Genomic DNA, 56,930 nt, shown 5'->3' on the forward strand with positions numbered 1-56,930 from the left:
TCAATAAATGGTTTCTTCTCCCTATTTACGGGCGTATTGAAAATAGTGATAATTAGAACGTTGGAAAAAATATATGGGAGGATTCATCATATCTTACGCAACCAAGATAGTAAAACAGGTGATGGACGACGTATTTTTTAGGAAAGGTTTTTCCAATACGTTAACTGGCGGCGTTTTTGAAGCAAGAGAAGCTATATTTGATAAGTTTCTATTTTTAATCAATGGGGGAATAAAAAAAGAAGATGAACTGGAAATGAAACAGTATCTCATTGATGAATGTCATTATACGGAACATGAAATACGAGCAGCAATGAAAGGGATAGTTGCTCTACATGGCTATGCAGAATGTATAAAGTTGTTTAAATAGAATGTCATTACCACGGTTCTATACGTTGTTGATTTATATCATATAGACGAAGAGTTGACCCAAGTTATTTTTTTGCTTTGATTTCATAAGATTGAACAAAAAACGAACCAATAATAAAGAACCTAAGGAATTTTCCAAAGGTTCTCTTTTTATTCTTCGGTGATTACTAGTTAAAATGCCACTCCTGTTTCTGGATCATATAAGTCATCATGCAGTGGTAGGCGCTTTGAAGACAAAGATCACATTTACCTTCTGATTTCCCTTCACTTGGCAGATAATCGATTTCATTTTCATATATCACCCCTAAACGTATAATGGGAGAGACAAAATGGTTATGTAATGGCTAGAAAGGAATCGGGAAGCGTATTGATGGTACGTTCTTCTCGGTCTTTTCTGTTAATTAAACGTTTGATTAGTTTATTCAATATACTCTACAGTCCCTTGTGTCATAAGGAATTCAGTTGTTTTCTCCATCTTGTTAATCTGCATGATATCTTCTCTCTATTCAGTTGGGTTCCTAACTGTAACATCACCCCGAAATTGTTACATTTCATCATTTGTATTCAGCTTTCTAAGAGTAGGGGGCTGTTCAATCAGCAAATTCCACTTTTATAATGTTTTCAAATTCAATCTTACTAGCATTACCAAGGTTGTCAACGATTCGAACGTACCTATCTAAGTTATGAATGTGATGAAGGTACCCCCCTTTTTTATCGAAAAATCCATCTACCCAAAGAGTTATAATTATGGGCGAATTTAATTCAATTGCTATGTGCAGTGTATCATCAATTTCTTGCAACTGATTTTCGTCGAGTAACGGTTTCTTTACTTTTTCATCATTGAGTCTCATCTCTTTTAAGGAAGAAACGTGCTCAGGCATAAAGAAACCATGCCATTTCTTCATTCCCCGGTCTTTAATACTCATTATTACGCACCTCTTTTTTGTCCAAGAATGCGAACCGATAGGATATTTTCTAATTTGAAGGAACGAAATTGTCGTTTAGTGTAGCAATAGGCTTTTACTATGTGATCAGTAACTGCCAGAACTTTAATGATACGATGCGATATTTGATTGTCGTTGTTTATATATATTAGTTCAAGTTTTTGTTCTGTTCCTAATGCACGGTTGATGATACCTTTCATAACAATCACTCCGAACGCATGTTTTTATATATTATATGCGAACGTGTGTTTGTTATGCAACTGGAAAATAAAAGAAGGTATTTTGCACAATATGCGAAGATTCGTAGTAAGGGGATAAGCGAGAATTGTTAATATTATGAAAGATGGAGGAGAGAAAATCGCAAATTTATCAGTCGGGAGCTAAATGGGTTTTGGGACTAAAGGGCGGAACATATGGAGATATTTACAAAGAACAGGAAGCAGTTATAACGACTTAGAGAAAACAACTTAGTAACCATATATGATTAGATATCTGATGTTCCAACGTGGCATAAAGTGGGAAGTTATTTTCCAAAAACAATTTACAAACCGTCGGTCGGTATGTTAAAGTTTATGTATTCAAAGTAAGGTTAATTTTACCATTACGGAGGGTTGATATTGAAACAAGATGAACGAAGACTGCAATCAACAAGGCTTTTGCTTGAAACGACTAAGGAGCTGATACGGGAAAAAGGATGCGATTCGATTACGATGAAGGACATTATGGACAGATCGGGCTTGTCGAAGGGAGCCATTTTCCACTATGTGAAGAGCAAAGATGAACTTTTTGTGTGGGTGCTACAGGAGCGGCTGGAAGAGACGAATGAACTTTTTATGAACGAAGTGGAACAAGGACGCCGATCATTTGATGAGCCATATCAAAAAATATTTGAAAGTATTTCGGCATATGCAGATGTGGATGTAACGAACAATGTGTTGATGTATTTGCTTGGAAAGGAGGAGCAGCCAGTTATCGCGAAAGCGCTCAAGCAGTACTATGAACGTTCTGTATTCTTATCCAGACTGTGGATCGAGACCGGTCAGAGGCATGGAGTTATTTCGGAATCGGTCGATGCAGGCAAAACAGCCGAAATGTTCGTTCTACTGACAATCGGTATGCGTGTCCGATCCACGATTCCATCTGTTCAGTCTGTTTTTACGGCACAAGAATTCTCGTCGTTTATTATCGATATCTTAAAATCCCGGTAAAGGGAGCGGAAAGGATGATCAGTATGAGCTTGTGGTTAACATTGCATCTGATTGGAGTTGTATTATTCGTTGGAAATATCATTACGGCAGCCTTTTGGAAGATCAGGGCGGATTTGACGAAAAATCCGGTTGAAATTCATAGCGCAGTCAAAAACGTCCTGCTTGCCGATTATGTATTTACGATTCCGGGTCTTGCCCTCATCATCGTTTCGGGCAGTATATTGGCTGCACACGCGGGAATGCCAATGTCGGGGTTTAACTGGCTTAAGTTGTCGCTCATAATATTAGCCGTGACCGGGATCATTTGGGCCATTATTCTTATTCCGCTGCAGCTAAAAATGATCCGATACAGCGCGGAATGCATCGAAAGCGGCAATATTTCCAAGGCATATCAGGATGCTTCTCGCTCGTGGGCCGTCTTCGGCATCGCAGCTACGCTGTTGCCGCTCGTCATTCTATACCTTATGGTAACGAAGGGTTTCTAAAAGGGAGGGATCGAGATGGTACCATTTTATGTGCTTGTCACCACTTTTCTGCTGTTCAAGGCTATTGGCTTGATTGGAGTACACTATTTCGAAGGCTGGCATACCTCGCTTCAAGGAGCAGTGGCCCTCATGCTGCTGCTTACCGCATCCGCTCATTGGGGGAAAAGGCGTTATGATTTGATCAGTATGGTTCCGCCGGCTTTTCCTAGACCGGATTGGATAGTTACAGCTACAGGACTACTGGAAATTGCCGGAGCTATCGGTATAATGTTTCAGGCTACCTCCAAGGTAGCTTCTTTAGGATTGGCGGTGCTGCTGCTAGTAATGTTTCCAGCAAATATACGGGCGGCCAGAGAAAAGTTAACGATCGGAGGACGGCCTGTACCTAAGCTAATTCCCCGAACTTTGCTTCAAATCGTTTTTCTTACAGCCGTCCTTTTGGCAGGTTAACCCTACTGGCTTCCACTACAGGAATGTCTAGAATCATTGAACAACAACAAAACATGGAGTTACCGCTCGACCATAAGGTTCCTGTCACCCTAAACCAATAAATAAGGATTGAGTTAAATGAGAAAAGCTTGTAAATCCTATTTTTCAAGGTTTTACAAGCTTTTTGATTGATTGAGAATAGCAGAATCGTACCCCTGATCTCTTGACTGATATTCAAGCGCCCTCCCATGAAGATTACTTTAACTGCCCCAAACATTCTATTTATTCCATACAAAAACAGAATTTCTTAATTTGCGGGGTTTCTCCAAACGACTCCTCTTCGCTCATATTCCATTCGATGTTCAACTGCAGCTGCTATCTCAGCTCCCGAAAACCTCTCAATAATCCATAATCCTAGGTCAATTCCTGAAGTAACTCCCCTAGCTGTGATTACACTACCTTCATCAACAATTCGATATCCCAAGTAATCAGCCCCATATCTCGGAAGTTCATCTTTCGCTAGATAATGCATAGCAACTCTCTTGTCTTTTAATATACCTGAAGCAGCCATCAACATACCACCTGTACAAACTCCGCACACGATTGTATCTTCATCATGCATAGCCGAGATGATCTGAGTCAACTCCCTCTTCTCAGCTTCTTTTCTGGCCCCATGTTGGGCTTTATGGTTCCAGCCACCGCCAGGGATGATTAACAAATCCGGTCTGTTGTCTAAACGTAAAAAATCATGGACCGTTATTTGAACGCCAAAGGATGAGACGACTTCTTTTTGAGACCGACTTGCGACTAATTCAATCTCGAATGGAGCTCCTGCCTCAATTCCCCGCTTTAAAACTTCAAAAGGAGCCAAAGCGACAAGTTCCCCAAATCCTTCAAATAATACAATTTGTATCTTCACCCTTATACACTCCTTTGATGGCCGATATTGATCCCCTTTTGCATCAATTACGATAATATCTCCAAGATTGCTCTTAGAACGGCTAAGTTATCACCAACAGGAATCTTCACAGTTAATAAATTGCTTAAGAATAAGTTCCATCGAATCCTACTTTACAAATTGAATATTTAATAAAATTATACAGTTGCTTGAATTCATTTAGAAATATAAAAAAGTTATTGTTTTCTATAAGATAAGGTTATTATTCCGGGGATGGCACCAACCATCGCTTAGCTGGGTAGCCGTTGGAAAATGGGTATATCCCAAGCTTGGCATTAGGTATTGTTGCACAGAACTGGGATTGTAGTCGTGATGGCAGCTTTCATCAAATTCGGATATTTATTAGTAGTAGGTATTCTAATTCGTGTCCTAGGATTTATCGTTCCAATTCATATGCTAAGTGTCCATAGACCTGCGCTCAACTACTAGCAGGATTGTAGAATTTTTTAACGAATAAATACATTCAAAGAAAGCTGCAGCCTCAAATACTCGGAATTGATTTGAAAACCGGCAATGGCGATCATCGACAAAGACTCTGAAGTAAATCTCGTTCTAGGGGGAGGAAGGCGCAGGCAAGGAATGTCGTGTATGCAGAATGGTACGGAGCGAGACGGGGTGAACTGAAAACGCAAGCGATAATTTAGTAATTCACAACGAAAATAGCTAATTAAAAAAGGAGAATGTAGAATATGCTGAGCAAAAAAACGAATAATGCTGATGTTATCGGTTACTGTTGCATGAGATTTCCAGTCTCGGATTTGAAAAAGTCAGTAGATTTTTATTGCAATGTTTTGGGCTATGAATTGAATTCTGCAGATTTTCAGTTTGGAGAGGCACATGTTGCATTGAAAAATGGAAATGGTCCGGGTATTTTTTTGATGGAAACCAAAAAGGAAGATATCACACAATTGAAGTTTGTATTTCCTCGTTCATTCTTTATCACAAACAGCACGGGACACGTGACGATGGTTGAGATATTAACGAATGATTTGCTTGCTTTGCATGAACGGATAAAACAAGCTGGAGCCGATATTGATAAAGAACCTGTATTTACTGACGATTTCGGTTATTTCACCTTTTATGATCCGGACGGGCACTATATTCGGGCGGTCGAAGAAAGAGGCGTGTATTTCGACTTGAAACAAAGAATGAGTTCAACCCTCAAACGGGATCTGACTGAGCATGAGAATCAATTGCTACGGGGGTTATGTGAAAAGCTAGTGTTGAACAGCAAAAGTTTCTTAGCTCCATCATCTCGGAAATTCGAGGTTATTGAGCGGGTGTCGCAAAATAATGAGGCATACAATAGGAACGGGGCGGAAGGCAGAGGAAGGAACTTAATTTACTAGCTTCGGCTCAGCAGAAGGATTGATTATTTAAAGGATGTGAGAACGTTTGGGGATATCGTTATGGAAGCTTTAAAAGAGGGTATGTGATGAGAGATATGATAGCCAAAGAAATCAAACAAAATATTGTAGAAGAATGCGTTTCAAAAATTTTAAAAAATCGCATTGGATCGCTACAAGAGTTTCATATTGAGCCAATAGAAACGATTTCAAAGAACTTCATTACAAAAGGGTTATATAGAATTTCTGGTAAAGCAGTAGTCGACAACCATCAGCAAACTTGGTCACTGATTTTAAAAATCATTCATCCAGAAAGTGATGAAAAGGATGTTCCTCAGCATCATAATTATTGGAAACGAGAAGCACTTGTATTTCAAGCCAATTTCTTAGTCGAGTGCCCTCAAAATATCCGTACACCACGATGCTACGCAGTAGAAGAAAAAGAAGACAAATCTATTTGGCTTTATTTAGAAGATATACCTGGCAACCATGAACCTTACTGGACAGAAGAAAATCTCTGTTTTATCGCCAAGGAATTAGGGGAATTTCAAGGAGTCTACGCGGTAGGAAATAAAAAATTGCCTGATGCATCATGGATATGCAAGGCTTGGCTATTATCATGGGTTAAGGGGTGTAAGCAATACATAGAACATCCTGCTGTATATTACGAGCAAATTAAAGATAAACCACATATTGATAAAATTTTTGCAGCATATGAAGCATTAAATGATGAACTAGAAGATCATTTAGCGATTCTGAAAAAATGTCCTCAAACAGTGTCCCATCAAGATTTAAGTAAGCAAAACATATTCATAACAAAAAATAATGATGATGAAAATCAAGTGGCATTTATCGATTGGCAGTTTTTAAGTATTTCTGCTTTAGGTGAGGATTTAGCGAAAATGTTTGGTGTTGCGTTAAGTCAAGGTGATATCCCATTGGATAAAGCAAAGCATTACGAGGAAGCTTTATTTCATGCATACATAAAAGGCTTAGCGCTAGCAGGTTGGAAGGGCGATATTCAATTGGTACGCTACGCTTTTTGTATTAGTGTAGCAGCGAGAAGCTTTTGGGAAACTCCAAAGCTATTTAAACTGCTTGCACATAAAACAAATGATACGGAACATTCTAGAAATATCAAACAACTCAACCGAATTGTTAATCTGCAAGTTTCTTATGCAAAAGAAGCAGAAGAATTAATTCATCAACTTAGATTTTAAAAATTGATTAATGTTATAAAGAGGACTTGTGAAAAAATGTACTTAAACAATTAGGGAGGATTAGTTTGAAGAACGAATAAGGTGACACGGAACGAATAACAAAAGTAGAGGGTCTATCTAAATCAATCAACCTCATAATATAAACTTGTAGAATAGCGATCCTTTATTCGATCCTAGGTATAAGAGAAGATTGTCGCAATTCAGAAACGAACACAGTTCATTAAGAAAAATATAGGAGCGTGAGGGATTTTGGACAGTCGAACTATAGTAATTGACCTTCTCTTAAGGAAATACAAAGCAGACCAGAAATGGACGCGCATGGTAATTGAACAATTGTCTGAAGAGGATATCGTATGGTCACCTACACCCGAGAGTAACAGCATCGCTAATTTGGTAGCACACATTTCAGGGGCTGTACACCAATGGTTTGAAACCGCATACTTTGGTGCTCCTTATATCGACGACAGGAGTAAAGAATTCGAACGAGGTCTGCAAATGTCAAAAGAGCAAGCATTGGAGCTTTTTAAGAAATCATACGACTGCATCATACAAGTTCTTGAAATCATGAAAGCAAACCCTGAAAAGTTATTGGAGCAACCTTATTTAAATTTTCCCACGTTCAACGGTGCCTTAGATAATCAAGCCACTATTTTAGAAATGCTTCTTCATCAATTCAGACATTTGCCTAGTCACACGGGACAAATCATTTACATTGCAAAAATGAGGAAGGGGCATCTAGTGTGGGAATAGCACTTAGATCGATATGGACGATTGCACATTAAAAGCAGCTCCAGTCTAGTTCTTTCGAAATCTAAGTCCGTCACTGCTTTTTTTTAAACGAGTCAACAAGAGGTATCACTATTTCACTATTAATCTTCTGACTTTTAAATAAGTAATCATAAGTAAAACAGATCATGCAAGGAGGGTTTTAATGGATGACTTTGTAGGTAAGGCAGAGCTTTTACGGCGTCTTCACTATGGATACAAGCATTTTAACACCAGTATCGGGAGACTTTCACCTGAGCAGATGGAAATACCGGGAGTGAACGGTAAATGGAGTATAAAAGAGGTTATATCGCATTTTATAGCCCATGAACAGTTTGCGCTGTCTGAATTGCGCTTTGCATTAGCGGGAAAACAATATAAAGCTGAAGAAACTAACATCGATCGTTTCAATGAGGCGGCGGTCGCTGAGCGGCGTGATTGGACTGTAGAACAAGTTCAACAGTCTTGGGACGACTCCTTTAGAGAAGTTATTGCGGTCGTTAAAGAACTACCCGATACCGCATTTGACCCATGGGGAGGTTTTACACGAATATTGGGAGATACAGTTGATGGTGCACTTGGAAATAATACTTACAGCCATTATGAGGAGCATCTTCTAACAATAATGCCTTGGATTGAACATCAGTCAAAAGATAATTAATATAAAAATAATAATAAGTAGTCCTCCATAAGGAGATTAGTGTTATAATGTGCCCTGATGAATGTGGGTTTGATACCTTTTCCTACGAACGGTGTGTTAATAGGGCATAGTCCTGAATCGGGTGCAGGAATTGACGCGAGCCGTTGGGTATAGTGTTGTAAAAGATTTAACAATCGAAGGCTGGGTTGACACGATATGGAAATCAGTCGTTTCTTACCGGAGATATTGGTTTTCAGGCAAGCGGTTCAACTGTACAATTTGATAATGTTAAGGTGACCACTTTTAAAGGAGGCTCAAGTGTTTGTTAAGCATACGTTTACAATGCTTGGTCAGGAATGGAATATAGTAGCTGAACCTATTGAGGTAAACGTATCAGAATAATGAATTGTTTATTTTCTAACGCACACATTGTAGAAGCAGCGATTAAGTTCCGCTGCTTTTTATTTTAATATTAGACTATCTTTAAATTATATTTAAGAACTTACAAGCATTTATTTTAATAATTTAACTAACTCGTTGTTTTATATCATTCAGTCGTTATTGGTTTGTTTGTAATTGAACGAATTCGTGGTATAGCACGCAACATTGCCCAACGCATTAGGGGATTCTTAATGGTGAATCGCTTCATCATCGCCTTTGATGTTTCAACTTCACGAAACGCATACTTGCTCATCTCCTCTTGATAGGAGCCAATCGCCTTCTCAAGTGATTCGCTTTGAATCACAGCTGCTTCAAGTTTTTCAGCGAGAAGAGCTGCATCACGTAAAGCTGTATTACCTCCATGTGATCCAGTAGGGGGCATGACGTGTAATGCATCTCCCATAAAGGTTGTTCGGGGGACTGACCATGCAGTTGGCTTTTTTCCTGCTCTAAATTTTACTGCCATAGTGTAATCAACATCAGCTTGCTTCACAAGACGTTGCAGCACCGGATGAAAGTCTTGGGTAATCTCCTGCGCAAAACGTTGCAACATCTCGGAACTAAGTTTTCCTTGAGGCTCGGGAAATTGCTCCTTCGGCAAGACAAGCCCCCACATCACATAATCATCAGTGATTGGAGGTATTTGATTTACTCCGAAACGGGCAAAAGCTGTTTGCGGTGCCTCACCGAAGCGCATTGTAGTAAAAAAGAATCCAAGATTCGATGGTCCCATTGCAAATACTCCACTAGTCTTCAGTGAGCTAGGAACTACCGAGCCTTCGTTTTGATCAAGTAGCGTGCGACCATAAATTCCCCAACTGTTGATATCTTCTGGTTCATAATCCGGCAAAAACTGCTTACGAAGGACTGAGTTTACACCATCAGCACCGACCACGAGCGAAGCATGTATATAATCTCCATCCGAAAAATAAAGCGTTGCTCCTTCAGAGGTTGTCTCAGCACGTATCGCTTCTTTACCAAAATGGACCCTATCTTGAAGCCCTTCCAGCATAATAGTTCGTAGTGTTTGGCGATCTATTTGCCGTGGCGTACGCAAGTCAGTGCCGCTCGGATCGCCTTTAAAAGTAAGTCTGAATATCTCTCCAAGCTCCTGATTAGTTACCCGAAAATAACTAGTCTCATCAATAGGTGAAGTAGTGGCAAGAAACAGCTTAAATAATTGTGGCGGCAGACATCGCTGAAGTGCTGCGATGCCGTGTTCATCAATAGTGATCCGATATCCCTGGCGACGAGCATGTGGCGCCAAATCACGTTCATAAACTTGCACATCGAATCCAGCACGAAGCAATGAATGAGCCAAGCACAATCCACTTAAACCAGCACCGCAGATTGCTACTGAAATCGTAGACAATTTTAATACATCTCCTTTTTTAGTTCTTTAATTGACAACTAATTATTGATAAAATGGAAGTGACTTAAATTATTTTATCTCACGAGATAAGATAATAATAAATGGAGGCTATATAAATGTCAATGAATAAAATCATAAACAATCTTACGGAAGAATTACGAAATAACAGTACAGCAACGATTATGTTTCACCAAGCGATTGGTATGAAGTTAGGATTAAATCCTACCGATCACAAATGTTTAGATGTCATATTGAAGAACCAACCTATTACTGCTGGTCGTCTTTCCGATTTAACAGGATTAACAACGGGTGCTATCACTGGAGTTTTAGATAGGTTAGAGAAAGTGGGGTATATCATTCGAGTAAAAGATCCGCAAGACAAAAGACGTGTTTTCATTCACTTAGATCAAAAAAAGGCGGAAAAAGATATTTTACCTCTCTTCCATACATTTGGTACAGAATTGAATCAAATGTTATCGAGTTATGAGGAAAAGGAGCTTCAAACCATTCTTGATTTTATTAGACAAAGCAATTGCTTGTTAAAAGATTTTACGGAAAAAATGATTAAATGACACAGTGATTATCCCTATAGCTATTAATAAGTTCCGTTTTTTAAAATATAATTGGAACTTAGATATAATACATCTGTTTATTACCCGAAAAATCATTAAAGACTTAAAAGAGGGCTTAGAGCCGAGAGGGGAAGGGATTGGGGAGATTTAAAGGGAAATAGATTCACTGTTACACTACCCCTTTAAATTAAAGGGGTTTTTATGTCCAAAAGAAGAACATCTGAGTCGAGAAGTGAAAAAAGTAGAAAGTTCTAGTATTGGTGCGGATTATAAACAGTATTTGAAGATTCAAGATGTATTTCCTTTAGGCAACTCTACTCACTTAAGGGGAACTCAAGGTATAGAAGGATACAATTGCAAAAAGGGAATAAATACTATACAACGAACCGCGTTAAAGACTATTAAAGTCCAAAAGGAGGTTCGAGCAAGGCCAAAACCTCGTAAAATTAACTGGTATAGAGCAAACGGCAAATTGCTCATTTTGTAGAGTTTGATTTAATATAAAAAAACATAAACGATAAACATACCACAATATACACAATCCAAAATGGCATGTCGAAAATATATGACTTAGGTGACATCTTATATGGAGCTAGTGTGTGTTTAAATAAGATTTTGTAGATGAGAGAAAACGGAATATAACTAATGAGCCATATATTAATTAACCAAAAGTTTCTCTTGGCTTTTATCTTAGATTCTTTTGAGGAAACATACATCCCTACTACAAAAATCATAAGACCAAGTGCTACAACTATAACCCCTATTACGATTGCTCCCATTGGTTGCTGTTTTTCAGACCAAATAAACCAAGCTAAGATTAAACCAATAAAATTAAGCCCTGTAGCTATCACTGTAAAAATATGAGCATTTATATTTTTCTTTTGTTTTTTTTCATCTTCGATACCTTTAATAAGATAATCCGTAGTTACTTCAAAGAACTCGCTTAACAGAACTATTTTATCCAGATCGGGAGTAGATTGTTTACTTTCCCATTTCGAAACTGCTTGTCGTGATACGCCAATTTTATCTGCGAGTCCTTCTTGAGATATCCCTCTTGCCATTCTCAAATTATGTATTCTTTCTGATATATTCATAGTAATCACTCCTTTTATCAGTATTACCATAGCAAATCCTCCGGTTGCATTTCTAGCAATTTTACATTACTGTTTGTCAACCGTCAGTTGCATATATGCAAGGTTCAATCATTTCATAAAAATAGTGCAAAAATCTATTTGAAAAATTTTTCAAAATGGATTTTTTTTATTGATGTAAAATATGGAAGAATAAAAGGATTAATTTTTTGTTGTAAGTGCAATAAAAATAGAATAAATTAAACATATAGCATCTTTGTTGCAACTGCAACAAAATATGTAAAAAGGAGATCATTATGGAGGAAATTCTTCGTGAAATTGGAATGATAGCAAGGGCATTAGATTCTATTAGTAATATAGAATTTAAAGAATATGACCTTACAAAAGGGCAGTATTTGTACATTGTGCGAATATGTGAAAACCCAGGAATCATTCAAGAAAAGTTAGCTGAAATGATAAAAGTAGATCGAACAACAGCAGCTCGTGCTATAAAAAAACTTGAAATAAATGGCTTTATTGAAAAGAAAGAAGATAAATATAACAAAAAAATAAAAAAACTCTATCCCACAGAGAAAGGGAGAAATGTTTATCCTTTTATAAAAAGAGAAAATGATCATTCCAATACTGTTGCATTAGCTGGATTTTCCGAAAGAGAAGCGGAAACCATTTTCAATCTTCTTCAAAGAGTAAGAAAGAATGTTGAAAAAGACTGGGAATTTGTAAAAAAGGGAAACAAGAGAATTTATTGATTAAGGAGCTACATATCCAAATGACTATAAGTATAAAAAAGTGCATGTTTGAAGATTTACACACACTTCAAGAAATTAGTTATGAAACATTTAATGAGACTTTTAAGGATCAGAATTCACCTGAAAATATGAAAGCCTATTTGGAAAGGGCATTTAACTTAAAACAATTAGAAAAGGAATTATCTAATAGTTCTTCGCAATTCTTTTTTGTTTATTTTAATAATGAAGTCGCTGGATATTTAAAGGTCAATACCGATGATACTCAGTCTGAAATAATGGGTGATGAATCACTTGAAATCGAACGTATATATATAAGAAATACATTTAAAAAACAGGGGATTGGTAAATATCTGTTAAATAATGCTGTGGAAATAGCGATGAAACAGAATAAAAAGAAAGTATGGCTAGGCGTATGGGAAAAAAATGAAAATGCGATTGCTTTTTATAAGAAAATGGGGTTTGTTCAAACTGGAGCCCACTCTTTCTATATGGGTGATGAAGAACAAGTGGACTTTATAATGATCAAATCTCTCATATAACTTTTTTGAAAGGAGGCTTATTATGTTTATTCCAAAACATTTTAAGGTCACAAATGTTGAAGAAATTTGGGATTTTGTTCAAGAAAACTCTTTTGGCACGGTTGTCACAACTGAACAAGGAAAACCAATTGCCACTCATTTGCCCTTAGGCTTAAATAAAATAGGTGATGATTACTATATTACTGGGCATATAGCTTATGCAAACCCTCAATGGAAAACGTTCGAGGTTGCGAATGAAAATGTTCTTGTTATGTTTCAAGGTCCACATGCTTATATTTCATCATCTTGGTATAAACATGAAAATGTACCAACATGGAATTACCAAGCTGTCCATGTATATGGAACAGCTAGTATTATGAGTGAACAAGAGTTGGAAGAAGACCTTATGCTGTTATTACAAAAATACGAACGCCATCGTAATAATGCTGCTTTTTGGGAAAATCTATCTCCAAAAGCTAAAAAGCAAATAAAAGGGATAGTTGGATTTAAGATAAAAGTAGGAGAAATTCAGGCTGCATATAAATTAAGTCAAAACCGAAATGAAACGGATTATATTAACATCATTGATAACTTACAAAATGAAGGAAATCCAAATTCGAAACAAATGGCAGAACTGATGGAAAAGAGATTAAAAAATCACATAAACCCATAAATACATTAAATTCTAATATGTACTATGACTTGAAGAAAAAAAAATCGGAAGAACCACTAACGAATTGTTAAATAATATAGAGTACTGAATATAAATCGTAGAAGTCAATAAGTCCAATTCTTAAAAAACAAAGAAGATAATCACTTAATTAATGTAGATTATCTTCTTCTTCATTCTAAAAGGATAAATCTTTTATGAGACGAGTTTCAGACCAACTGCGGCACCTAAAACCATACCTATAAAAACAAGTCTTCTCCAGTCTTTTGATTCATTATATAAAACCATTCCTAAAATTGCACCACCAGATGCACCAATTCCAGTCCAGATTGCATAAGCTGTCCCCATAGGTAGTGTTTTCATTGCGTAAGCAAGAAATATAAAACTTGCTCCAAATCCAAGAATCAAAAGAACTAATGATTGCCAATTCCGATCTTTGTGCAATTTATTGATCATAGCAACACCAAACATTTCACAAAGACCTGCCAAGATTAAAGAAATCCATGCCATTAGGATTCATCTCCTTCCTGAACCTTATCTTTCGTAACTAATTTCAAGCCAATAACTCCTGCTAATAAAACTAAAATTAAGAGCATTTTATCCACTTTAAAAGGTTCATCAAAGAATAGAATCTCAGAAAAGACAGTTCCAGCTGTACCTAACCCAACAAAAACTGCATATACAGTGCCCACAGGAAGTTTTCTTCCGGCCATTATCATTACATAAAAGCTGATGATGATAGCAATAATAGTTCCAGCCCAAGCCCAAAAATTATCAGCGTGTTTTAAGCCAATAACCCACAAAACTTCAAAGAAAGCAGCAACAAATACTTTAATCCAATCTGTATTCATCTAAAAAGCACCTCCAATTTTATTCTTTCCAAATAGCAAAAAAGCCCAAGAGATAACTGTAAAACAGTATCTCCCAGGCTTTTATCCTTCCGTGGCACGTCTAGCGTGAGTTTTCTCTCGGACCAGACCAACATTGAATATTGCGGAACCCTAGAAAACATTTAATATATACAATTAACTAAATTATAAACACTTTATAAATAATCTTCCAGTCCAAAAAATTTCAGCAGAAATTTTGATATTTGTAGAAACTTCCAATTGCCTTTTAAGTTGTTTTCCTCACTGATAATTCTTATTTCACAACAAGCACTGGACAATTCACTCTTTTAACAACTTTATGGCTTACACTACCTAATACCATTTCTTGAAGTTTGTTAAGACCACGGCTTCCTATTACTATTAAATCGAAATTGCTTTTATTAGCATAATCAACAATCGTAGGGCCTGGATCCCCGTGTGAAATTTGGATTTCATATGACAAATTTCCGGATTTAATAAGTTCTTCAATAGGTGCAAGTTTCTTTCTTCTTGAAAGCTCTAAATTCTCTTTTCCATGTGAATGAAGAACCTCATTTTTTGCTTTAGAAAAATCAGCGACTAAAATAACATGAATCAGGCTATCATTAATAGAGTGATGCTATATTTATAGCCTGTTGTGTCGCCCGTAAAGAGTGTTCTGAGCCGTCTACAGCAAGTAGGATATTTTTAAACATTTTTATCCTCCAAATTATTAATGTGCTGTTACGTTTGCATTCGTATTTTGATATATTGCTATGCGATCAACAATTCTTTTACTTGAGGAATTCAATCCAGTGATCATAACATTATTCTTATTCTCACGAAGTTTAATGACTACCTTATCAATTGCACCTACACCTGAATCATCCCAGATATGGGCATCTGAAAAATCAATCGTAATATTTTCTCCTTCACTACTTAAATCTATTAATTCTATAAAATTGTCAACCGATGCAAAAAATAATTGGCCTTTTACATAATAAATGGTGAGTGCTTTATCCTTTTTTACAGACACTTGAATCTTCGAGATTTTAGCTACAAAGAATATGGCACTTAAAATGACACCTGCAATAACACCTTTAGATAAATCATGGGTAGCTATTACAATTGCCATCGTGACTAGCATGACAGTTGCGTCGGCTTTAGGAGCTTTTTTAATATAGGAGAACGTGGACCAATCAAATGTACCGATTGAAACCATGATCATAATTCCTGCGAGTACAGGCATGGGAATTTGAACGACTAAATCCCCTAAAACGATAATTAAAAATATAAGGAAAATACCAGCGACAAAGGTAGACAATCTCCCACGCCCACCTGACTTCACGTTGATGACTGACTGACCAATCATCGCACAGCCTGCCATACCACCAAAAAATCCAGTAACGATATTTGCAATCCCTTGCCCTCTTGCTTCTTTATTCTTATTACTCTCTGTATCGGTCATATCATCAACAATGGTCGCAGTTAATAAAGATTCCAACAGTCCAACAATCGCTAAAGCTATTGAATAGGGAAATATAATTTTCAATGTTTCAAGCGAAAATGGGACATTGGGGATAAAGAACTCTGGCAATGATCTTGAAATATTCCCTAAATCTCCAACTGTACGCAATTCGAAGTTGGTAAAAAGGGCAACAGCTGTTAATGAAATGATGGCTATTAACGGTGCAGGAATAACTTTTATGAAGCGTGGCAACACATACACAATTAATAGAGTAACAGCCACAAATATATATGTTGTATTGGAAATCCCTAAAAAGTGAGGCACTTGAGCCATGAATATTAAAATGGCTAATGAATTTACAAATCCAATCATGACCGCCCTGGGAATAAATTTCATTACTTTAGCCACTTTTAAAATGCTAAACAATATTTGGATGACTCCAGTTAAAATTGTTGCAGCAAATAAATAATTTAAACCGTGTTCTTTTACCAAAGGAAGCATGAGCAATGCCATTGCACCTGTGGCCGCGGAAATCATCCCTGGCCGTCCGCCTACAAAAGCAATAATGACAGCAATACAGAAAGAGGCATAAAGTCCAACCATTGGATCAACACCTGCTATGATTGAAAAAGCAATTGCTTCTGGAATTAAAGCCAAAGCTACGACAATTCCGGAAAGAATATCTCCTCTGATGTTTGAAAACCATTCTGTTTTTATATTTTCTAACACAAAATCTACTCCTCTTTGTTTATATTGATGACTTTTAACTCTCATAAAAGTCAGGATCGATCCGAAAATGCAATAAAAATAGTTTAACACCGCACGGACCAAAAAGGAACACTTTTGGGAATTATTTATCATGAGAAGATATGCTATGATATAAGAAATAGTTTTAGGTAGGTTGATAAAAGTGTTAATTGGTTATATGAGACCTGTTCAAGAAGATTCCAATTGTCAATTTCAAAAAGAGAAGTTGCAACAACAAAATTGTGAGAAATTATTCATTGAAGAACATTCATCAGCTAAAAAAAGAGTGCGATTAAAAAGTATGATAAAAGATTTAAATAAAGATGACAAAATTATAGTGGCAAGGCTGTATATATTGGCAGACTCAACTCGTCACCTTGTTGAAATTTTAGATTTAGTTCAAGAAAAAGGGGCTTATCTTCAATCTTTATATGAAAATATCGATACAAGTAACCATGAAGGATATCAGTTTATTGATATTGTTAAATGCCTTCTCGAATTTCAGAGTGATGTTATAAGCGAAAGAACGAAGAAGGGCTTGGATGATGCTAGAAAAAGAGGGGTAAATACTGGAAGACCTAGAAAGCCAGATGAGAATGTTCAACGTGCAATTGAAATGTATCAAAGTAAAAAATATAGCCTTAGTGAAATTAGAGAAACGACAGGAATTAGTAAATCTACTTTATATCGATATTTAGAAAGCTGAAAAGGTACAAAAAATACCCAAGTAGAATAAAACCCAATCATAAAAACCTGTAATGGTGCTTCAAAGTCAGTATCAAACTAATAATAAACCTTATTGTTAACATTATCATTAGTTGGAAAAATACTTTTTAGGGAGACCGCACATTGATGCCTTTTCCTCGATTATAAATCCCAGCATGGATTAACTTAAAAGTTATTCAGTGCTGGTATTTTTTATTATAGTTTTTCTATATTCATTAATTAAAAGAAACAACTGGACAGCCTTCGTAATTACGAGCTTATTTAGTGGTTATTTGTTTCGATCTCAATAAGGTTTTTACTAATAATCAGAGATTAATCGCAAACTATTCAAAATCCTACTGAATTTTAAAATGGGGAAACATCCTTGTATAAGATTTTACTTTTTTCTGAGGAAAAACATCCTATAATCAATTTTTTTTCATCAAAAAGAACCTAATGGGATTACGAATCGTCAATATACTATAAGCCAATAATGGAGGAGAAAAATGATTGAAGAGATAAATAGTTCCGAAATAGAACCTCCTTATTATTTAAATCGAGAGGACAAATTAAAGTGGCTGATGAGGACATATGGTAATGATGTAATCAGGGTAGCTTATACGTATCTAAAGCAAAAGCAGTTAGCAGAGGATGTGGCACAAGATGTTTTTATTGAATGCTATGAAAAAATGGATACGTTTCGAAACGATTCCTCTTATAAAACCTGGATTATAAAAATTACTGTTAACAGATGTAAAGATGTTTTAAAAAGTTGGTCTTTAAAAAATTTATTGTTTACTAACTACTTTGAAAATAAAAATGCTGATTCATCACTTGAACGTAATATGTGCAGAGAGGAAGCAAATCAGATTTTATCTCAGCAAATAATGGAACTGCCAGTTAAATTAAGAGAGGTCATTATTTTATTTTATTATCAAGAGTTTACGATTGCAGAAATTTCTGTTCTATTAAAGGTCAAACCGAACACGATTAAAACTAGATTACACAGGGCTCGTCTCAATTTAAAAAAATTACTAGAGGGAGTGTCGTCAATTAATGGATAATAAATTCATAAATATAAAAGATGAAATAAATGAAACCGTATTAAAGGATATTTATTTTAGTGACAAGTTGGAACAAAGGGTTCTATTTTCTATTAAAAACCAAAAGTTTCAAAAAGATCTTTCACCATTTAAAAATAGATTTATTTCTCTTTTAAGTTTAACCGTAACGGTTATTTTCTTGTTAGGAATTTATTTCGTGGGTACCCAACTAAATTTGTTTAAAGGGGACCAACAAAGTAATGCAATAATAGAAATGGGGAAAAATGGAACCATTAATAATCCAACAGATGCAAATTCAAATGAAATAATTTCGCTTCCACCGTTTGAATTAACACCCGATGAAGAGAAGGCTTATAATCATTTTCAAAGTAATTTGGACTTAACATATTTAGAGGGTCTGGAACCTATTAGTATTGCGAAATTATATATTAAAGCAGGTTTTGATAAAAAAAATGATGTGCAATACGCCTTGTATACTGATAGACCAGGTTACGTTCAGTGGTCAAAAGAAGAGGATGAAAAAATTCCTGAATCTGATAGAGGTACCAATGAACAGAACTTCGAACGTTACAAGAACATTGATAAGGGGAAATTCGTGCAAACGAGCAATTATGAGGGCTATATCGAATATGATTCAAGCGACAATCCAGAAATCAAATCCGGATTCAAAATGATAAAAAACGAAAATGGAGTTTGGAAAGTAGCTTTTATGCCAACTCAATGATTAAAAAATATAACGTCAACGTCAGAGTCGATCTGACGTTTTTTCTTTTCTCTTTTGAAAATTACGTCGAGGTGAAATTCTGTTTGAATCCATATTGTGAAAATAGATTCAACCATCAAAATTATATTTCCCCTTTCTCTTTGAAGGAATTTATTGGAATTACATAGAAATTATATTATGGATCGCCAGCAAATAACCGTCCTCTCATTCATTAATCAAACGTTTGATTAGCGTAGTGTAGTCTTAAATTATGAAGCAAGAACATAATTTTTTAATAATGGGAATTCGTACACGGTACAATTGGTTTGTGTGAAACAGCTTACAGCTATGGAACGCCACAGTAAGGGTTCAAGCTAAAGTTCAATAAATACTTGTTAGCGAACGTTTGTTCGATTATAATTTGAATATAGAATATTGTTGGAAAATTCCCCGACTACCCAAATCAGTTGGGAATACAAGAAAAAGAGGAGTGAGTGACATTTTGGATCAAAGGAATGTGCCAGAAGTAACAATTGAACCTTGGGATGAAGGCGATCTTGATTTGCTTCATCTTCTAAATGCGCCTGAGATGACAGTACACTTTGGAGGACCAGAGACCGAGGAAAAAATCCTATCTCGTCATAAACGATATTATGAGCTCGCAGGAAAAGGAACTGGGCGTATGTTTAAGATTCTTTTGCTTCCGGATCTTGAACCCGTCGGTAGTGTAGGCTATTGGGATACGGTTTGGCAAGAAGAATCGGTTTATGAGATAGGTTGGAGTGTTTTAACAGCATTTCAAGGTAAAGGAATAGCCACAGAAGCAACAGCAAAAGCCATCGCTTATATCAATTCTGAAAAGAAGCATAGTTCCATTCATGCTTTCCCTAAAATCAATAATCCCGCTTCTAATGCTATTTGTCGCAAGCTAGGCTTTTCTTTTATTGGTGAGTATGATTTTGAATACCCAAAAGGTTGTTTCATACGAATTAATGACTGGATGTTGCCAGTTAGTGAAAAATGATTAATAGATTACAGTAGAAATTGAACACCCTTTTAGATCAATATATCCATTTATGGTTCGAAACGAATCGGGAAACGTGCCGAAAGTACGTCCTTCCTGATTCATATTTATTAATCAAACGTTTAATTAGTTTCTTCAAATCCTTTTTCTTCACTCCATTGGGCTTAACTACGTTGCCATGATTAATTCTTCGGTTACTAGAATCTCTGAACGATTTTTTTATCAAAAATCTAGTGAAAAAAGTTATAAAATTGAATTTCAGATTTAAGTTAGCTAATCCAAAGGAGGAATTGATTTGACTGAACTTAAACTAATTAATACTTACAAAAGCGAGCTTCAAAAATATTCATTAGAACAGCTAAGATACATATCTGAAGAAGGGGTTTGGTCTATTGGGCAAATGTATGACCATTTAATTCTTGTTGCTCATGAGTATCTAGATTATATGGAAACATGTGCTACCTTAAATGATGAACAACCACTAGGGTAAACGGAGTTTGGTGAAAATTTATATAGGAACGGAGGCTTTCCTCCCATTAAAATTAAATTACCGGATGAACTAAACACTCCCCCTAATAATTCAGATAGCAAGGAAGTACTTATTAATAGAATGGAACAACTAATTCTAAGGTTAAGCAAATGGGAATCGGAAGTCGATAATATAAATCCAAATTGTAAAGTCGAGCATGGAGGTTTCGGCTGGCTGAATGCTAGGGAATGGTATGATTTGGTGGGTATGCATTTTCGTCATCACTTGCGTCAAAAGGATGAGTTAGAACAAAGACTTGTAAAGTGACGGGTCCGTTAAGTGATGTTTACAAAATTGTAATAGATTAAAGAAAATAATTTATTTTTGAACACCGTTCCTTTTCGGAATGGTGTTATGCGTGTTTTGAGTATTGAGATTAAATAATTTTATTTGATTTGGCGATTTATCATTGATGATATCTCGAATATATGGAGAAAGCAGAAGCGAGCAAACGAGTAATAATGAAGATCTTATCCTGCCATTTTTTGCACCGGAATACATAGGAATTGTGGAATGGTGGTTTACTAATGGAATACCATATCCACCTCATATGATAGAAGAACAAGTTGTTTGGTAAATAAAGCATATGCTTTGTGTTTTAACGTAAGGGGAGAAATTTCTCAAGGTTTCTTCTTCTAAATCATATTAAAGTTATTAAATTTTTTACTCATAGAAGTAGGAATTATTCTATCTTAGGTGTAAATTATTTAGTAGGAAAATTGAAATGAGGTATATAAGAGTGGACGATTTTAATGATTCATTTATTCATCTACGAGATAATCGTAAATTGTCATTTAAGAGTTACGGGGAAAAGAATGAGAATAAGGTAATTTTCTTTCACGGATTTGGTTCTTCTGCTAGTGCTATTCATCCTGATATAAAAATATTAGATCAAAACAATATTCACTTGATTGCGGTTAATCGGCCTGGATATGGAGATTCAACTTTAATTGACAATTTTACAATGGAAAGTGTAGCGGATGACATAAATGAGTTACTTAATTTTAAGGGAATTGAAAAGGTTTCCGTTATTGGTTATTCAGCTGGTGGTCTTTTTAGTCAAGTTTTCGCAGACAAGTATTTAGAAAAAGTCATTTCTCTGAATTTAGTTAGCAGTGCAATACCTTTAAATAGCAAAGAAACTAGAAAGATACTTCCTACCAATTGGAAAATGATATCGATTATGAATCGTTATTTACCATTTATGTCAAAAGCTTTTTTCGGTAAACTTAGTAAAGAAATAACAAATAATTTAGAAGCTACGCTACAAAAATCGATTAGTCAAATGGTTGAAGAAGATAAAAGAATTGCAAATGACTCAAATATACAGCTTGTTATTACAAAAGGTGCTGTTGAAGCTTACCATAATAAAGGTTACGCTGTGTATTATGATGCTCTTGCTTTGTGTAAAAAAATAACCCTAAATCCACTTGCATCCAATATCAAAGTGAATATTTGGCAAGGTGGGAAGGATACAGTATGGACACCTTCGACATCCAGGTATCTTCAAGAAAAGTATACTGATTCCACCATTTCATTTCTCGAGGATGAAGGACACTTACTTTATTTATCTCAATGGGAAGAAATCCTTAAGAAGTCGTTGTGCTAAAATTCAAAATTTCTTCTTGTTAAAGAAAAGGAGCAAATTAAGAAGTAGGAATTCCTGTTCATTTATCATGAACAGGAATAACTCCAATCCTTAAAGGGATGGGGAAGGTTCATCCCTGATGAGTTGGGAGGAGCAATCGATTTAGGAGAAAAGATGAATCACTGCTTTACTGTCAAATCTAGAATCCATTGATATAAATCAACCATTCGCATGTGGATTGGTTGTTTTTCTGTACCTGTAACGATTATGGGGATCAAGGAGTCTTGCTCATGCAACGAGCCGTGTGCCGCTCCACCGGGATGAATAGGTGTCCCTTCACCTTGAAATTCAAATCCGGGTTTTGCATCTGCAATAATATAATTCCCGGAGTGTGAATGCAAAGCGCTATTAAGTCGTTGCAGAGCATCAGGATACGTTCTAAATTCAATTACATTATCGTTTATGGAGAGATCCAAAATGGAGGGATCTCCTTTTATTTCCCAAGACTGGCCATACTGATCCACAAAGTGACCATTAGGGCGAAACGTAAAAATATTATTGTGGCCGCTTGCAGCAACAAGTACATCAAACTCATCTTTCCAGGCGAGAAAGCCAATTCTCTCATCTTCTTGAAGTTTTTTAACAACTTCCTCTGGCGTAATATGTTCATCCAAAATATAAATAAAAGCCATTCTTTCATTATGCCCCAAAACGATTTGGTCATTATCCTTAACAGGTTTATTTACTTTGTAAATAGTATATTGATCAAGCATTTTATTTAAACGGATGAGTGATTTACTTTTGTCATTTCCTACTTCCGCTTGACCGCTATCCCCCATGATGATCCAAATTGCGGAATTTAAAGCTTCTTCCCACGATGGATATGCGTTTAATATTTCTTGGAGCTGCTTGTCCATTCGTTCAATGGCATCAATGTGATTTTCCGGCCCTTTTTTGTGGACTTCTTTGTCAAGTTCGGGAAAATACGCAATTGTAAAGGCAGGAAGCTTATCATTTTGAATGATGTACTTCAATTCCTGTGCAGAAAATTTATCATTAAATCCAAACCTCCCGAGAGGCCCGTTATTTTGATCGTTATTTGGACTATATTGTGCTAGCATTCCGTATGAGAAAAACACAGGCGTTTCAACTCTCAAATTTTTTGGAGCGATATTCAATGTTGATCCTATTTTAGGAAGATTTAAGGTCCTTTTTTCATAACCTCGATATACAAGTGCATTAACAGAAGCACTCTGCAATCCTTTCATAGCCAATGTCTCATGAACTGTCTTTGTGTCATAACTTAAATGGGTATGGTTTAAATGGTAAAAAGTATCTTCTGCTACATGCTTTATTCCAAGCTTAAACACTTCTTCTTTGGCGCTTCCATAATTAATGAGCCGTTTTTCTTTTTCATCATACCAAACAAGACCAGGAACCCGATGTTTATCCGAATACGTTCCTGTTAATAACGTGCTGTCAATGGTTACAGACATGGTTGGATAGCTGCTAACCACGTTTGGGTAAAGTTGGCCTTGCTCCATTAAAAATTGAAGAGCTGGTATGTGTCCGTTTTTTTCCGCCTCTATCAGTGGTTTATACATTAGGGAGTCTATAATAAGCATAATGACGGGTTTTTCAGTTTGAGTAATCTGCTTTTGATCAAGGGATTGATAATTCGGCTTTATTCCTTTTATAAAAAAGATCATCGCTGCAATGACAAGAATGGTGATGATAATTAAATAAGGCATTTTCTTCATCCTTTTCGATTCCCTTTCTTATCCATTTATTCGCTTCTATAACGGCTGGTTAGAGCATCCTTTGACATAAATAAATACATAGGAGATGGAATTTCTTTTTTAATTCCGCGTGATGAAGAAAGAAAATAAATAGGAAGAAGAGAAACCTTTTTGAAATTTTTATAAATTGGGCTTGCGATTGGGTGAGCTTCAAATCCCAACTTTTTGCATCCTTTATATAGCATTGTAATGCCAATCAGCCCTTTAATCTGATCAGCTTTCTCCTGCGATTGCATATAGTTGACGAGGGATGGAAGTGATTCCTTTACTCCTTTGTAAATTAATAAAGCCCTTCTGATTTCGTTGTCACACTTATACATCTGCTGTAAAAGTTTCGCATTATGCAAATGAATTTTCACAAGTACATCATTTTTAGTAATTGTTGTCCCGTCTGATAAAACGATATTCCTGCCCTTATACTTAGTTAATCGGACACGAAATATTGAGTTATCACCACATGTTTTTTTTATGTATTGCAGCCTTGTAAATTGAAAATATAATGGATCAATGAAATTCCATGCTGAAAGGCAATATTGTTTTATCCTAATGCCCATGAAAATTCTCCTTGCACAAATAATATTCTTTTTAATTGTACTTATTTTATATAAAGGGATGTTTTTGTATGAGTGGAAAAATAATACTTGTGAATGAAAAGACATGAACTTTAGAAAAATAGTGCATGAACCATTTATAGGAAAAAGGTGAAAATTTTGCAGATCAAGGCAATGACTTTTAACATTCATCATGGGAAAGGACTGGATAGACAAACTAATTTATATAGGATTGCTAATGTGATTGATACATGTGGAGCTGATTTCATCGCCCTCAATGAAGTTGACAGCCATTTTTCCAAACGAAGTTTCTTTAAAAATCAGGCGGCGTGGTTGGCTAACGAATTAAACATGGATTATGCTTTCAGTCCATCTATTTTAAAAAAAGATAAAAACCTCCAAGAGCCACGTCAATACGGAAATGCACTTTTATCAAGGCATCCCATTATTGCAAAAGAGTCTCATTTATTTAAAATTTCGAGGCTTACAGAAGGAAGATCATTACTAGAGGCAAACGTACAGTTTCAGAAATGTTCATTGAAAATTGCAGTTACACATTTAAGCCTTAATCCAATTCTTCACAGAAAACAAACTGATTTTATCATAGGGCGATATCAAAAAAATACTAATCCGACAATACTGATGGGGGATTGGAACATGAAACCAGGATCTAAGGGATGGGGAAAAATAACAAAAGAATTTCAGGATGTGTGGGAAGCAGCGGGAAAGGGTTCTGGGTATACTTATCCCTCATTTCGACCAAGATCCCGGCTTGATTACATATTCGCAAGCCGGGATTTTGACATAATTCATGCAGAGGTGGTAAACAAGGTAAGTGAAGCATCTGATCATTTACCCTTAGTTGCTACATTGTATTATAGAGATTAGGCATCCATTCTTATGGGTACTCAAAAAGGTGAAAAAGCGAAGCCAAGCAGACTTGAAATGATTCACGAAATGTTAAACAACGTCATTAGCTGGAAAACAGTCTCTCTTCTTTGAAGATAGGGTGAACTAACTTTTACAATAATATTTTTTTAGTGTACTACGTTCAGCATTGGAGAAGCATATCATAGTTTTGAGGAAACTGCATATAGAAATCTATGATCAGGGGATCATCTTCAACTATATTTTTCTTGATATATTGGGTTACAAATAGAGATTGATGGCGCAAGGCTTGATCCACCATAATCAGACGGGAGATGTTCATGGGGGGAAAAGAAGTGAAAAGAATTAATCATATAAGGACATTTTTAATTGTCTTTGTGTTCTGCATACTCGCGTTGTTTGTGGCCATTTTGGTTATATTCGGCGCGGCATTTATTTCAGAACAACTGTGGATAATCCTTTCATCAGGAGCCGTAGCCTTTATTCTGATTTATGGCATAGGTATTTCGAAACAACATCTCTTTTCTCGAAGAGGGGCCGCGAGTTTAACAGGCATCCTGGTACTCATTCTGTTCTACGCTTCTATACTGATTCCGTTTTCCGATACGCGAAACATGCCGGCTGTCGTGGAGGGGGGTGCCTATTGGGATTTGAGAACAGGGTCTCGTATTGCGTATGTCCATTTATCGCCAGCGAAAAAAGTAGGACGTCCGCCTGTTATATTCCTTCATGGTGGACCTGGGGTGCCGGATATGGCGGGTGACTTAGCTTACTTCGGACAATTGACGCAAGATGGTTATGATGTGTACGTTTACGATCAGGTCGGTTCTGGACGTTCGTCTCGTTTGGAGGATCCGCTCCAGTATACTATCGAAAGGCATGTTGCCGATTTGGAGGCCATCCGGGGGCGGATTGGAGCAGAAAGAATTGTACTGATCGGTCATTCTTACGGAGCATTGTTGGCCGCCCAATATATGGCAAGGTATGGAGACCATATAGATAAAGCTGTTTTCATTTCTCCGCATCCGCTGGATCCACGTGACAAAAGTGGCGGAAATTTGACGAACCGGTTAAAACCCGGTCAGCTTTCGAAGCTTTACCCGCTGATTTTGCATCCTCGTTCGCTAATGGCATATGGTCTATTGCAAATCAGCCCAAAAGCTGCTCACGCTTATGTAGGCGACGAAGAGATGGACGCCCGTTTTGACCGAGTGTATGCGGCGACACAGCCGGCGTTGCACGCCGAAAACAAACAGATAGAACAGCTTATTTATGGACTTGGATTTTACGCGAACCAGACACCGCAAACCTTGAAAGTCTCACCGCCTCCAGACCCGCGGCCAGCTCTGAAGAGTCTGCAGGTACCGGCACTCATTATCAAAGCATCTGAAGATTACTTGTCGTGGTCTTCGGCAATAGATTACCGGCAGTCCTTAACGGAGTCTACTCTGATCTATTTCAGGCATGTGGGACATAACGTGTACCAGGACGAACCTGAACGCGTGCTGGGGGCAATCCGATCGTTTTTATCCGGGGATCGCCTTTCCGAACCGGAATACAGCGGATTTGTTCCTCCATCCGATTATGAGGGAAATTGAAATTGCTTAATTTCTAATTCACACGGAAAGGAGTGAGGGCTATATGCAGGAGCCGGATTTGTTGGAACGCGACTGAACATTTTCATCCTTACAGGTGAAGATTTGCTCGCTCTTTTAATGATTTCTTTTCGGTAGTTTCCTGCTGTGTTTGTTTTTATCTCCAACCATTTTGCCCAAGAGATTTCTTTGAATTGTTGAATGGGCATTTCTCTCACAACTTCAATGCCCATTCATATCGAATCCTCGTGAATAAGAAAATGAATCATTATTCTCCCCACTTAATGATTAAGTACTTGTTTCTCGGAAGACGTCACGGTTTTATCTTTTTTAACAAGGAATACATAGTTAACGACGGCCAACAAGCTTGTTGTAAAAAGAATGACCCCGAATGGTATGGCAGAATATTCACCGGCAATTCCCACAAGTGGGGAAGTAATGGAACCTAATAAAAACGGAAGTACACCTAGGAGTGCCGCTGCACTACCTGCAATATGCCCTTGTGACTCCATCGCTAATGTAAAAGTGACCGGTCCAATTAAACCAAGTGACGCTACAAATAAAAAGAGCGGAATGACCAACGAAAATAATGGTCCTTGAGAAAGGACTACGATCAGAACAGCAGTGCTAGTGACAAAAGCCATGGACATCCCAATTAGGAGAACCCGACGTTCTGGTATCCGTCCTGCTAATCGCCTAACAGTCTGCGCTCCTATAATTAAACTAATTCCATTCATTGCAAATAACATGGCGAATACTTGGGGTGACACGCCATAAATCTTTTGATAGATAAATGGAGTTCCAGAAATATAGGCAAAGATACCGGCCATCATAATTCCCTGTGCTAGTGCGTAGCCCATAAATGTCCGATTTTGAATTAGCGATTTAAAGTTTCGCAATAACTCTGTAAAGTTACTAGGAATACGCTTTTCGACTGGCAAAGTTTCTTTTAATTTCCATGTAGTGATGCTTGTTAAAAATATACCAAGTAGCCCTAGAAAAATGAATACACCATTCCATGAGGTGAAAGAAATGACAGCACTCCCCGCAATTGGAGCGAGTAAAGGAGCGAGATTACCAATCATTGTGAGAAGTGAAAAAAACTTTGTTAATTCAACTCCACTATAATGATCACGAACAATCGCACGGGAAATGACCATTCCGGCAGATGCTGCAAATCCTTGTAAAAATCGTAATGCTATAAAAGTAGCAATGTTTGGTGACAAAGCACAGCCGAAAGAAGCAAGAGCATATACAATCATCGCTATCCATAAAGGTTTTCTTCTTCCATGAACATCACTCAAAGGCCCCATGACGATCTGCCCGATACCAACTCCTAACAAGCAGGCAGTAATACTTACTTGGATGGCTGAGGCACTTGTTCCGAAAAACTCTGTCAATTGGGGAAATGCCGGAAGATACATATCAAAAGTAAAAGGCCCTAATGCAGAAAAGGCTGCTAACAACAGGGCGAATCTAATCGGATTCTTTTTATTCATTTTACAGCTCCTATTTAATAGTGTCTTAAAGACTTTGAGGTATTATTTATTGCAATCTCCGTCAGTATATACATGAAATATATATTTATCAAAAGTGAATTAAGAAATGGTAAAGGAAATCATTTTATTAAATAAAGAAGGAAGAACATCCAGTTTTTAATGAAACAAGGATTATATAATTTAGTTCCAATAATATAAAATAAGGGACTTTCTAAGTCCCTTATTGCCTGACGAATGTTTTTCAATTACTAATATTATTCTGCTACGTATACTTTACGAAACTTATAGTAACTGATAAGTTTCCAAGGAATTAGATATCCGCATGCTGTGACGAAGAAGAGAAGCATTCTCGAATCCGGATCCATATTAATCAATCCACGGATAGTCCAACGCATGGCAAAAAGCAATAAAAATATTACAACGAATACTAGACTTTTCTTTACATAGATCTTTCCGTCTTCCCGTCGTTCGTAGCCAGTCGTAAAGATTAAGGGGATGGAGAAAACACATCCTAACAATAATGCGACAGTAATTTCTGTAGGTGTTACTTCAGCATTGGGATTCATGATTAGTGCATATCCTGGTGTTAACAAGAATAGAGTTGCAATAATCCTCGTTCCTTTACCTTTGATAGGTTTAAACATTGAGATGATTTGACGATAAAAAATCAAAGCAGCTACTAGGATGATAATAATAAGAATTGGACTATAGTTCATCATCAAACCAGCTTTCTAGTTATTTATTTTTAGCAATATAAAAATCTTGCATGGTTAAAAATAACATTTCATTTTTAAAGATTCAATACCTTTTGAAAATTTATTTTCTTTGCTATCTTCTTTTAATTTACTTGTTTCTTCGCATTTCTTTATTAATTTTACGAAGAGCCTTTTTTGAGCCTCTTTCAATATCGTGATTAAGTTTTCTCGTTTTATAATCATTAAATAAAGTATCTAAGTCATAACCTTCTGGATATAACTCTACAGCTTTTAATTCTAGAGCTAGTCGCTTTTCATTTACCTCCATCACTTGATTTTGATAAAACACAGTAACGTTATGGTATTCATCTTTTTCTTTGTACACAATTCCGAAGTCGTCGTGGTCCAGCAGTTTGACACGATCCCCTTTTTGATAATCGATATGATTTTCCACTTTTTCTACAACTGCTGCTGGTTTTCGGATTTTGCTTTCTTTTAAAAGTTCTAAGCGATATTCTTTATTTTTCATATAATCTTCTGCTCTTTTTAAAACATTTTCCGGTACATGCATTTTTCTTGAGATCCATAAGGCATTACTAGCGCCAGATTGTCCGATGAGAAGCTTAAATAACGGTTCTAATGTTTCTTGATTGAATTGCATAGCGGCATTCATAAAATCGCTATGCATTTCAGAGAATCGTTTTATTTCTCCATAATGTGTCGTCGCAACGGTAATACATCCTCTAAGATAAAACTCTTCTAAGAGGGAGATAGCTAATGCTGCTCCTTCATTTGGTTCTGTCCCACTGCCAATTTCATCAAATAGTAACAGTGTATTGTTGTTTACGGAGCGAAGGATCTCCGATAAGTTCTTCATGTGAGATGAGAATGTACTAAGTGCATTTTCTATACTCTGATTGTCGCCAATATCTACAAAAACATTGTCAAATACGGCAATTTCAGTTTCTTTCGAAGCTGTAATATGGAATCCGGACATCGTTGCCAACGTAACGAGACCAATCGTCTTCAGTACAATTGTTTTTCCGCCAGCGTTAGGGCCAGTTATGATTAAGCTGCGATAACTACTGCCAATGTGAAAATGAAGCGGAACAACATGACCTGATAATAATGGGTGCTTGCAATTTACCAACTTAATCATCCCATGGTCATTAATGTTTGGCTCAATTCCATCCACTTGTCTGCTGTATTTCCCTTTGGCAAAAATCATATCGTACTGGGATATAAGCTCGATATTAATGTTAATGGGTTGGAGACTTTCTGCCACTAACCCCGTTAAAGTAGCGAGAATTTGATATTCCAACATGGCTTCTTCGGATTTTAATGTGGCTAGTTCCACACTTAATTTTCCTACTACACTAGGTTCCATAAAGACGGTCGAACCTCTAGAAGATATTTCAATGATGGTTCCCTGTACTTGTTTTTTGTAAGAGGCTTTTATAGGGATCGTATAGCGATCATCTTTTACACTAATAATGAATTCCTGAATATAGTTTCGATTGGCACTGCTGTTTAAGAATTTATTGAGTCGATCTTTAATTTTTTGCTCAGTCGTTTGAATCTGGTAACGGACACGTTTGAGTTCCTTGTTGGCGTCAGAATCCACTTGATTATTTTTAATGGAGAAATTAATTTCCTCTTCAATCCCTATGAATTCTGTCATTGATTTAGCATAGGACGCTAATGTCGGTGCAAAAAATTCCTTGCTCGACATGAACATTTTAATTCTTCGGCAGCCTTTTAAAAAATCGGCTATATTTAAAAGCTCCGCTGGGTCTAAAATGATGCCTTTTTCCACTTTAGAGATGATATGCTCAATATTGGAAACACCCATAAAAGGCACATTTCCTCCCGCATCCAAAATGACACGTGCTTCAGATGTTTCCGTTAATCGATGTTTTACTATTTTTACGTTAGAACTGGGGGTTAATTTATCAATTAATTCTCTGCCCAATCCGCTAACGCAATAAGATTTCACAATCTCTTTTAGTTCGTTGTACTGTAATTTTTCAAAAGTATTTTCATTCATTTTTTAATTCTCCTCAAAGTGATGATTTGATCAGCAATGAAGAAACCTACTCGTAAGGATTTCAATGAGTTTTTAGATAAATAAAAAGCTGCGGCAGATACCGCAGCTTTACGTTTACAAGGCAAAAGTAAATACATAAATTAAACCATCCATTACGATAGTTCAAATCATGAAATGATGCACTTGCTTATAAAGTAGGGTAGGTATCTTCATAGGTGGAAATAAGTCCATGTATAAATAAGGGGTGTGAAAAACAAAAATCCCCTAATTTCAAAAACTTCCTTATTTCCTTTTAATGTTTTCCTATTTAGAAACTACCGCACTCACAAAATGCACCTCTTATTATAAGATTGATATCTCATTGAAATCGCTTTACAACATTTATTATACTTTGTGTTACAGGAAATGTAAATAAGGTTATATCCTCAGTTAGCCATAAAGGATTAATTATTTTGCATCAAAGAAAAACGGTTAATACACAAAATTACAATAGGATCGGAGGGAATGATAAATATAAAATAATTGGCATGAGCGTTTTTCTTCAGAGAAGTATTTTTTAGGACAATCAGGTAGAACTTACCTCAAAAAAATGTTTTATTTAGTTAAGTTTATCTTTCATCTATGGATATTATTATGAGCCGATAAATAATATAAATTCCTAAGTACCCCCCGGATAATAAGAAAAGTGGATTTAGAAAAATGGAATGGATATTTGTCATAAATACAGTATTGTCTTTAATAATTTCAAAAATAGATAAGGAAGCAATATCTCCAAAAATTATTGCTGATACGATGGCACCTAAATTAAAAATTAAACGGAACTTTGCCTGTGATTTCTGCACAGCATACATAATGATGGGAAGGATTATGCTTGTTAGAACTAGAAAAATCTTCATTATATCACCTGTATAGTATGAAAGGTTTTTTAGAAATGCTATATATCATAATCTCGTATATAACAAATAGAAATAGAACACATACGGTAATGAAATTAGTTTCACGGCATAAAGATATATTAGTTAGACATGCTTAAGTATCCCCGATAGGAGGAAAAAGATGCTTGGGTCACTACATGAACCTTTCTACGTTGAAATACTTATTTGGCTATTCCCTATAGCTTTTATGTTTCACGGCTTAGAGGAAATAATAACGGTTGAGAGCTTCATGACAAATTACAAAAACAAAATTCCAAAATCAATCCTAGTTAAACTTACGCTAAGCATGAAGAATAAGTTGGGAGCAAAATCTGCTCAACATTCTGTTAGTATTGCATGGATTCTCCTTTATATTTCTTTGACCACAATAAACACTGCCATCAACTTCCCAACCGGGGAGAACTTTCTTCTATATACTGCTATATTTAATGTGTTTTTTCTACAAGCATTTTCTCATATCGGTCAAACAATCATCTTCCGTGGTTATACGCCTGGTGTCATAACAGCGATATTCATTGTAGTTCCATATTCCATTCTTACCTATTATCTGTTCTTTGAAATGGGTTTAATAGACGGATATTTATTATTCAAAAGTATTCCCTTAAGTATTTTAATGGTACCTGTTTTTCTAATAGGGAATCTTTTGGGGCGAAAATTAATACGATAATACTATTCTAGGAACTTTCTAGTTCTTGTAAATAAACGGATACTTTTAAAAAAATTTAACTCTAGGTACGAGGCCAATAACTGTTATAAAATTACATTGGAATTATTTACGTTTTGTGGAGCAAAAGTGGTGACATTAAAAAGAAGATTATTGTACATTATCGTTGATAAAAGCCAGTTTGCAATTCGATAATTGCAAGCTATTTTTATGTATAAATTATATAAAAAAACAGGTTTTGAAAAATCTATAGAGGAAATAATGTTACAAAACTAAGACCAGTGCTTAGGGTTAGTTCATTAATTTGAAATGGTAGGTTTTGAAGACTTTAAAAAGTTAACAATAAAAAATCACAGGAATCAGAGGGGATTACTAGTGAAAGAGCATTGGCAAGAGCGCTTTTCTTCAAAGGAATATTATTATGGTAAGGAGCCTAACGCTTTTTTATTGGCAATGCAACCGTATATTCCAAAAGGAAACATACTTTGTATCGCTGAAGGAGAAGGGAGAAACTCAGTCTTTCTTGCGAGTAAAGGATATGATGTGACAGCATGGGATTTTGCACCATCGGGGCTTGAGAAAATAAAAAAGCTAGCTGAAGAACGAGAAGTAGAAGTAAAAACCGAGCTACATGATTTGGCTGATGTCAAATGGAAAGAGGAAAAATGGGATGCAATCGTTCATATTTTTGGTCATTTCCCAAAGCCTGTATTTGATCGAACCATAGAGGGGATAAAACAGTCTCTCAAGCCAGGCGGTTTTTATGTAGGTGAATTATATACAAAAGAGCAGTTTCAATACGGAACTGGAGGTCCAGGAAATCCCGAATTTCTTTGTGATCCCAAAACATTATTGGAAAAGTTCGATGGTTATTTTGTAAAACATTTTTATATAGGTGAAGTCGAGAGAATTGAAGGTAGGGGACATACCGGCCTTGCACATGTCGTCCAGAGCGTACTACAAAAAAGGTAAGTATTTTTTCAAACAGCGAGTATGTATTTACAGAGTGTAAGCGTTCAAACAAAAGAATTTAAAAAACATATTTCATAACGTTCGAAGCTTTAAGGGTGGTTATTATGAAGATAGTTGAATTACCGATTGAATTTGAATTTAATGGAGAAAAAAATTACATTTATCCTACCTTAATCGTATTAAATGATGAGCTAACGTTAGTCGATACAGGGTATCCAGGTTTTCTACCTTTGATTGAAAAAGAAATGATAAAGAACGGATATAAAATGAAAAATTTAAAGACTATCATCATTACTCACTATGATGATGATCATATAGGTTCTTTGCATGATTTCAAGAAAAAGTATCCTTGGATTTATATTATAGCTAGTGAAACGGAATCAAAATTCATCAGTGGTGAAATGAAGTCAGAAAGATTGATTCAAGCTGAAAAATTGCTAGAAAGTATGCAAAATGATGAAAAAAAATTTGGTCATTGGTTTATACAGCAATTAAAAAATTTGAGGCATGTTTCAATTGATGAAAAAGTACATGATGGTGATATGATTTTAGATAATAAATGTAGGATTGTTGGAACACCAGGACATACTTCCGGACATATTTCACTATATTTTCTAAGTTTAAAAAGTGTAATTACAGGCGATGCCGCTGTGAATGAAAATCGCAAATTGGTCATTGCCAATCCGCAATTTTGCTTAAATGTTGAGAAAGCAGAACAGTCTTTAAGTAAGATTAAAAATCTTAATGCTGAAACTTACTATTGTTTTCATGGTGGAAAACTGACTTATCATTAGAAGCCGAAGATGGGCTGTTTTCTAAAACCATGTGTATTAATAAATGATTTTAATATCCAATAAAAAATAATGGTTGACAAAAGAAAGCGATTGATTATATAATTGTCTCGAATTCGAGATAATGAAGAGGAATGATAATCATGGACAATCAGAACAAAGATGTACTTGAAGAGGAATTGTCTCTAAAGTTATTTGTTGTTTTGACTCGTGCTTTGGAATCAATAAAAAAGCGTGTTGAAGAAGATATAAAATGTTTGGGACTAAATCCAACTGAATTTGCTGTTCTTGAGTTGATTTACAGTAAAGGTGAGCAACCAATACAAAAAATTGGTGAAAAGGTGTTGCTTGCAAGTAGTAGTATTACGTATGTGGTGGATAAGTTAGAGAAGAAAGACTTATTAAGAAGAAAACCTTGTCCTAAAGATCGCCGTATCACATTCGCAGTAATCACTACAGCTGGAACTGAATTAATGAATGAAGTATTTCCTAAACACAAACAAGCCATTAAAGAGATATGTTCAGGTTTAGATGTTGATGAAAAAAAGGTAATGATTGAACAGTTGAAGAAGTTGGGATATCACGCGCAAGGATTATAATTTTTTTAAATATTTATCTCGGTTTCGTAATATATTAATTAAAATTAATTAGAATCTTGAGTATCGCAAACCTGTAAATGAATTTGCACCCTAAATCAGGGTAAAAATACGTAAAATCATTAATTAAATTGGAGTGAAATTGAATGACTAAAAAAACAAGTGGAATTCATCACATCACGGCAATCGTAGGGCATCCTCAAGAAAACGTAGACTTTTATGCTGGAGTTCTAGGCTTACGTTTAGTGAAGCAAACAGTCAACTTTGACGACCCAGGCACTTATCACCTTTATTTTGGTGATGAAGGTGGTAAACCAGGAACGATCATTACATTTTTCCCATGGGTGGGAGCACGTCAAGGGATTATTGGTGATGGTCAGGTAGGAATTACTTCTTATGTTGTTCCTAAAGGTGCTATGAAATTCTGGGAACAAAGATTAAAGAAGTTTAATGTACCCTTCATCAAGAAAGAACGCTTTGGAGAACAGTTTTTACAATTTGATGACCCACATGGTTTACACTTGGAAATTGTTGAACGAGAAGAAGGGGAAATCAATACATGGACTTTTGGAGGGATAACCCCAGAAGTAGCAATTAAAGGGTTCGGTGGAGCTACTCTCTTTTCTTCCCAGCCAAACAAAACAGCGGAATTGTTAGAAAAGGTAATGGGACTCGAACTCAATGGTAAAGAGGGAGACTTTATCCGTTTCCGTTCATCAGCAGACATAGGAAATATCATTGATCTAAAAGCAACTCCGGCTGGAAGAGGTCAAATGGGCGTTGGAACGGTTCATCATATCGCATGGAGAGCAGTCGATGATAATGACCAACTGGAGTGGCAAAAGTATGTTGCAGCAAATGGTTATGGTGTTACTCCCGTTCAGGATAGAAATTATTTTAATGCAATTTACTTTAGAGAATATGGCGAAATTCTATTTGAAATTGCAACAGATCCTCCTGGATTTGCTCACGACGAATCAAAAGAGACAATGGGAGAACGGTTAATGCTGCCCGAGCAATATGAACAATATAGAGAGCAACTTGAACACAGATTGATACCGATTAAGGTGAGAGAATTAGATTAATGTCATAAAGGAATGATTTCTATGCTTTCTATTGATCCTAATACAAACACGGAAAGAGAAAATTATAAGTTTCTAATTGGAAGCATTATACCAAGACCCATTGCTTTCGTGACTACGTTATCGGAGGATGGCGTTTTAAATGGTGCGCCTTTTAGCTATTTTAATATCGTTTCTTCTAATCCCCCAATGATTTCCTTGTCCATACAGCGTTCAGGAGGGAAACAGAAGGATACGGCTAGGAACATTATTAAGCAAAAAGAATTTGTCGTTCATATTGTTGATGAAGGAAATGTTGAAAAGGTCAATAAAACGGCCGCTAGTCTGCTTCCTCATGAGAGTGAAATTGATTTAGCCCAATTAACAAAAGTTGAAAGTGAGAAAATCTCAGTTCCGGGTGTTAAACAGGCAAAAATTCGCATGGAATGCGTACTCGAGCATTCATTGGTATTGGGAGAAAAAGAACTACCTGGTTGTGATTTGATCATCGGAAAAGTTATTCAATTTCATATTGAGGATGCTATATATGAAAATGGAAGAATTGATCCTAGAGGATTGGCTGCTGTAAGTCGTTTAGCCGGTGCTAATTATGCGAAAATCGGAGAGATTTTTGAGATAGAACGACCTAAATAGAGAAACCTTACCTCATGTTGAGGTTTGTGTTTGGAGGGAGATAAAAAATGAAGCATGTATTCAATAAAGGAAAAAACCCTAATAAACCAACTTTATTACTGCTGCACGGTACTGGTGGCAATGAGTTAGATTTGTTGCCTCTTGCAGAAAGAATTGATGATGAAGCCCCTGTATTAAGTGTTCGAGGGAATGTTTTAGAACACGGTATGCCTCGCTTCTTTAGGAGATTGGCGGAGGGAGTATTCGATGAAGAAGATCTTATATTCCGTACTAAAGAGTTGAATCAGTTCCTTGATGAAGCGGCTCGAGAGAATGGATTTGACCGAGATAACATCATTGCCATTGGTTACTCAAATGGAGCGAATATTGCAGCGAGTTTATTATTTCACTATCAAAATGCTTTAAAGGCTGCCATACTTCACCACCCTATGGTGCCAAGAAGAGGAGTGGAGCTTCCTGATTTGTCCGGAAAATCTGTATTTATTGCAGCTGGTACAAACGATCCGATTTGCTCACCTTCCGAATCATTAGAACTTCAATCGTTGTTAGAAAAGGCAAATGCAAAAGTCGAACTTCATTGGGAAGATAGAGGTCATCAATTGACTGCTCAGGAAGTTGAAGCAGCAAGAAGGTGGTATTTGACTTTATAATTTGGTTGTAAAGAGAAAGTTTGTCTTAATAATATTTCTACTAATATGCAATTTATTTAGTTAGATATGAATATCCTGATAAATTTTTATCCCTTAAGGTGATGCTATTATGCATCATTCAAGCAAATATATTGAAACCGAGATATATTAAATGGTAATATACTAATTGATGGTAAAAATATAAGAAATACTTTATGTAAAACAGAAATGAAATTTCTGTTTTTATAGAAATTCAATATCTTAATCACCTTCAATATCTCGAAAAAGAGAAATACTAATTTGATGTATTGTGATCTTCATGCAATGTGAAAGTTAGTCATTATTAATGGAGGTGGTTTTATAAGGGATATGAAAAAACAAACAAGAGGAAGGGTGTAATATATGGGTTTTATAGATAAATTATTTGGAAAATCGAAGGAGATGGAAAATATGTCAAACGTTAAATTAGCAGTAGTATTTTACAGCATGGGTGGGACAAACTATCAATTAGCCAAATGGGCAGAAGAAGGAGCAAAAGAAGCAGGTGCTGAAGTGAAGGTATTAAAAGTGCAAGAACTAGCACCAGAATCTGTTATCGAGACTAACGAAGGATGGAAAGCAACAGTCGATGCAACAAGAGACGTGCCTGTAGCATCATCAGCTGATCTTGAATGGGCAGATGCTATTATCTTCAGTGTTCCAACACGCTTTGGGAATATGCCGTCACAAATGAAGCAATTCCTTGATATTCAAGGAGGGCTTTGGGCGAATGGTAAGACCGTGAATAAAGTAGTAAGTGCCATGTCTTCTGCCCAAAATCCACATGGTGGTCAAGAAGCTACATTGCTATCCTTATACACTTCTATGATGCACTGGGGCGCTATTATTGTCCCTCCTGGTTATACAGATCCAGTATTGTTTGGAGCTGGAGGAAATCCATATGGAACGAGTGTAACAGTTGGTCAAGATGGAAAAATGATTGAGGACGTTAAAGATGCTGTGAAACATCAAGCTAAACGTACCGTTACAGTTGCGGAATGGGTTAAAAAAGGAAATCAATAAACTAGCAAATTTTCTTATATGAATACACAACTACTTCCAATTAAGGAGAGAAGACACATCATGAGCAATCGTTTCGAAGATAAAGTTGTCATTATTACTGGAGCAGGATCAGGATTAGGACAAGCATCAGCTTTACAGGTAGCAAAAGAAGGTGCAAAACTTTCTTTAGTTGATTTAAACAATGAAGGATTAGAAAAAACAAAGAAATTAATATTAGAATCAGTACCAAATGCTGACCTCTTGTTAATTACAGCAGATGTATCTAAAGAAGAAGATGTTAAAAATTATGTTAAACAAACCGTTGATAAATTTGGCAAAATTGATGGATTCTTTAATAATGCTGGTATTGAAGGTAAACAAAATCTAACGGAAGATTACGGTAGTGATGAGTTTAGTAAAGTAGTTTCAATTAATCTTAATGGTGTATTTTATGGTATGAAATATGTTTTAGAAATAATGAAAAACCAAGGTTTCGGATCTATTGTTAATACTGCATCTGTTGGAGGAATCCGTGGTGTAGGTAATCAATCAGGATATGCAGCAAGTAAGCATGGTGTAGTAGGACTAACTAGAAACTCCGGAATTGAGTACGGACAATTTGGCGTTAGTATTAAAGCAATAGCTCCAGGAGCAATTATGACACCAATGGTTGAAGGATCATTAAAACAAATGAACCCTGATAACTGGGAAGAAGTGGGTAAGCAATTTGTTGAACCTAACCCAATGAAACGCTTTGGTAAACCTGAAGAAGTTGGTTATTTAGTAGCATTCTTACTTTCTGACCAGGCTAACTTTATAAATGCAACTGTCATTCCAATTGACGGTGGGCAATCCTATAAATACTAATAGGCGACATTTATTGATTCGTTTAAATTGGATAGTTATTTTATTAAATACTATCCCAATACGTAATAAAGAATCTATTTTGATTAATTCTTTTCAAAATAGATTCTTTTTTTGTTCAAATAAAGGTTTGAGCAAGATTATTAATCCAGTTTGTAGCAATCAAATAATAGAAAGTGGGAATAACAAATATAGGATGTTGGCACAATATTTTAGTTAAACTTCAGGAATGTGTGGAGCTAGAACAAAGCGATTCAGAATTGACTCTCCTCTAAGGGGAGGGTTTACATTAGGCTGTAGGGTGTTGTAAAAGGAGTAGAACAATATGCAAAAACAAAACAGAACGTTAGCTATCGTTTTAACGAATTTATTCATTGCCTTTTTAGGAATCGGCCTTGTTATTCCAGTTTTGCCTACCATTATGAATGAGTTGCATTTGTCTGGATCTGTAGTTGGGTATATGGTGGCTGCCTTTGCCTTTACGCAGTTAATAGTATCGCCAATTGCTGGTCGTTGGGTTGATCGATTCGGACGTAAGATAATGATTATAATTGGATTAATCATTTTTGGTGTATCAGAGTTGTTATTTGGAATTGGAAAATCGGTAGAAGTTCTTTTCATTTCTCGTATGCTAGGCGGTGTCAGTGCAGCATTCATTATGCCAGCTGTAACAGCCTTTATTGCAGATGTTACGACTATTCAAACACGTTCCAAAGCTCTCGGCTATATGTCGGCAGCTATTTCAACAGGTTTTATTATTGGTCCTGGCATTGGCGGTTTTTTAGCTGGCCTTGGTACCCGTGTACCTTTCTTTTTTGCAGCTGCTCTTGCTTTATTCGCAGCCATTTTATCCATCATTACACTTCATGAACCGGAACGGAAGGTAGAGAATGGAGTAGTAGCGGGCCAAAAAACAGGAATTAAACGTATATTTGCACCGATGTACTTTATTGCCTTTGTGATTATATTCATCACTTCATTTGGCCTAGCAGCCTTTGAATCGTTGTTCTCTTTATTTGCTGATCATAAATTTGGTTTTACTCCGAAGGATATTGCTATCATGATAACAGGCGGAGGTATTTTTGGGGCTGTTTTTCAAGTTGTGTTTTTCGATCGATTTATGAAATGGATAGGGGAAATTCACTTAATTCGTTATAGTCTTATTCTTTCGACCGTACTTGTATTTTTAATCACAATTGTGAGCTCCTACTATACAATTTTACTAGTTACGATAACGGTATTTGTTGGATTCGATTTAATGAGACCGGCTGTGACTACCTATTTATCTAGGATTGCCGAAAACGAGCAAGGATTTGTTGCAGGGATGAATTCGATGTTTACAAGTATTGGTAACGTTATTGGCCCGTTGATCGGTGGGATCTTATTTGATATAGATTTAAACTTCCCTTTTTATTTTGCAACAGTTGTTTTATCCATCGGTATTGGATTAACACTTGCTTGGAAGGAGCCAGCACATCAAACCGCTAAGGTAATGTAAGGAGCATATTCTCTTGCTTAGAGAATATGCTCCATGAACGATACAAGGAAGTGAGAATGGATGGAAGAAAAGCTTTATACAATCGGTGAAGTTTCTAAACTAGCGAATATTTCAATTAAAGCACTCCGTTACTATGATAAAATCGACTTGTTTAAACCCGCATATGTCGACCCTCATACGAACTTTCGCTATTATAGGGACTCACAAATTTATCTTTTAGATTTAATTAAATCTCTCAAATATATTGGTACATCATTAGACGATATTAAAAAAGTACAGGAATTAAAGACAGATGAATTTTTTTCTTTTTTAACTGAACAAGAAAAGATTGTAAGGAAAAAAATAAATAATTTATTAGAAATCGAACAAATCATTGCTAATGCTAAAATGGGAATACAAAGGCAGAAGGAATATCCTATTCTTGGAGAAGTGTTTCTTTCAGAAGAGAAAGAAAGTAATATAATTCAAATAAAAACTAGTGGGAATGGACCAAAAAATACTCTATATGCTTCTTACAGCAAGCTTAGGAGCTTTGCTGCATCAACAGAAGGGTTTAGAAACAGTGGCTATGGCGCCATTTTTCCGTATAAGCCTTATACTCATATTGATGAAGTTACGTATCATTATTTATTTACACCCGTACTTACAAATAGACAGACAGCTTTGCTGCCACAAAACACAGAAATTGCAACTATTCCAAAAGGTACTTATGTTTGTATAAGGTTTAATAGTTTATCGTTTGAAGATTACTTTTTGAACTTACAAAAATTAATTCAGTATGTTGCACGTCATAAATTAAAAGTAATGAGTGATATATACGAAACATTAGTACATATTCATTATTCCCCAAAGCAACAAGAAGAATTTCTAATGGAAATGAGAATTCTGGTTAAGGAAACATTCATAAAAAAGAATTCATTTTGAAAGTTATTTTTCAAAATGAATTCTACTTGATTGCTAAAAAATTCGGTTTCCGCAGCTATTTAACTTGCCTATTTCAAAGTTAGTATATACTTGTTAAATTTGTTTTTCAGTAATATATGTTTTTAAGGTTGGTGGTTCATATGTATTAAATTGATCGAGGAGTCCTTGTGGTTCAACATCTACAAGAGCCATTGAACGATATTTTTCATGTAGAAACTGTTCATCTGTCATATGATTAAATAAAGTAATAAGCGGGTCAAAATAATGATTTATATTTAAAAGTCCACAAGGTTTCTGATGAAGTCCTAACTGAGCCCAAGTGAAAATCTCAAAAAACTCCTCTAATGTACCAGGACCTCCTGGCATAGCTATAAATCCATCTGCCAATTCTGCCATTTTTGCTTTTCTCTCATGCATAGAGTCAACAACAATGAGTTGTGTTAAGTTCTTATGGGATATTTCTCTTTTTTCTAGAAAGCTCGGCATTACACCAATTACGTTTCCTCCCTCTTCTAAAACAGAATCTGCAACTGCTTCCATAACTCCTACGCTTGCACCCCCATATACAAGGGCAATATTTCTTTTCGCCAGTTCTTTGCCAAGCCTTTTTGCACCTTCAATATAGGCTTCTGATACGCCGTTACTTGATCCACAAAATACAGCTATATTTTTCATACTATCCCACCTCTCAAGTATGACATTATCATAAATTTAAATACTTTGTTAAGCTTCAGATATAGAAATGGATGGTGAATAAAATGAATGTATCAGAATTTCAGAATTGGGTTAAAGATTATTATGAAAGCAGGGGTTGGTCTGACTTAGACATATTTGTTCGGATTGGCTTTTTAGCAGAAGAAACCGGCGAAGTTGCCCGTGCAATAAGAGCCCTTGAGATTGGTAGAGATAGACCTGATGAAGTAAGCGGATCTTATGAGGAAAATAAACAGGAGTTAACGGAGGAGTTAGGGGATGTATTAGGTAATTTAATTGTAATTGCAAACAAGTACAATATCCCTTTAGAAGATGTGTTTATGTCACATAAAAAGAAACTATCTGAGCGTTATTCTGAATAAGTTAATTGCTATTTACATATTTATGTCAAAAATGTACTTAATGGGTCAGTAGAGTTAAAGAAGGCGTAGTTATAAAAGGAGGAAAAAAGTGACTATCGAACAGGAAGTATCAAACGAAGTTTATAAAATGATGGACTTACATCAGAAATTTTCAGAGGGACTTTTTGAAGAAATGAATGGTTTATATTCTGATGATTTTCAAGGGTGGCTTTATATGCCTTGGGTTGGAGAAATAGAGCAGTATAATGCAGAAAGTATAAAAGAAGGTAATAGATTAGCAGCGGAGTTTTATAAAGGTAAAGATATTCAATTTATTTTTACTGGACTAAAAATTGTTCCACAGTCTGCTAACCAAGCAACTGTATCGTATGAAATAGTTCATCAAAATAAAGATCAGTTGGTTTTGGTTAGAGCTTTAGCACTTGAGGTTTGGCGTAAAGAAACTGATGGTAATTGGAAAGTTATTCGTTGGCATGAGGAAAAAGGAGAGCAAACTTAAATACTCTGTACAAGCGTTTTTTGCGTTAAAACAAGTGTTAAAGTGGTTATTAAAGATACTGCAAAACCGTATGCTGTTTGCAAATCGATTTGACGTTTTCTCCACGTTAAGTAAGCTACCTAATCACCAATCACTTTTTGATGATATGAAAACATCGATAACGATTACCATACATAAAATGAGGATATCTACATTAAAAGCCAAATTTCTCGCTTAAAACATCGAGGAATTTGGCTTAAGTTATACTTCATAATAGTGCCTGATTTCTCCGTGAAAAATTGGTATCCAAAATTAATAAATATTCAATATTTAATATGCTAACATTTTCTGCATGACATTAAATCATCATCCATAAGGAGGGGAGACTGAGTGAAACAGCGGGGAATCCAGGGTTTTCAGCTTATTCTTGGTAACTCTGAATCATATTGGCCATATGAGCGTATGAAGCACCTGAACGTACTGCTGCAGTGACCATGATGGCTTCGGCTAGCTCTTCGCTGGTTGCACCTTGACGCTCCGCATTTTTTGTATGAACGTCAATACAATATGGGCATTGAGTAGCGTTCGCAACAGCCACAGCAATAATTTCTTTAAATTTAGTAGTTAATTTTCCCGCTTTTGTTGAAGCAGTACTAAATGCTTGATAACCTTTAAAGCCTTCCGGAGCGAACTTACCCAATTGACCTAAATTCTTCAAGTTGGAACGAGAATAGAGTACATCGGATGCTTCTTTATTTTTTGCATTGTGAACATGTGTACTATGAGTGATTGTACCCCCTGCTTCCACCGCAGAAGTTACAAATACAGCTTCTGTTAATTCTTCCAATGTTGCCCCGGCTTTTTTGGCACTTTTTGTATGAGCATCTATACAATAAGGACATTGCGTAACATGAGTAATGGCAACAGCAATAATTTCTTTTTCCTTTTTTGTTAAAGTTCCTTCTTTAAATACAGCAGTATTGAATTCATTAAATTCTTTAAGTTGTTCCGGTGCTAAATCCTTTAATTGTGCTAAAATTTTTACATTTTCCTTTGAATATAGGTTAGCAGACATCTTCAAAACTCCTTTTTAAATTAATGAATATCATATATGTATCATTAATGGTAACACTCCTTCCTTTTTTTTATACAAATAATGCTCATATATAACTTTTGCTTTAGTTGATAAAAATAAGTTTATAGTTGAAGTGAAAGTAAATTGATGATACTTTTGTAATTAAAATGTAGAAATGCAAGAAGGATATAATTGAGTTCATTGGTCACTGGTCTGACTATCACGATAATTATTAAAGCTTCGTGGTTGACGTTGCTGTAGTTTACCTTTTAATGGTTAAACTCTCTATGTAAAGAAGTTCAACCAAATTGGCAATGAAAATCAGATTTTATGTAGTATTGTCGAAGACAATGAATGGAGTGAACGGTTTGACTCCCAATTCTAAATTACAAAACTTAGATCTAATCGATTTATTGAGTGAGCATCACAGCTCTACACGGAAGCTCATGGAAAAAGCTTGGAACGAACATAGTGAGATTTATATTTCGAATTCTGAATGGTACATCATGGCTAGGATTTATAAAAAGCGCCCGACCATTTCGTATGTTACAAAAAACGTCGAAATTTCTCGTCAGGCAATCCATAAGTTTATTAAAAATCTTTCTGCAAAAGGGTTAGTGGAAATTCACAATGTAGAAAACAACAAGAAAGAGAAGTGTATTCAATTAACACCTTTAGGGGAAGAATGCTACGAGAAATACGAGATACTGAAATCCCAGCTGGAGAATAAAATTGCTAACCAAATTGGTGCGGAGCAAGTAAAGACTCTTAAAGATGTATTGAAGCTAGATTGGGGAATTTAAGTGAGAAACGCCTGCATTGTCAATTTGAAATGACATTGCAGGCGTTTTTATCATGTATAGTTGGAGACATAGTATGATATTGTTTAGAAAATTAACCTAATTTCTTTCCCTTTTATCAAGCCTATGACTAATTCTTTTATTTCAGCAACATTTTTATTTAAAGAAATTGCCATTTCTTTAAATAGAATCGATGTTGTATTTGTCAAAAGCTTACGATCTTGTTCGTAAAGCTTATGTCCATTTCGTTCAACTTCTATCTTTTTTCGTATCAGTGTGTTGATCATTCTAGCAATTTCTTTTCGATTTCTTGTATTGACAATATCGGAAAAAAGCTTATGACGTTGGCGCGCTTGTTCCTCCCAAATGGTTCCAGGACTTTTAAAAGATTGAAGAACTTCAATGGCCTCTTCTTTATTGATTAAATCATGCATGAACACTTTTTCTTTATTGATAGGGATACTGATTGTTAGTTGATGGTCATTTTCTATTGGATGCATGACGTAATACTTTCTTTTTTCACCTGATATTGTTTTTTCACAAATGTCATCAATTTTGCAAATCCCATGAGCGGAATAAATAACCAAATCTCCTATAATGTACATTTGATCGTCTCCTACGATGTTTTGTCATCGAATTTAATTATAACACAAAAATAAAATTTTGTCAACCGAGTTGACGTTAGAGCAGTGTAGGCACTGTTTAATAATATGATGGTAAGAACTCAATCCTAAGTAGACTGTGAAAAAGAACACCCATACCTGTAGGAAACGTCCGACTAGAGTTGCTGTAAATCCTTCGATAAATACATACAAAGAAAGTATACCAGTTACTTTTAAAACCGTTATCCTCCTAGAAAAATCTTCCTCAAATTTTTTCTCTAATAGATTCGATACATAGAAAGCTTTTTTGTGCCGACCTTTAAATGAGCACCTAAGCGACCATATGACTTTTTGCCGACTTTTGAATTGAAACAATAGCACTATGTACAGGTATTTGCGTATTAATTACCATTAAAATAGGTAATCTAACAACCCTGTAATTCTTGCCTCAGGACGATAGCGTGTTTATAAATGTAAACGCTATCCAAAAAGGGAGTGGATATACATGGTGTAAATAGTTGATATACGCACCAGTTCAATTAATAAAAGAAATCGTATAGACAACTAAAAATAGGAGGAAGAGATTATGACCAAGAAGATCTTTTCGCTTTCACTTATCTTTTTATTGTTGTTAGGAAGCTCAACCTTTGCAAGTAATAACGAGGAAGATTTCATGAATACTTTCTCAAACGAATGGGAAGATAAAGCTGAACAAGCCCAAATATCCTTATTTGAACATTATTGGAATAACGAGACGAATATGTTCAATAATGCCTACGAGTGTAACAACTGCAACGGTCAATTCCATTACTGGTGGCTGGCTCATGCTTTAGACACACTCATTGATGCATACGAACGTACGAATAATGAAGTCTATCTGGACAGATCAAAAGCTTTGTATGAAAGTATTTTAAAAAGAAACAATGGAGTAATCACTAATCATTTCTATGATGATATGTTATGGATGAGTTTGGCCCTGCTCCGTCTCTATGAACATACAAATGATTCGAAATACGAAGCTGCAGTATCTACTTTGTGGAAAGATATTAAAACAGGGTGGAGTGATCAATTTGGTGGGGGAATTGCTTGGAATAAGTCGCAATTAGACTATAAAAATACTCCATCAAATGCTCCGGCGGTTATATTAGCTTCAAGGCTCTATCAAAAATTCGGAAATCCAGATGACCTAGATTGGGCAATTAAAATTTATAACTGGCAAAAATCTACTTTAGTTGATCCAATAACAGGTTTTGTTTGGGATGGTATTAACCGCACTGGCAATGGAAACATAGATAAGAATTGGGAATTCACCTATAACCAAGGGGTTTATATTGGTGCAGGTGTAGAATTGTATCGAGCAACGAAAAACAGAGGATACCTCGCAGATGCCATGCAGACGGCAGAAACAGGTGTAAAAAGATTAGTAGGAAACAATACAACGAATATATTAAAAGACGAGGGTGGAGGAGACGGAGGGTTATTTAAAGGTATTTTTGTCCGTTATCTAGGTGGATTAGTTAAGGAAGATCCGAATCAAAAAGATATGGCACAGTTTCTAATAAATAATGCTACAAGTGCATGGAACAACAAATTGGCAGAAGATAAAATATTGTTCGGCTCTTCATGGGAAAGAACACCTAGCTTGAACCTCGATCTCAGTATCAATTTAAGTGGAGTGATGCTTATGGAGCAGGCAGCCATCATGGAAAAGCTGCTTGCTGATCCAGTATCGATTTCACTTTTAAATGAGCAATTGAACGGGTATATCGCTGCAAATGATATTAAAGGACCGCTTGTACCTATACTATTAAATTCCGCAAAGCAGGCAAAACATCATTTAGAAATGGATAGAGTAAAGCAAGCGAAGATGCATTTAGAAAAATTTCAAAAGCATTTGCACAATAAAGCCCATCAAAACCACATATCAGAAGAAGCAAAAAATCAATTGATCTCTACTACGGACCTTCTTTTAGAACAATTGGGCGAATGATAGATTAGGTACGACTGAGATTCCACCATTTTTGTGGGAGCTCAGTCGTTTTATTTTTTATACTTTATACGAGAAAGGAAAATGAAACAAAAAATATACAAGGGATTTGTGGCGATAGGCATAAAGAAAAGAGCAATCACATTAGTATGGGTCAAAACCTTTCGCGGGGGCAGAGCCATTGCTTTTTTAGAGATGATGCATCTGAGAAGTATGACTATTAAGAAATAATTAGATGAAATGGTGTTCCAATCAATTCATTCAATTTTAGTTGGTGAACTAAAAGTTCTTGATTTGGTCAACAATGAAATTATGCAATTATTTGAGATTCATGAATGTGAAATAGTGGAAAAGCATAATAATGAAAAGGAAATAATGGATGCTCCTGAGTCTATAGACAATGGAGAGAAAGGGAATGAACCGTATGAAACAGATTAATAGTTATATCGATTCAGTTTTTCATGACCAAGATGATCTTTTGGAGGAAGTCCTTTCGTCTATTAAAGAAAACGGAATGCCTTCTATTTCAGTGTCACCTTCCGCTGGGAAACTATTAACCTTGCTAGTCTCTATTTCCGGGGCTAAAAATGTCCTCGAAATAGGAGCTCTTGGAGGCTACAGTGGTATTTGCCTTGCGAGAGGATTCGGGAAAGAAGGGAAGCTGACTTCGCTTGAGATAGAAGAGAGGTACGCAGAGTTAGCTCATAGTAATTTAACTAAAGCGGGTTTCAGAGATCAAGTAACCTATTTTACAGGGCCTGCTCTAGAGAGCCTTGAAAAGCTTGTTAGAGAAAATAAGCAATTCGATTTTTTCTTCATTGACGCAGACAAAGGAAATTATGAGAACTATTTAAGCTACTGCATTAGATTAGCAAAACCGGGTGCTCTAATCGTAGCGGATAACGTACTTGCAGGGGGAAGTGTAGCAGACCAGTCCGCCAAACATAAAGGCTTTACGGAAATAATGATGAAATTCAATGAAACGGTGGCAAACCATCCTCAATTAGAATCATTGCTTATTCCAATCGGAGATGGGCTTACTATTTCAAAGGTAAGGAAATAAAATGTGACACTAAATAGAAATTGAACAAAATGGAGCCATTAATCCCTATAAATTATTTGGTAGAGATTAGTGGCCCATCTTTCTTTACAATAGTGTCAAACATCCATCATTGCACCGCGCGCGGTGAACCATATACATACGTCTCTAAAAAAGTTTCCCAATAAAATGGTTTCAAAATAACATCGAGTTCTTTTCCGATTTAACGGGATCTAACGGTCTTAAACTATGATTATGAATAATTGAACATGTGGAGGAGCATCAAACTTCTTCGCCATTTTGTCCAATTAATTCACAATCCTCGCCAGTAAATCGCAATCTCTTTTAACAATTTAGACATATGCCTTACGTCGATGTTGTTACATTAAAAATAACTATGTAATTAGTCAATCTTTGAGAGTTTCTTTTAAAGCTCGTTCTAGCGATGAGAAAGTAGGAATTTTATTGAAAGATAGGCCAAGTTGGATTACTGTCTGTGCTATCTCAGGGCGAATTCCGCAAAGCGTTGTTTCTACACCAATCAAGCTCAATGCCTCGTGTAACTGAAAAATTTGTTGGGCAACCATCGTATCCACCATAACTACTCCAGATAAATCAATAAAAAGATAATCTACTTTTTTCTCAACACATTGAGCTAGTGTTTTCTCAAGGATTAATTTAGCCCGTTCCGTATCAATATCTCCAACGATGGGAAGCAAACCTGTATTGTTAGTAATAGAGATTACTGGTGAACTTAATTCATTAATCAGTTGTTTATGGCTCTGTAATCTAGATATAGAGTATCTATCATACTCTTCCAGAAACCAAACTGTGACTTTATCCATCGTATCAATAATTAGTGTATTCCATGAATTTATAACACCTTGCGGATATTCCCCTTCATGTAAAGATATAAAATCTTTTATTAGATTGAGATATTGATTACGGGTTCTATAAAACTCATTTAATATTAAATTTGAAGGCGTTAATAGATGACTTTCATCTTTAGCAATTTTGACGATCCATTCTTCAAAGCTTTTTATATGTACCGATTCTTCTTTAATAAAAATTGGGAAAAAATGAAGATGGAATTCCTTATTTTGCTCTTTTAGAATTCTAATTGCTTCTTGATCGGTAGAAGTATATACCCCTGAGGTGTTTCTTTTATCCAAGCTTTCATACCATTCCTCTGTTAATTGTGATGCTTTGCTAATTAGAAATTCATAAAGTTTTTCATATTTCGGCATTTTTTTCATTCTCTCCCTCAATAATTTTTTTCATGGATTGAGTAAATTATGTAACATTCTTTCTTTATCATCAAAAAACTGTTTCATAATACTGTAATGGTTTTTCTCTTCAGTAAGTTCGATAATCTTAGAATTAGGATATGACATAATGATAGGCGAATGAGTGGCAATGATAAATTGTGAATCTTTACGAACTAATTCATGGATTTGAGCTTACATAGATAGTTGTCTGAGAGGGGATAAGGCTGCTTCAGGTTCATCAAAAGATAAAGGCCATTTCCCCGAAAGCGATTCATAAATGTTGCCCAAAAGGATTCACCATGTGACTGTTCATGAAGCGACAATCCACCATATGAATCAATAATCCGTGAGCCTGATCCAGGTTCACTGTCCATTTCCTCAATGTTGGTTGCTACATTGTAAAAAGTCTCTGCACGGAGGAAGAATCCATCTTTTGGCCTTTGTATCCCTTTTATCAATTTAAGATATTTTTCTAGTGGAGAATGTGACTCATAAGTGGAAAAGTTGAAGTTAAAGGAGCCTCCCTCTGGATTAAACCCGGCAGCAACCGCTTCCAAAATGGTTGATTTTCCCATACTATTTTCGCCCATAAAAAATGTAACATTTGGATGAAAAGATAATTCATCTAGTGTCCTAATACTGGGTAAATGAAAAGGATAGTCATCAAAAGAAGAAATGATATTGTGCTCAAGCCTGACTCCTCTAATATAATGGTTTTCAGTTAATCTCATCACAGTATCCACCTGCAATTCTAGAAATACATACTTATTTCAAATCATAACATAGAACGGTTTTTTATTATCCATTGAAGTGATGTAACTATACAGTTCGAATGCTAAAGTAAAATGAAACTATATTTTTTCCTTTGTTAAAGGACTCTAGTACCTAAAATAAAAAACTCCCACTAAGGGAGTTCAATTCAAATTTTCACGAAAAAGTAATAGGAAGAAAAAACAATAAGTCCTAAGGAAACGAATATAGAAATGAGCACGTAGTATACTTGGATAGCTGCTGGAATAACTGGAACTAATAACATCAATATACCTAAAACGACAAAAACCTTTCCTCCAAATCTATGGGTTTTTCTCCAAACATCTTCATTCGCTAATGTCCATGGTGTACGAATGCCAATAAAGTAATTAGGTTTGAATTTTGGACTTAAGTTCCCAATAAATATGAATAATAATCCAATTAACGCTGGAACTGCATATTTGGAATTGATTATTCCTAAGCTGCTCGCTATATTAGCAATTTGAAATAAGAATAGGAACAATATAATCCCATTTATAATCCAATAATACGTACCTTCGAATCGTTTATAGTTATACTTCTTCGGATCAATTTTAGGCAATAGTAATCCCAAAATATAAAGGCCGAGCATTATCCCCGGAAAAAGAAAGGCGGCGTAAGATTTATTGGTAAAGCTATTTGGAACACCTTTATAGTCCCAATGTATTCCCATTTGTTCTGGTAAATATGGATAAGAAATACAAGTTATTAAAACTACGATTATTAATAAAAATAGGCCAAACCAATGTCTTTTCATTTTATCTAATTCTCCTCATCGTCTTTGTTTAACAAATCCATAAACCAAGTAACAACGTCCTCAAACACACTTGTATTTAAGGAATAAATAACATGTTGCCCTTTTTTTTCTGAATCAACTAAATTTGCTTGTTTTAATAAATTCAAATGGTGTGAAATGCTTGGCTTTGTCATGTTAAATTGATCAGCGATTTCTCCTGCTGACAAATCCTTCTTTTTTAGAAGGTGAAGAATTTTTCTTCTACTTGGATCAGACAAGGCCTTAAAAGCATCATTCATGTCAACCCCTCTTTCCTATAGAAAAACATTTAGTTATTTAGATAATTATCTAAATATATAATAAGCGAATTTTACTAAAAAATCAATGGATTTGTTAAAGGAATAAACTGAGATATTACTCTAATTTCACGAATTGCCTAACTTAAAAGGATAAATTATAACATTTATAGAAGTAAAGTAAAGATTGAACTAAAAAGTAAAAAGAGGTGGACAAAACATGATTCACGGTAAGGATGTTTTAGCCGATCAGTTGTTAGCGAATGCAAATGATCCTAGTTGGTATTTGCCTTTTTCAGAGTCAGTCGAAAACTTGTCTGAAGAAGAAGCGTTTTGGAAGCCTGATGAAGATTGTAATAGTATTGCTGAAATCGTTCAGCATTTGTTGTATTGGAATGAAACTTGGCAAACTAGATATATAAAATCTAATGTAAATGCCGTGCCTTCAATAGAAGATAATAATAAAAGTTTTGTAATCCCAGAAAATAAGAGTTTTATTGATTTAAAAGATGAATTATTAAGGGTTCTTTTAAAGTGGCCAGATTTACTTACAGAAGAAAAAGTTGAAAGTGAAGTGCATGGTTTCCCTGAACCTGCTCAGTGGTGGGCGGTACTTGGAAATGTAGCAACACATAATGCTTATCATATTGGTCAAATCATTTATATTAGGAAACTGCAAAAAAGCTAGAAGGTCGGATTATTCGACGATATTTAAGAATACCATAGGGGAAATATAGAACAGGAGATTTTGACATGCAAACAGTGTACGTAAAACATATTGATGCGTTCAGTTCTATTCCGGGAAAAGGGAATCCAGCTGGGGTTGTGCTGAACGGGGATGATTATAGTGAAGAAGAAATGTTGGCAATAGCTGGGGCAGTAGGATTTAACGAAACATCTTTTATCGTTTCTTCCGATATTGCTGATTTTAGAATCCGTTATTTTACACCGGGACATGAGATGAATTTATGCGGGCATGCAACAATGGGAACGGTGTATGCGTTAAGAATGAATGGTTTATTAAAACAATCCAATATTACAATTGAAACGAAAGCAGGCGTGTTGCCTGTAAAGGTTCATGATGAAAATAACGAACTACTGATTACTATGCAACAAGCAAACCCTCAGTTTCAAACATTCAGTGGTTCTAAGTCCGAATTGGCAGCTTCAATCGGCTTAACAGAAGAAGACCTGCATCCTGATTATCCTATTGTTTATGGCAGCACAGGAATATGGACATTGATTATACCCATTAAAGAATTAGCAAGCTTTCATAAAATGATTCCTGCAACAGCAGAATTTCCGAGTATTTTAAAAGAAATACCAAGAGCTTCTCTACATCCAATCTGTTTAGAAGTACGAGACGAAAGAAATGATATGCATGCTCGTCACTTTTCGTCTCCTTTTTCGGGAACGATTGAAGATGCTGTTACCGGAACAGCTGCAGGTGTGATGGGAGCTTATTATAAAACTTTTATAAACGAAGGTGCTAGGTTGCCAGTAACGTTAATTGTAGAACAAGGTTATGAAATGAATAAAGATGGACGAGTGTATGTGCATGTAAAAGAAGAAGGAAACTTAGATGTTTCTATCTCGGGTACTGCTGTTTATGTGAAGGACATTGAGATTGAAATTGTTAAAAAATAATCGGTTATTAAAATTGAACAAGAAATTAAAAAATATCTTGCATTCTTTTTGTAAAATTAATAAAATACAATACAATATACAAAAAGTGTTGATCAGGAAGAGTACTCATGCAAGGGTCTACAGAGAGCAGTCGATTGCTGGGAAGATTGCGATACCGCATGTTGGAAAGACACCTGTGAGCGTAGCTTTGAACGTGATGATATTTAGTAAAAGCAAACGGCACCTACCGTTATCAGGTCTAAGTGGTCATTTTGACAATTTGGGTGGTACCGCGGATCAATCCGTCCCTTTATAGGGGCGGATTTTTGTATTTTTTTAAAGGAGGTGAGTGGCCGTGGATGATGACGATGACAATGATGATGCAAATAAATACAAAAATATAGGAGGCAAAAACAATGGACCAATCATTGAAGCGGTCACTCATTCGTGAATGTAAATTATCTAGTGAAAAAGTGGTTTTATTGCAGGGTTGGGTGAAGAAAATCCGCCATTTAGGAAATCTTAGTTTTTTAATTTTGCGTGACAGAACAGGTGTTATTCAATGTGTGTTGGAAAACGATCTAGCAGGATATAAGGTGGAAGTGGAAAGTGTAGTTGAAATTATTGGTAAACTAGTGGAAACGCCAAAAACGGAATTAGGTGTAGAAGTGCTTGTAAAAGAAGTGAAGATGTTAAACACGTCGGACCGACTTCCTTTTGAAGTGAATAAAAGAAAGCTGCAAGTTGGTTTGGATCAAATGTTAAATGAACGAGTCACATCCCTTCGACATGAACGAATACAGGCCATTTTCAAAGTTCAATCCACTCTCGTACAGGCATTTAGTGAATTTCTAATCATGAATGATTTCACGCAAATATTTACACCTAAAATTGTTTCCCAAGGAGGGGAAGGGGGAGCGAATGTATTTAAGCTCCCCTATTTCCAAAAAGAAGCCTATTTAGCTCAGTCTCCACAGTTTTATAAACAAATGATGGTGGCAGGTGGATTGGAACGTGTCTTTGAAGTCGCTCCTGTTTATCGGGCGGAGTATCACAACTCTTCTCGTCATTTAAATGAATATATTTCGTTGGATGTAGAGGCTGGCTTTATCCAAGATTTTTATGAAGTGATGAAGTTAGAGACAGATCTTTTAAGATATATGTTTAAAAAGGTGGCGGAGATGTGTGAAAAAGAATTGAATCTATTACAAATAACCGTACCTATCATTACAGAAATTCCAAAGATAACACTTACAGATGCTCAACTTATTTTAAAAGAAAAATATCGAAAAGAATCACCAGTAGGAGACCTAGATACAGAAGGCGAAAAGTTGCTTGGAAAATATGTGACAGAAACGTATGGCAGTGATTTTGTTTTTATTACACATTATCCAAAAGAAGCGAGACCTATGTACACGATGCCAAATAAGGATAATCCTATGGTTACGGATTCTTTTGATTTGTTATACAAAGGATTGGAAATTACATCAGGCGCACAGCGAATTCATGAGTATAATTTGTTAATCGCTTCTTTTGAAGAAAAGGGATTACAGGTAGAAGATTTTCAGTCATATATTAATACATTCCGATACGGCTGTCCTCCTCATGGTGGTTTTGCGATTGGACTAGAAAGATTAGTATATAAGTTTTTGGAATTGTCTAATGTGCGCGAAGCAAGTGCGTTTCCGAGAGATTGTACACGTCTTATCCCATGAAAATAGAAAGAATCTTCGCAACGTCTGCGAAGATTCTTTCTTGATAAGGATTTGGAAAGGCTATTAACTTGCTAGTAACTCATCCACGTTACTATCTGTTCGATGTTCAATGATGTATTGAAGCATGAGCATAATTTCTTTTTTATCTACTTCAGCCAATTGCTTATTTGAAAGCTCGCTAATGCTTAGGTAAATGTTTTCCAAAGATTGATAAGCTTTATCTTCTTTACCTTTTTCAAAGTTCTTACTCACGTTTTCCAATTGGGCTATAAGGGATGTTTTGATTCCTTTATTCCCTTCTGCTTGTTTCACTAAAGTAATTGTATTTTCAATTGTCGCAGATGTAATGAATACTTCAAGGGTTTTCTTCTCTGAAACATTGTGCACTTTATCTATTGCACGATATTGAATGGAGTTTTCACCCTCTTTATTTAAAGTAAGCCCTTCTTCATATCGTTTCCATGTGATGCCGTTATCCAAGCTATACTCAATATGCGAAACTCCGATTCCTGCATCTGTTGCTTCCAAGTCTATTGTAACATCATGAAGATAGGAGCCATCTCTGAAGTCAGCCTCACGTAATATCGCATCTGCCAGTTCAGGCGCCAAGTGGTCTTCCGATATTCTTCCGTCTGCTACATAATGGATTTGGCCATCAAAACTTTTAACGAAATTTACAGTGGCTTGTAAGTCTTCAGGTCCTTGAACGGGATTTTTGCCATATTGGCGAATTTTATATTTATCAGTCGCATGTTCATACATATAATTGTTGACGGTAAGCGTATAAGTCCCATTTTTATCAATTGGCGTTCCATCTGGAAGATAGATATTCACTACTTTATTTGTCGCACTATCCCATGTATAAGAGAATCCACCGATAGAGACATCTGGGCCATAGGATGATATTTGGGCATTTAAAATAGGTTCCAATGCTGATCCTGGAATGGTGACCGTAATCAAAGTGTTATTAAATGGTTGGATATTGAATAGATCCTCCCAAGTAATTTCGCCTTTGTCCAGATTGTCACGGATTCCTCCACCGTTCATTAATGCAAAATCAGACTTCATTTCATAATTCATTCCGTCTGCAATCAAGTTTCCTAGAGCATTGTCACCAATGATGCCTTTTATTGGGTAGCCTCCATCCATTGGAGCGGCAGCAAAACCTACTACTTCATTCAATCTTGGTCCAACCAATTCTTTATATTTAGTTAAAATAGCACTAACTTCGGGATCGGGAGTTACACCTTCTTGAATAACATCAACGATTTCCGCGCTTTTTTCAACAAT

The 56,930-nt window shown here is 35.8% G+C and carries 64 protein-coding genes, 3 pseudogenes, 1 riboswitch and 1 other annotated feature (1 of these 69 cut by a window edge); of the genes and pseudogenes, 42 read left to right on the forward strand and 25 right to left on the reverse strand.

Annotation, left to right across the window (positions count from 1 at the left end):
* Positions 1 to 73 precede the first annotated feature (73 nt).
* Positions 74 to 367, forward strand: coding sequence for a hypothetical protein (locus tag KHA97_RS16390; protein WP_213125864.1), 294 nt, complete (start codon positions 74 to 76; stop codon positions 365 to 367).
* 589 nt (positions 368 to 956) lie between these two features.
* Here KHA97_RS16390 and KHA97_RS16395 read toward each other — a convergent pair.
* Together KHA97_RS16395 and KHA97_RS16400 are read right to left on the reverse strand one after the other, a co-directional pair.
* A complete protein-coding gene (locus KHA97_RS16395; RefSeq protein ID WP_213125865.1) occupies positions 957 to 1,292 on the reverse strand; it encodes a YolD-like family protein in 336 nt (111 codons plus the stop codon).
* 2 nt (positions 1,293 to 1,294) lie between these two features.
* Positions 1,295 to 1,510 (reverse strand): hypothetical protein, encoded by a 216-nt coding sequence (locus KHA97_RS16400; RefSeq protein ID WP_213125866.1) that lies wholly within the window; start codon positions 1,508 to 1,510, stop codon positions 1,295 to 1,297.
* Positions 1,511 to 1,927: 417 nt separating this feature from the next.
* Here KHA97_RS16400 and KHA97_RS16405 point away from each other — a divergent pair, with 417 nt between their 5' ends.
* From KHA97_RS16405 to KHA97_RS16415, 3 genes are all read left to right on the forward strand, one after another.
* Positions 1,928 to 2,518, forward strand: a complete 591-nt coding sequence (locus tag KHA97_RS16405) for a TetR/AcrR family transcriptional regulator (protein WP_213125867.1) — start codon at positions 1,928 to 1,930, stop codon at positions 2,516 to 2,518.
* Positions 2,519 to 2,532: 14 nt separating this feature from the next.
* Entirely contained in the window at positions 2,533 to 3,003 is a 471-nt protein-coding gene (locus tag KHA97_RS16410; RefSeq protein ID WP_325167480.1) for a DUF2269 family protein, read from the forward strand.
* Positions 3,004 to 3,132: 129 nt separating this feature from the next.
* Positions 3,133 to 3,453, forward strand: coding sequence for a DoxX family protein (locus KHA97_RS16415; RefSeq protein WP_325167481.1), 321 nt, complete (start codon positions 3,133 to 3,135; stop codon positions 3,451 to 3,453).
* A gap of 286 nt (positions 3,454 to 3,739) precedes the next feature.
* Here KHA97_RS16415 and KHA97_RS16420 read toward each other — a convergent pair whose 3' ends face one another.
* Complete coding sequence (locus KHA97_RS16420) at positions 3,740 to 4,351, reverse strand: DJ-1/PfpI family protein (RefSeq protein WP_213125869.1); 612 nt, start codon at positions 4,349 to 4,351, stop codon at positions 3,740 to 3,742.
* 728 nt (positions 4,352 to 5,079) lie between these two features.
* Here KHA97_RS16420 and KHA97_RS16425 point away from each other — a divergent pair.
* The 4 genes from KHA97_RS16425 to KHA97_RS16440 all read left to right on the forward strand — a co-directional run bounded on the left by KHA97_RS16425 (position 5,080) and on the right by KHA97_RS16440 (position 8,382).
* Complete coding sequence (locus KHA97_RS16425) at positions 5,080 to 5,739, forward strand: VOC family protein (RefSeq protein WP_213125870.1); 660 nt, start codon at positions 5,080 to 5,082, stop codon at positions 5,737 to 5,739.
* Between the two features lie 86 nt (positions 5,740 to 5,825).
* A complete protein-coding gene (locus KHA97_RS16430; protein WP_213125871.1) occupies positions 5,826 to 6,956 on the forward strand; it encodes an aminoglycoside phosphotransferase family protein in 1,131 nt (376 codons plus the stop codon).
* Between the two features lie 249 nt (positions 6,957 to 7,205).
* Positions 7,206 to 7,706, forward strand: a complete 501-nt coding sequence (locus KHA97_RS16435) for a DinB family protein (protein WP_213125872.1) — start codon at positions 7,206 to 7,208, stop codon at positions 7,704 to 7,706.
* Between the two features lie 181 nt (positions 7,707 to 7,887).
* A complete protein-coding gene (locus tag KHA97_RS16440; protein ID WP_213125873.1) occupies positions 7,888 to 8,382 on the forward strand; it encodes a DinB family protein in 495 nt (164 codons plus the stop codon).
* A gap of 526 nt (positions 8,383 to 8,908) precedes the next feature.
* On the opposite strand, the gene KHA97_RS16445 is transcribed toward KHA97_RS16440, so the two are convergent.
* On the reverse strand, positions 8,909 to 9,859 hold the full coding sequence (locus tag KHA97_RS16445) for an FAD-dependent oxidoreductase (protein WP_325167482.1): 951 nt from the start codon (positions 9,857 to 9,859) through the stop codon (positions 8,909 to 8,911).
* A 225-nt stretch (positions 9,860 to 10,084) separates the two neighbouring features.
* Positions 10,085 to 10,174: pseudogene (locus tag KHA97_RS24665) on the reverse strand (hypothetical protein); the annotation flags it as partial.
* 116 nt (positions 10,175 to 10,290) lie between these two features.
* On the opposite strand from KHA97_RS24665, the gene KHA97_RS16450 reads away from it, so the two are divergent.
* Entirely contained in the window at positions 10,291 to 10,746 is a 456-nt protein-coding gene (locus KHA97_RS16450; protein WP_213125875.1) for a MarR family winged helix-turn-helix transcriptional regulator, read from the forward strand.
* Positions 10,747 to 11,222: 476 nt separating this feature from the next.
* On the opposite strand, the gene KHA97_RS16455 is transcribed toward KHA97_RS16450, so the two are convergent.
* Positions 11,223 to 11,840 carry a helix-turn-helix domain-containing protein gene (locus KHA97_RS16455; RefSeq protein ID WP_213125876.1) on the reverse strand — a complete coding sequence of 206 codons (618 nt, stop codon included), beginning with the start codon at positions 11,838 to 11,840 and terminating at the stop codon, positions 11,223 to 11,225.
* 293 nt (positions 11,841 to 12,133) lie between these two features.
* Between KHA97_RS16455 and KHA97_RS16460 the strand changes: the two genes are divergently transcribed.
* The 3 genes from KHA97_RS16460 to KHA97_RS16470 are packed head-to-tail and all read left to right on the forward strand — an operon-like array spanning position 12,134 to position 13,777.
* Positions 12,134 to 12,586, forward strand: coding sequence for a MarR family winged helix-turn-helix transcriptional regulator (locus KHA97_RS16460; protein ID WP_213125877.1), 453 nt, complete (start codon positions 12,134 to 12,136; stop codon positions 12,584 to 12,586).
* 20 nt (positions 12,587 to 12,606) lie between these two features.
* Positions 12,607 to 13,125: a GNAT family N-acetyltransferase gene (locus KHA97_RS16465; RefSeq protein WP_213125878.1), complete on the forward strand. Its 519-nt coding sequence runs from the start codon at positions 12,607 to 12,609 to the stop codon at positions 13,123 to 13,125.
* A gap of 22 nt (positions 13,126 to 13,147) precedes the next feature.
* Positions 13,148 to 13,777, forward strand: a complete 630-nt coding sequence (locus KHA97_RS16470; protein ID WP_213125879.1) for an FMN-binding negative transcriptional regulator — start codon at positions 13,148 to 13,150, stop codon at positions 13,775 to 13,777.
* Between the two features lie 192 nt (positions 13,778 to 13,969).
* Here KHA97_RS16470 and KHA97_RS16475 read toward each other — a convergent pair whose 3' ends face one another.
* The 4 genes and pseudogenes from KHA97_RS16475 to KHA97_RS16490 form a co-directional block, all read right to left on the reverse strand.
* Complete coding sequence (locus tag KHA97_RS16475) at positions 13,970 to 14,284, reverse strand: DMT family transporter (protein ID WP_213125880.1); 315 nt, start codon at positions 14,282 to 14,284, stop codon at positions 13,970 to 13,972.
* A complete protein-coding gene (locus KHA97_RS16480) occupies positions 14,284 to 14,625 on the reverse strand; it encodes a DMT family transporter (protein WP_213125881.1) in 342 nt (113 codons plus the stop codon). The genes KHA97_RS16475 and KHA97_RS16480 overlap by 1 nt, the downstream gene beginning before the upstream one ends.
* A gap of 68 nt (positions 14,626 to 14,693) precedes the next feature.
* Positions 14,694 to 14,790: riboswitch (guanidine-I (ykkC/yxkD leader) on the reverse strand.
* A 127-nt stretch (positions 14,791 to 14,917) separates the two neighbouring features.
* Positions 14,918 to 15,338: pseudogene (locus KHA97_RS16485) on the reverse strand (universal stress protein).
* A 17-nt stretch (positions 15,339 to 15,355) separates the two neighbouring features.
* A complete protein-coding gene (locus tag KHA97_RS16490; protein WP_213125882.1) occupies positions 15,356 to 16,819 on the reverse strand; it encodes a SulP family inorganic anion transporter in 1,464 nt (487 codons plus the stop codon).
* 181 nt (positions 16,820 to 17,000) lie between these two features.
* Between KHA97_RS16490 and KHA97_RS16495 the strand changes: the two genes are divergently transcribed.
* The 8 genes from KHA97_RS16495 (at position 17,001) to KHA97_RS16525 (ending at position 22,471) form a co-directional block, all read left to right on the forward strand.
* Entirely contained in the window at positions 17,001 to 17,543 is a 543-nt protein-coding gene (locus KHA97_RS16495; protein WP_213125883.1) for a recombinase family protein, read from the forward strand.
* Positions 17,544 to 18,048: 505 nt separating this feature from the next.
* A complete protein-coding gene (locus KHA97_RS16500; RefSeq protein ID WP_213125884.1) occupies positions 18,049 to 18,606 on the forward strand; it encodes a sigma-70 family RNA polymerase sigma factor in 558 nt (185 codons plus the stop codon).
* A complete protein-coding gene (locus KHA97_RS24120) occupies positions 18,599 to 19,330 on the forward strand; it encodes a hypothetical protein (protein WP_233713601.1) in 732 nt (243 codons plus the stop codon). Before KHA97_RS16500 ends, KHA97_RS24120 begins: the two co-directional genes overlap by 8 nt.
* Before the next feature lie 478 nt (positions 19,331 to 19,808).
* Positions 19,809 to 20,333: a GNAT family N-acetyltransferase gene (locus KHA97_RS16510; protein WP_213126438.1), complete on the forward strand. Its 525-nt coding sequence runs from the start codon at positions 19,809 to 19,811 to the stop codon at positions 20,331 to 20,333.
* 295 nt (positions 20,334 to 20,628) lie between these two features.
* Positions 20,629 to 20,823 (forward strand): DinB family protein, encoded by a 195-nt coding sequence (locus KHA97_RS24505; protein ID WP_325167483.1) that lies wholly within the window; start codon positions 20,629 to 20,631, stop codon positions 20,821 to 20,823.
* A 120-nt stretch (positions 20,824 to 20,943) separates the two neighbouring features.
* Positions 20,944 to 21,129 (forward strand): hypothetical protein, encoded by a 186-nt coding sequence (locus tag KHA97_RS24510; protein WP_325167484.1) that lies wholly within the window; start codon positions 20,944 to 20,946, stop codon positions 21,127 to 21,129.
* Between the two features lie 142 nt (positions 21,130 to 21,271).
* Positions 21,272 to 21,439, forward strand: a complete 168-nt coding sequence (locus KHA97_RS16520) for a hypothetical protein (protein WP_213125885.1) — start codon at positions 21,272 to 21,274, stop codon at positions 21,437 to 21,439.
* Between the two features lie 162 nt (positions 21,440 to 21,601).
* Positions 21,602 to 22,471 carry an alpha/beta fold hydrolase gene (locus tag KHA97_RS16525; protein ID WP_213125886.1) on the forward strand — a complete coding sequence of 290 codons (870 nt, stop codon included), beginning with the start codon at positions 21,602 to 21,604 and terminating at the stop codon, positions 22,469 to 22,471.
* Between the two features lie 158 nt (positions 22,472 to 22,629).
* On the opposite strand, the gene KHA97_RS16530 is transcribed toward KHA97_RS16525, so the two are convergent.
* Both KHA97_RS16530 and KHA97_RS16535 read right to left on the reverse strand, forming a co-directional pair.
* Positions 22,630 to 24,201 (reverse strand): alkaline phosphatase family protein, encoded by a 1,572-nt coding sequence (locus tag KHA97_RS16530; protein ID WP_213125887.1) that lies wholly within the window; start codon positions 24,199 to 24,201, stop codon positions 22,630 to 22,632.
* Positions 24,202 to 24,236: 35 nt separating this feature from the next.
* The gene (locus KHA97_RS16535; protein WP_233713604.1) at positions 24,237 to 24,803 is read right to left on the reverse strand and encodes a YkoP family protein; all 567 of its coding nucleotides are present in this window, start codon (positions 24,801 to 24,803) and stop codon (positions 24,237 to 24,239) included.
* Between the two features lie 171 nt (positions 24,804 to 24,974).
* Here KHA97_RS16535 and KHA97_RS16540 point away from each other — a divergent pair, with 171 nt between their 5' ends.
* Complete coding sequence (locus KHA97_RS16540) at positions 24,975 to 25,688, forward strand: endonuclease/exonuclease/phosphatase family protein (protein ID WP_213126440.1); 714 nt, start codon at positions 24,975 to 24,977, stop codon at positions 25,686 to 25,688.
* Positions 25,689 to 26,023: 335 nt separating this feature from the next.
* On the forward strand, positions 26,024 to 27,286 hold the full coding sequence (locus KHA97_RS16545; RefSeq protein ID WP_213125888.1) for an alpha/beta fold hydrolase: 1,263 nt from the start codon (positions 26,024 to 26,026) through the stop codon (positions 27,284 to 27,286).
* On the opposite strand, the gene KHA97_RS16550 is transcribed toward KHA97_RS16545, so the two are convergent.
* The 5 genes from KHA97_RS16550 to KHA97_RS16570 form a co-directional block, all read right to left on the reverse strand.
* Entirely contained in the window at positions 27,271 to 27,516 is a 246-nt protein-coding gene (locus KHA97_RS16550) for a hypothetical protein (protein WP_213125889.1), read from the reverse strand. The two genes, KHA97_RS16545 and KHA97_RS16550, sit on opposite strands and share 16 nt — an antisense overlap.
* Positions 27,517 to 27,564: 48 nt before the next feature.
* Positions 27,565 to 28,782: a multidrug effflux MFS transporter gene (locus KHA97_RS16555; RefSeq protein WP_213125890.1), complete on the reverse strand. Its 1,218-nt coding sequence runs from the start codon at positions 28,780 to 28,782 to the stop codon at positions 27,565 to 27,567.
* Between the two features lie 254 nt (positions 28,783 to 29,036).
* Positions 29,037 to 29,501, reverse strand: a complete 465-nt coding sequence (locus KHA97_RS16560) for a CcdC protein domain-containing protein (protein ID WP_213125891.1) — start codon at positions 29,499 to 29,501, stop codon at positions 29,037 to 29,039.
* 124 nt (positions 29,502 to 29,625) lie between these two features.
* Positions 29,626 to 31,524, reverse strand: a complete 1,899-nt coding sequence (locus tag KHA97_RS16565) for an endonuclease MutS2 (protein ID WP_213125892.1) — start codon at positions 31,522 to 31,524, stop codon at positions 29,626 to 29,628.
* Between the two features lie 608 nt (positions 31,525 to 32,132).
* Positions 32,133 to 32,420, reverse strand: coding sequence for a transposase (locus KHA97_RS16570; protein WP_213125893.1), 288 nt, complete (start codon positions 32,418 to 32,420; stop codon positions 32,133 to 32,135).
* Between the two features lie 160 nt (positions 32,421 to 32,580).
* On the opposite strand from KHA97_RS16570, the gene KHA97_RS16575 reads away from it, so the two are divergent.
* The 11 genes from KHA97_RS16575 to KHA97_RS16625 all read left to right on the forward strand — a co-directional run bounded on the left by KHA97_RS16575 (position 32,581) and on the right by KHA97_RS16625 (position 42,153).
* Complete coding sequence (locus KHA97_RS16575; protein ID WP_213125894.1) at positions 32,581 to 33,126, forward strand: HXXEE domain-containing protein; 546 nt, start codon at positions 32,581 to 32,583, stop codon at positions 33,124 to 33,126.
* Positions 33,127 to 33,498: 372 nt separating this feature from the next.
* Complete coding sequence (locus KHA97_RS16580) at positions 33,499 to 34,095, forward strand: class I SAM-dependent methyltransferase (protein ID WP_325167485.1); 597 nt, start codon at positions 33,499 to 33,501, stop codon at positions 34,093 to 34,095.
* Between the two features lie 104 nt (positions 34,096 to 34,199).
* Positions 34,200 to 34,889 carry an MBL fold metallo-hydrolase gene (locus KHA97_RS16585; protein ID WP_213125896.1) on the forward strand — a complete coding sequence of 230 codons (690 nt, stop codon included), beginning with the start codon at positions 34,200 to 34,202 and terminating at the stop codon, positions 34,887 to 34,889.
* Positions 34,890 to 35,029: 140 nt separating this feature from the next.
* Entirely contained in the window at positions 35,030 to 35,485 is a 456-nt protein-coding gene (locus KHA97_RS16590; protein ID WP_213125897.1) for a MarR family winged helix-turn-helix transcriptional regulator, read from the forward strand.
* A 143-nt stretch (positions 35,486 to 35,628) separates the two neighbouring features.
* Positions 35,629 to 36,567: a ring-cleaving dioxygenase gene (locus KHA97_RS16595; protein ID WP_213125898.1), complete on the forward strand. Its 939-nt coding sequence runs from the start codon at positions 35,629 to 35,631 to the stop codon at positions 36,565 to 36,567.
* A gap of 21 nt (positions 36,568 to 36,588) precedes the next feature.
* On the forward strand, positions 36,589 to 37,197 hold the full coding sequence (locus KHA97_RS16600) for a flavin reductase family protein (RefSeq protein WP_213125899.1): 609 nt from the start codon (positions 36,589 to 36,591) through the stop codon (positions 37,195 to 37,197).
* Positions 37,198 to 37,244: 47 nt separating this feature from the next.
* Positions 37,245 to 37,847, forward strand: a complete 603-nt coding sequence (locus KHA97_RS16605; RefSeq protein WP_213125900.1) for an alpha/beta hydrolase — start codon at positions 37,245 to 37,247, stop codon at positions 37,845 to 37,847.
* A 429-nt stretch (positions 37,848 to 38,276) separates the two neighbouring features.
* Positions 38,277 to 38,888 (forward strand): NAD(P)H:quinone oxidoreductase, encoded by a 612-nt coding sequence (gene wrbA, locus KHA97_RS16610; RefSeq protein ID WP_213125901.1) that lies wholly within the window; start codon positions 38,277 to 38,279, stop codon positions 38,886 to 38,888.
* 60 nt (positions 38,889 to 38,948) lie between these two features.
* Entirely contained in the window at positions 38,949 to 39,734 is a 786-nt protein-coding gene (locus KHA97_RS16615; protein WP_213125902.1) for an SDR family oxidoreductase, read from the forward strand.
* A 322-nt stretch (positions 39,735 to 40,056) separates the two neighbouring features.
* Positions 40,057 to 41,229, forward strand: a complete 1,173-nt coding sequence (gene norA / locus KHA97_RS16620) for a multidrug efflux MFS transporter NorA (protein WP_213125903.1) — start codon at positions 40,057 to 40,059, stop codon at positions 41,227 to 41,229.
* Positions 41,230 to 41,289: 60 nt separating this feature from the next.
* Complete coding sequence (locus tag KHA97_RS16625) at positions 41,290 to 42,153, forward strand: MerR family transcriptional regulator (protein ID WP_213125904.1); 864 nt, start codon at positions 41,290 to 41,292, stop codon at positions 42,151 to 42,153.
* A gap of 93 nt (positions 42,154 to 42,246) precedes the next feature.
* Here KHA97_RS16625 and KHA97_RS16630 read toward each other — a convergent pair whose 3' ends face one another.
* The gene (locus KHA97_RS16630; protein ID WP_213125905.1) at positions 42,247 to 42,828 is read right to left on the reverse strand and encodes an LOG family protein; all 582 of its coding nucleotides are present in this window, start codon (positions 42,826 to 42,828) and stop codon (positions 42,247 to 42,249) included.
* Between the two features lie 83 nt (positions 42,829 to 42,911).
* Between KHA97_RS16630 and KHA97_RS16635 the strand changes: the two genes are divergently transcribed.
* Together KHA97_RS16635 and KHA97_RS16640 are read left to right on the forward strand one after the other, a co-directional pair.
* Positions 42,912 to 43,229: a MazG nucleotide pyrophosphohydrolase domain-containing protein gene (locus tag KHA97_RS16635; RefSeq protein WP_213125906.1), complete on the forward strand. Its 318-nt coding sequence runs from the start codon at positions 42,912 to 42,914 to the stop codon at positions 43,227 to 43,229.
* An 88-nt stretch (positions 43,230 to 43,317) separates the two neighbouring features.
* Positions 43,318 to 43,728, forward strand: coding sequence for a Cif family virulence factor (locus KHA97_RS16640; protein ID WP_213125907.1), 411 nt, complete (start codon positions 43,318 to 43,320; stop codon positions 43,726 to 43,728).
* Between the two features lie 400 nt (positions 43,729 to 44,128).
* Here the strand turns inward: KHA97_RS16640 and KHA97_RS16645 are convergent, their stop codons facing one another.
* Positions 44,129 to 44,782 (reverse strand): carboxymuconolactone decarboxylase family protein, encoded by a 654-nt coding sequence (locus KHA97_RS16645; protein WP_213125908.1) that lies wholly within the window; start codon positions 44,780 to 44,782, stop codon positions 44,129 to 44,131.
* A 350-nt stretch (positions 44,783 to 45,132) separates the two neighbouring features.
* On the opposite strand from KHA97_RS16645, the gene KHA97_RS16650 reads away from it, so the two are divergent.
* Positions 45,133 to 45,585 (forward strand): MarR family winged helix-turn-helix transcriptional regulator, encoded by a 453-nt coding sequence (locus KHA97_RS16650; RefSeq protein ID WP_213126441.1) that lies wholly within the window; start codon positions 45,133 to 45,135, stop codon positions 45,583 to 45,585.
* 83 nt (positions 45,586 to 45,668) lie between these two features.
* Here KHA97_RS16650 and KHA97_RS16655 read toward each other — a convergent pair whose 3' ends face one another.
* Positions 45,669 to 46,187: a CarD family transcriptional regulator gene (locus KHA97_RS16655; protein WP_213125909.1), complete on the reverse strand. Its 519-nt coding sequence runs from the start codon at positions 46,185 to 46,187 to the stop codon at positions 45,669 to 45,671.
* Positions 46,188 to 46,770: 583 nt separating this feature from the next.
* Between KHA97_RS16655 and KHA97_RS16660 the strand changes: the two genes are divergently transcribed.
* The 3 genes from KHA97_RS16660 to KHA97_RS16670 all read left to right on the forward strand — a co-directional run bounded on the left by KHA97_RS16660 (position 46,771) and on the right by KHA97_RS16670 (position 49,234).
* Positions 46,771 to 48,174, forward strand: coding sequence for a glycoside hydrolase family 76 protein (locus KHA97_RS16660; RefSeq protein WP_233713606.1), 1,404 nt, complete (start codon positions 46,771 to 46,773; stop codon positions 48,172 to 48,174).
* Positions 48,175 to 48,414: 240 nt separating this feature from the next.
* Positions 48,415 to 48,609 carry a hypothetical protein gene (locus KHA97_RS16665; RefSeq protein ID WP_213125910.1) on the forward strand — a complete coding sequence of 65 codons (195 nt, stop codon included), beginning with the start codon at positions 48,415 to 48,417 and terminating at the stop codon, positions 48,607 to 48,609.
* Positions 48,596 to 49,234: an O-methyltransferase gene (locus KHA97_RS16670; protein ID WP_213126443.1), complete on the forward strand. Its 639-nt coding sequence runs from the start codon at positions 48,596 to 48,598 to the stop codon at positions 49,232 to 49,234. Before KHA97_RS16665 ends, KHA97_RS16670 begins: the two co-directional genes overlap by 14 nt.
* 383 nt (positions 49,235 to 49,617) lie before the next feature.
* On the opposite strand, the gene KHA97_RS16675 is transcribed toward KHA97_RS16670, so the two are convergent.
* The 4 genes and pseudogenes from KHA97_RS16675 to KHA97_RS16690 all read right to left on the reverse strand — a co-directional run bounded on the left by KHA97_RS16675 (position 49,618) and on the right by KHA97_RS16690 (position 52,302).
* Entirely contained in the window at positions 49,618 to 50,457 is an 840-nt protein-coding gene (locus KHA97_RS16675; protein WP_213125911.1) for an STAS domain-containing protein, read from the reverse strand.
* A gap of 30 nt (positions 50,458 to 50,487) precedes the next feature.
* Positions 50,488 to 51,209 (reverse strand): annotated as a pseudogene (locus KHA97_RS16680) (AAA family ATPase).
* Between the two features lie 188 nt (positions 51,210 to 51,397).
* The gene (locus tag KHA97_RS16685; RefSeq protein ID WP_213125912.1) at positions 51,398 to 52,024 is read right to left on the reverse strand and encodes an SdpI family protein; all 627 of its coding nucleotides are present in this window, start codon (positions 52,022 to 52,024) and stop codon (positions 51,398 to 51,400) included.
* Between the two features lie 5 nt (positions 52,025 to 52,029).
* Positions 52,030 to 52,302: an autorepressor SdpR family transcription factor gene (locus tag KHA97_RS16690; RefSeq protein ID WP_213125913.1), complete on the reverse strand. Its 273-nt coding sequence runs from the start codon at positions 52,300 to 52,302 to the stop codon at positions 52,030 to 52,032.
* A gap of 217 nt (positions 52,303 to 52,519) precedes the next feature.
* Here KHA97_RS16690 and KHA97_RS16695 point away from each other — a divergent pair, with 217 nt between their 5' ends.
* The 3 genes from KHA97_RS16695 (at position 52,520) to aspS (ending at position 55,640) form a co-directional block, all read left to right on the forward strand.
* Entirely contained in the window at positions 52,520 to 52,987 is a 468-nt protein-coding gene (locus tag KHA97_RS16695; RefSeq protein WP_213125914.1) for a DinB family protein, read from the forward strand.
* 65 nt (positions 52,988 to 53,052) lie between these two features.
* A complete protein-coding gene (locus KHA97_RS16700) occupies positions 53,053 to 53,946 on the forward strand; it encodes a PhzF family phenazine biosynthesis isomerase (RefSeq protein ID WP_213125915.1) in 894 nt (297 codons plus the stop codon).
* 79 nt (positions 53,947 to 54,025) lie between these two features.
* Positions 54,026 to 54,238 (forward strand) — a binding site (T-box leader).
* Positions 54,239 to 54,341: 103 nt separating this feature from the next.
* Positions 54,342 to 55,640 (forward strand): aspartate--tRNA(Asn) ligase, encoded by a 1,299-nt coding sequence (aspS, locus tag KHA97_RS16705; RefSeq protein WP_213125916.1) that lies wholly within the window; start codon positions 54,342 to 54,344, stop codon positions 55,638 to 55,640.
* A gap of 63 nt (positions 55,641 to 55,703) precedes the next feature.
* On the opposite strand, the gene KHA97_RS16710 is transcribed toward aspS, so the two are convergent.
* Positions 55,704 to 56,930 carry the 3' portion of a bifunctional metallophosphatase/5'-nucleotidase gene (locus KHA97_RS16710; RefSeq protein WP_213125917.1) on the reverse strand. The gene runs 909 nt beyond the window's last position, so the window shows 1,227 of its 2,136 coding nt (coding positions 910–2,136); its start codon lies beyond the right edge, outside the window; its stop codon occupies positions 55,704 to 55,706.

Origin of the sequence: Lederbergia citri, from assembly GCF_018343625.1 — a bacterium.
Taxonomy (GTDB): Bacteria; Bacillota; Bacilli; order Bacillales; family Bacillaceae_C; genus Lederbergia; species Lederbergia citri.

Coding starts and splice junctions, on each gene's coding strand:
- KHA97_RS16390 (WP_213125864.1), top strand. CDS start 74: ATGGGAGGATTCATCATATCTTACGCAACCAAGATAGTAAAACAGGTG.
- KHA97_RS16395 (WP_213125865.1), bottom strand. CDS start 1,292: ATGAGTATTAAAGACCGGGGAATGAAGAAATGGCATGGTTTCTTTATG.
- KHA97_RS16400 (WP_213125866.1), bottom strand. CDS start 1,510: ATGAAAGGTATCATCAACCGTGCATTAGGAACAGAACAAAAACTTGAA.
- KHA97_RS16410 (WP_325167480.1), top strand. CDS start 2,533: ATGATCAGTATGAGCTTGTGGTTAACATTGCATCTGATTGGAGTTGTA.
- KHA97_RS16415 (WP_325167481.1), top strand. CDS start 3,133: ATGCTGCTGCTTACCGCATCCGCTCATTGGGGGAAAAGGCGTTATGAT.
- KHA97_RS16425 (WP_213125870.1), top strand. CDS start 5,080: ATGCTGAGCAAAAAAACGAATAATGCTGATGTTATCGGTTACTGTTGC.
- KHA97_RS16430 (WP_213125871.1), top strand. CDS start 5,826: ATGAGAGATATGATAGCCAAAGAAATCAAACAAAATATTGTAGAAGAA.
- KHA97_RS16440 (WP_213125873.1), top strand. CDS start 7,888: ATGGATGACTTTGTAGGTAAGGCAGAGCTTTTACGGCGTCTTCACTAT.
- KHA97_RS16450 (WP_213125875.1), top strand. CDS start 10,291: ATGTCAATGAATAAAATCATAAACAATCTTACGGAAGAATTACGAAAT.
- KHA97_RS16455 (WP_213125876.1), bottom strand. CDS start 11,840: ATGAATATATCAGAAAGAATACATAATTTGAGAATGGCAAGAGGGATA.
- KHA97_RS16460 (WP_213125877.1), top strand. CDS start 12,134: ATGGAGGAAATTCTTCGTGAAATTGGAATGATAGCAAGGGCATTAGAT.
- KHA97_RS16465 (WP_213125878.1), top strand. CDS start 12,607: ATGACTATAAGTATAAAAAAGTGCATGTTTGAAGATTTACACACACTT.
- KHA97_RS16470 (WP_213125879.1), top strand. CDS start 13,148: ATGTTTATTCCAAAACATTTTAAGGTCACAAATGTTGAAGAAATTTGG.
- KHA97_RS16475 (WP_213125880.1), bottom strand. CDS start 14,284: ATGGCATGGATTTCTTTAATCTTGGCAGGTCTTTGTGAAATGTTTGGT.
- KHA97_RS16480 (WP_213125881.1), bottom strand. CDS start 14,625: ATGAATACAGATTGGATTAAAGTATTTGTTGCTGCTTTCTTTGAAGTT.
- KHA97_RS16500 (WP_213125884.1), top strand. CDS start 18,049: ATGATTGAAGAGATAAATAGTTCCGAAATAGAACCTCCTTATTATTTA.
- KHA97_RS24120 (WP_233713601.1), top strand. CDS start 18,599: ATGGATAATAAATTCATAAATATAAAAGATGAAATAAATGAAACCGTA.
- KHA97_RS24510 (WP_325167484.1), top strand. CDS start 20,944: ATGGAACAACTAATTCTAAGGTTAAGCAAATGGGAATCGGAAGTCGAT.
- KHA97_RS16530 (WP_213125887.1), bottom strand. CDS start 24,201: ATGCCTTATTTAATTATCATCACCATTCTTGTCATTGCAGCGATGATC.
- KHA97_RS16535 (WP_233713604.1), bottom strand. CDS start 24,803: ATGGGCATTAGGATAAAACAATATTGCCTTTCAGCATGGAATTTCATT.
- KHA97_RS16540 (WP_213126440.1), top strand. CDS start 24,975: ATGACTTTTAACATTCATCATGGGAAAGGACTGGATAGACAAACTAAT.
- KHA97_RS16550 (WP_213125889.1), bottom strand. CDS start 27,516: ATGGGCATTGAAGTTGTGAGAGAAATGCCCATTCAACAATTCAAAGAA.
- KHA97_RS16555 (WP_213125890.1), bottom strand. CDS start 28,782: ATGAATAAAAAGAATCCGATTAGATTCGCCCTGTTGTTAGCAGCCTTT.
- KHA97_RS16560 (WP_213125891.1), bottom strand. CDS start 29,501: ATGATGAACTATAGTCCAATTCTTATTATTATCATCCTAGTAGCTGCT.
- KHA97_RS16565 (WP_213125892.1), bottom strand. CDS start 31,524: ATGAATGAAAATACTTTTGAAAAATTACAGTACAACGAACTAAAAGAG.
- KHA97_RS16570 (WP_213125893.1), bottom strand. CDS start 32,420: ATGAAGATTTTTCTAGTTCTAACAAGCATAATCCTTCCCATCATTATG.
- KHA97_RS16575 (WP_213125894.1), top strand. CDS start 32,581: ATGCTTGGGTCACTACATGAACCTTTCTACGTTGAAATACTTATTTGG.
- KHA97_RS16585 (WP_213125896.1), top strand. CDS start 34,200: ATGAAGATAGTTGAATTACCGATTGAATTTGAATTTAATGGAGAAAAA.
- KHA97_RS16590 (WP_213125897.1), top strand. CDS start 35,030: ATGGACAATCAGAACAAAGATGTACTTGAAGAGGAATTGTCTCTAAAG.
- KHA97_RS16595 (WP_213125898.1), top strand. CDS start 35,629: ATGACTAAAAAAACAAGTGGAATTCATCACATCACGGCAATCGTAGGG.
- KHA97_RS16600 (WP_213125899.1), top strand. CDS start 36,589: ATGCTTTCTATTGATCCTAATACAAACACGGAAAGAGAAAATTATAAG.
- KHA97_RS16605 (WP_213125900.1), top strand. CDS start 37,245: ATGAAGCATGTATTCAATAAAGGAAAAAACCCTAATAAACCAACTTTA.
- wrbA (WP_213125901.1), top strand. CDS start 38,277: ATGTCAAACGTTAAATTAGCAGTAGTATTTTACAGCATGGGTGGGACA.
- KHA97_RS16615 (WP_213125902.1), top strand. CDS start 38,949: ATGAGCAATCGTTTCGAAGATAAAGTTGTCATTATTACTGGAGCAGGA.
- norA (WP_213125903.1), top strand. CDS start 40,057: ATGCAAAAACAAAACAGAACGTTAGCTATCGTTTTAACGAATTTATTC.
- KHA97_RS16625 (WP_213125904.1), top strand. CDS start 41,290: ATGGAAGAAAAGCTTTATACAATCGGTGAAGTTTCTAAACTAGCGAAT.
- KHA97_RS16630 (WP_213125905.1), bottom strand. CDS start 42,828: ATGAAAAATATAGCTGTATTTTGTGGATCAAGTAACGGCGTATCAGAA.
- KHA97_RS16635 (WP_213125906.1), top strand. CDS start 42,912: ATGAATGTATCAGAATTTCAGAATTGGGTTAAAGATTATTATGAAAGC.
- KHA97_RS16645 (WP_213125908.1), bottom strand. CDS start 44,782: ATGTCTGCTAACCTATATTCAAAGGAAAATGTAAAAATTTTAGCACAA.
- KHA97_RS16650 (WP_213126441.1), top strand. CDS start 45,133: ATGAATGGAGTGAACGGTTTGACTCCCAATTCTAAATTACAAAACTTA.
- KHA97_RS16655 (WP_213125909.1), bottom strand. CDS start 46,187: ATGTACATTATAGGAGATTTGGTTATTTATTCCGCTCATGGGATTTGC.
- KHA97_RS16660 (WP_233713606.1), top strand. CDS start 46,771: ATGACCAAGAAGATCTTTTCGCTTTCACTTATCTTTTTATTGTTGTTA.
- KHA97_RS16670 (WP_213126443.1), top strand. CDS start 48,596: ATGAAACAGATTAATAGTTATATCGATTCAGTTTTTCATGACCAAGAT.
- KHA97_RS16675 (WP_213125911.1), bottom strand. CDS start 50,457: ATGCCGAAATATGAAAAACTTTATGAATTTCTAATTAGCAAAGCATCA.
- KHA97_RS16685 (WP_213125912.1), bottom strand. CDS start 52,024: ATGAAAAGACATTGGTTTGGCCTATTTTTATTAATAATCGTAGTTTTA.
- KHA97_RS16690 (WP_213125913.1), bottom strand. CDS start 52,302: ATGAATGATGCTTTTAAGGCCTTGTCTGATCCAAGTAGAAGAAAAATT.
- KHA97_RS16695 (WP_213125914.1), top strand. CDS start 52,520: ATGATTCACGGTAAGGATGTTTTAGCCGATCAGTTGTTAGCGAATGCA.
- KHA97_RS16700 (WP_213125915.1), top strand. CDS start 53,053: ATGCAAACAGTGTACGTAAAACATATTGATGCGTTCAGTTCTATTCCG.
- aspS (WP_213125916.1), top strand. CDS start 54,342: ATGGACCAATCATTGAAGCGGTCACTCATTCGTGAATGTAAATTATCT.